This window comes from Ruegeria sp. CDSC002 (assembly GCF_059610905.1).
Map to the genome: position 1 here is coordinate 53610 of NZ_JBXWOM010000012.1, position 55639 is coordinate 109248.

Annotated in this window: 56 protein-coding genes (2 of these 56 only partly in view); 24 read left to right on the plus strand and 32 right to left on the minus strand. The window is 58.4% G+C overall.

Features of this window, described 5'->3' with window-relative positions; all coding sequences use genetic code 11:
* Positions 1-150: the 3' end of an NAD-dependent deacylase gene (locus AC2FJE_RS19460; RefSeq protein ID WP_282169155.1), read on the plus strand. It extends 546 nt beyond the left edge of the window; the window shows 150 of its 696 coding nt (coding positions 547-696); its start codon lies off the left edge, out of view; the stop codon is at positions 148-150.
* Positions 151-218: 68 nt separating this feature from the next.
* Positions 219-827, plus strand: coding sequence for an HdeD family acid-resistance protein (locus AC2FJE_RS19465; RefSeq protein WP_058272214.1), 609 nt, complete (start codon positions 219-221; stop codon positions 825-827).
* 87 nt (positions 828-914) lie between these two features.
* Here AC2FJE_RS19465 and AC2FJE_RS19470 read toward each other — a convergent pair whose 3' ends face one another.
* From AC2FJE_RS19470 to meaB, 5 genes are all read right to left on the minus strand, one after another.
* Positions 915-1388, minus strand: a complete 474-nt coding sequence (locus tag AC2FJE_RS19470; protein ID WP_472724685.1) for a copper chaperone PCu(A)C — start codon at positions 1386-1388, stop codon at positions 915-917.
* A gap of 45 nt (positions 1389-1433) precedes the next feature.
* Positions 1434-1829: a hypothetical protein gene (locus tag AC2FJE_RS19475; protein WP_282169153.1), complete on the minus strand. Its 396-nt coding sequence runs from the start codon at positions 1827-1829 to the stop codon at positions 1434-1436.
* 363 nt (positions 1830-2192) lie between these two features.
* The gene (rpmB, locus tag AC2FJE_RS19480; RefSeq protein WP_058272217.1) at positions 2193-2480 is read right to left on the minus strand and encodes a 50S ribosomal protein L28; all 288 of its coding nucleotides are present in this window, start codon (positions 2478-2480) and stop codon (positions 2193-2195) included.
* 497 nt (positions 2481-2977) lie between these two features.
* The gene (locus AC2FJE_RS19485; protein ID WP_496757850.1) at positions 2978-4186 is read right to left on the minus strand and encodes a Hint domain-containing protein; all 1209 of its coding nucleotides are present in this window, start codon (positions 4184-4186) and stop codon (positions 2978-2980) included.
* A gap of 146 nt (positions 4187-4332) precedes the next feature.
* A complete protein-coding gene (meaB, locus tag AC2FJE_RS19490; RefSeq protein WP_496757895.1) occupies positions 4333-5310 on the minus strand; it encodes a methylmalonyl Co-A mutase-associated GTPase MeaB in 978 nt (325 codons plus the stop codon).
* 225 nt (positions 5311-5535) lie between these two features.
* On the opposite strand from meaB, the gene hrpB reads away from it, so the two are divergent.
* From hrpB to AC2FJE_RS19505, 3 genes are all read left to right on the plus strand, one after another.
* Positions 5536-7971, plus strand: a complete 2436-nt coding sequence (hrpB, locus tag AC2FJE_RS19495) for an ATP-dependent helicase HrpB (protein WP_496757848.1) — start codon at positions 5536-5538, stop codon at positions 7969-7971.
* 110 nt (positions 7972-8081) lie between these two features.
* Positions 8082-8540, plus strand: a complete 459-nt coding sequence (locus AC2FJE_RS19500; RefSeq protein ID WP_108861772.1) for an NUDIX hydrolase — start codon at positions 8082-8084, stop codon at positions 8538-8540.
* Positions 8541-8632: 92 nt separating this feature from the next.
* Positions 8633-10111: an inorganic phosphate transporter gene (locus AC2FJE_RS19505; protein ID WP_282169150.1), complete on the plus strand. Its 1479-nt coding sequence runs from the start codon at positions 8633-8635 to the stop codon at positions 10109-10111.
* 11 nt (positions 10112-10122) lie between these two features.
* Here AC2FJE_RS19505 and AC2FJE_RS19510 read toward each other — a convergent pair whose 3' ends face one another.
* The 3 genes from AC2FJE_RS19510 to AC2FJE_RS19520 all read right to left on the minus strand — a co-directional run bounded on the left by AC2FJE_RS19510 (position 10123) and on the right by AC2FJE_RS19520 (position 13066).
* Positions 10123-11097: a 2-dehydropantoate 2-reductase gene (locus tag AC2FJE_RS19510; RefSeq protein WP_282119988.1), complete on the minus strand. Its 975-nt coding sequence runs from the start codon at positions 11095-11097 to the stop codon at positions 10123-10125.
* Positions 11098-11164: 67 nt separating this feature from the next.
* Positions 11165-12115: a pirin family protein gene (locus AC2FJE_RS19515; protein ID WP_496757845.1), complete on the minus strand. Its 951-nt coding sequence runs from the start codon at positions 12113-12115 to the stop codon at positions 11165-11167.
* Between the two features lie 111 nt (positions 12116-12226).
* Positions 12227-13066, minus strand: a complete 840-nt coding sequence (locus AC2FJE_RS19520; protein ID WP_058272224.1) for a phytanoyl-CoA dioxygenase family protein — start codon at positions 13064-13066, stop codon at positions 12227-12229.
* 187 nt (positions 13067-13253) lie between these two features.
* Between AC2FJE_RS19520 and AC2FJE_RS19525 the strand changes: the two genes are divergently transcribed.
* Together AC2FJE_RS19525 and AC2FJE_RS19530 are read left to right on the plus strand one after the other, a co-directional pair.
* Complete coding sequence (locus tag AC2FJE_RS19525) at positions 13254-13742, plus strand: twin-arginine translocation pathway signal (RefSeq protein WP_496757843.1); 489 nt, start codon at positions 13254-13256, stop codon at positions 13740-13742.
* Positions 13743-13789: 47 nt separating this feature from the next.
* Complete coding sequence (locus AC2FJE_RS19530) at positions 13790-14347, plus strand: ferric reductase-like transmembrane domain-containing protein (RefSeq protein ID WP_496761356.1); 558 nt, start codon at positions 13790-13792, stop codon at positions 14345-14347.
* A gap of 32 nt (positions 14348-14379) precedes the next feature.
* Here the strand turns inward: AC2FJE_RS19530 and AC2FJE_RS19535 are convergent, their stop codons facing one another.
* Genes AC2FJE_RS19535 through AC2FJE_RS19545 form a run of 3 tightly spaced genes read right to left on the minus strand, consistent with a single transcriptional unit; the run spans position 14380 to position 16882 of the window.
* Entirely contained in the window at positions 14380-14727 is a 348-nt protein-coding gene (locus AC2FJE_RS19535; protein ID WP_496722755.1) for a 5-carboxymethyl-2-hydroxymuconate Delta-isomerase, read from the minus strand.
* Positions 14728-14739: 12 nt separating this feature from the next.
* Positions 14740-15666 (minus strand): ornithine carbamoyltransferase, encoded by a 927-nt coding sequence (gene argF, locus AC2FJE_RS19540; RefSeq protein WP_058272227.1) that lies wholly within the window; start codon positions 15664-15666, stop codon positions 14740-14742.
* A 28-nt stretch (positions 15667-15694) separates the two neighbouring features.
* On the minus strand, positions 15695-16882 hold the full coding sequence (locus AC2FJE_RS19545) for an aspartate aminotransferase family protein (RefSeq protein WP_282169144.1): 1188 nt from the start codon (positions 16880-16882) through the stop codon (positions 15695-15697).
* Positions 16883-17174: 292 nt separating this feature from the next.
* Between AC2FJE_RS19545 and AC2FJE_RS19550 the strand changes: the two genes are divergently transcribed.
* Positions 17175-18059, plus strand: a complete 885-nt coding sequence (locus AC2FJE_RS19550; protein WP_282169143.1) for a DMT family transporter — start codon at positions 17175-17177, stop codon at positions 18057-18059.
* 113 nt (positions 18060-18172) lie between these two features.
* A complete protein-coding gene (locus AC2FJE_RS19555) occupies positions 18173-19408 on the plus strand; it encodes an MFS transporter (RefSeq protein ID WP_496761357.1) in 1236 nt (411 codons plus the stop codon).
* On the opposite strand, the gene AC2FJE_RS19560 is transcribed toward AC2FJE_RS19555, so the two are convergent.
* A complete protein-coding gene (locus AC2FJE_RS19560; protein WP_496761358.1) occupies positions 19405-20208 on the minus strand; it encodes an ABC transporter permease in 804 nt (267 codons plus the stop codon). The genes AC2FJE_RS19555 and AC2FJE_RS19560 overlap by 4 nt on opposite strands.
* A 126-nt stretch (positions 20209-20334) precedes the next feature.
* Between AC2FJE_RS19560 and AC2FJE_RS19565 the strand changes: the two genes are divergently transcribed.
* Positions 20335-20910 carry a GcrA family cell cycle regulator gene (locus tag AC2FJE_RS19565; RefSeq protein ID WP_058272305.1) on the plus strand — a complete coding sequence of 192 codons (576 nt, stop codon included), beginning with the start codon at positions 20335-20337 and terminating at the stop codon, positions 20908-20910.
* A gap of 509 nt (positions 20911-21419) precedes the next feature.
* A complete protein-coding gene (locus tag AC2FJE_RS19570; protein ID WP_496757828.1) occupies positions 21420-21776 on the plus strand; it encodes a hypothetical protein in 357 nt (118 codons plus the stop codon).
* Between the two features lie 3 nt (positions 21777-21779).
* On the opposite strand, the gene AC2FJE_RS19575 is transcribed toward AC2FJE_RS19570, so the two are convergent.
* Positions 21780-22856 (minus strand): T6SS phospholipase effector Tle1-like catalytic domain-containing protein, encoded by a 1077-nt coding sequence (locus tag AC2FJE_RS19575; RefSeq protein ID WP_496757825.1) that lies wholly within the window; start codon positions 22854-22856, stop codon positions 21780-21782.
* Entirely contained in the window at positions 22834-25125 is a 2292-nt protein-coding gene (locus AC2FJE_RS19580; protein WP_496757822.1) for a xanthine dehydrogenase family protein molybdopterin-binding subunit, read from the minus strand. The genes AC2FJE_RS19575 and AC2FJE_RS19580 overlap by 23 nt, the downstream gene beginning before the upstream one ends.
* A 108-nt stretch (positions 25126-25233) precedes the next feature.
* Between AC2FJE_RS19580 and AC2FJE_RS19585 the strand changes: the two genes are divergently transcribed.
* The 4 genes from AC2FJE_RS19585 to AC2FJE_RS19600 all read left to right on the plus strand — a co-directional run bounded on the left by AC2FJE_RS19585 (position 25234) and on the right by AC2FJE_RS19600 (position 30455).
* On the plus strand, positions 25234-25611 hold the full coding sequence (locus AC2FJE_RS19585) for a hypothetical protein (protein ID WP_496757819.1): 378 nt from the start codon (positions 25234-25236) through the stop codon (positions 25609-25611).
* 15 nt (positions 25612-25626) lie between these two features.
* Positions 25627-28782, plus strand: coding sequence for a valine--tRNA ligase (locus AC2FJE_RS19590; protein ID WP_496761360.1), 3156 nt, complete (start codon positions 25627-25629; stop codon positions 28780-28782).
* A gap of 137 nt (positions 28783-28919) precedes the next feature.
* Positions 28920-30083 carry a benzoate/H(+) symporter BenE family transporter gene (locus AC2FJE_RS19595; RefSeq protein ID WP_282169136.1) on the plus strand — a complete coding sequence of 388 codons (1164 nt, stop codon included), beginning with the start codon at positions 28920-28922 and terminating at the stop codon, positions 30081-30083.
* Between the two features lie 39 nt (positions 30084-30122).
* Positions 30123-30455: a DnaJ family domain-containing protein gene (locus tag AC2FJE_RS19600; protein WP_496761361.1), complete on the plus strand. Its 333-nt coding sequence runs from the start codon at positions 30123-30125 to the stop codon at positions 30453-30455.
* Here the strand turns inward: AC2FJE_RS19600 and AC2FJE_RS19605 are convergent.
* The 3 genes from AC2FJE_RS19605 to AC2FJE_RS19615 all read right to left on the minus strand — a co-directional run bounded on the left by AC2FJE_RS19605 (position 30452) and on the right by AC2FJE_RS19615 (position 32738).
* A complete protein-coding gene (locus tag AC2FJE_RS19605) occupies positions 30452-30823 on the minus strand; it encodes a VOC family protein (RefSeq protein ID WP_496761363.1) in 372 nt (123 codons plus the stop codon). The genes AC2FJE_RS19600 and AC2FJE_RS19605 overlap by 4 nt on opposite strands.
* On the minus strand, positions 30820-31602 hold the full coding sequence (locus tag AC2FJE_RS19610) for a crotonase/enoyl-CoA hydratase family protein (protein ID WP_109313418.1): 783 nt from the start codon (positions 31600-31602) through the stop codon (positions 30820-30822). Before AC2FJE_RS19610 ends, AC2FJE_RS19605 begins: the two co-directional genes overlap by 4 nt.
* A gap of 65 nt (positions 31603-31667) precedes the next feature.
* Entirely contained in the window at positions 31668-32738 is a 1071-nt protein-coding gene (locus tag AC2FJE_RS19615) for an SMP-30/gluconolactonase/LRE family protein (protein WP_496757806.1), read from the minus strand.
* 95 nt (positions 32739-32833) lie between these two features.
* On the opposite strand from AC2FJE_RS19615, the gene AC2FJE_RS19620 reads away from it, so the two are divergent.
* Positions 32834-33934 (plus strand): pyridoxal phosphate-dependent aminotransferase, encoded by a 1101-nt coding sequence (locus tag AC2FJE_RS19620; protein ID WP_496757804.1) that lies wholly within the window; start codon positions 32834-32836, stop codon positions 33932-33934.
* On the opposite strand, the gene AC2FJE_RS19625 is transcribed toward AC2FJE_RS19620, so the two are convergent.
* The 6 genes from AC2FJE_RS19625 to AC2FJE_RS19650 all read right to left on the minus strand — a co-directional run bounded on the left by AC2FJE_RS19625 (position 33931) and on the right by AC2FJE_RS19650 (position 42714).
* On the minus strand, positions 33931-35127 hold the full coding sequence (locus AC2FJE_RS19625; RefSeq protein WP_496707162.1) for a pyridoxal-phosphate-dependent aminotransferase family protein: 1197 nt from the start codon (positions 35125-35127) through the stop codon (positions 33931-33933). The genes AC2FJE_RS19620 and AC2FJE_RS19625 overlap by 4 nt on opposite strands.
* 51 nt (positions 35128-35178) lie before the next feature.
* Positions 35179-35811 (minus strand): bifunctional 4-hydroxy-2-oxoglutarate aldolase/2-dehydro-3-deoxy-phosphogluconate aldolase, encoded by a 633-nt coding sequence (gene eda, locus AC2FJE_RS19630; protein WP_496757801.1) that lies wholly within the window; start codon positions 35809-35811, stop codon positions 35179-35181.
* Positions 35812-35814: 3 nt separating this feature from the next.
* Complete coding sequence (gene edd / locus AC2FJE_RS19635) at positions 35815-37620, minus strand: phosphogluconate dehydratase (protein ID WP_496757796.1); 1806 nt, start codon at positions 37618-37620, stop codon at positions 35815-35817.
* Between the two features lie 2 nt (positions 37621-37622).
* Positions 37623-39068 carry a glucose-6-phosphate dehydrogenase gene (gene zwf, locus AC2FJE_RS19640; RefSeq protein ID WP_496757792.1) on the minus strand — a complete coding sequence of 482 codons (1446 nt, stop codon included), beginning with the start codon at positions 39066-39068 and terminating at the stop codon, positions 37623-37625.
* A 117-nt stretch (positions 39069-39185) separates the two neighbouring features.
* Positions 39186-41429, minus strand: a complete 2244-nt coding sequence (gene ptsP / locus AC2FJE_RS19645) for a phosphoenolpyruvate--protein phosphotransferase (RefSeq protein ID WP_113790526.1) — start codon at positions 41427-41429, stop codon at positions 39186-39188.
* Positions 41430-41475: 46 nt separating this feature from the next.
* On the minus strand, positions 41476-42714 hold the full coding sequence (locus AC2FJE_RS19650; RefSeq protein WP_058272246.1) for an aspartate kinase: 1239 nt from the start codon (positions 42712-42714) through the stop codon (positions 41476-41478).
* A gap of 165 nt (positions 42715-42879) precedes the next feature.
* Here AC2FJE_RS19650 and AC2FJE_RS19655 point away from each other — a divergent pair, with 165 nt between their 5' ends.
* Complete coding sequence (locus AC2FJE_RS19655; protein ID WP_058272247.1) at positions 42880-43233, plus strand: hypothetical protein; 354 nt, start codon at positions 42880-42882, stop codon at positions 43231-43233.
* On the opposite strand, the gene AC2FJE_RS19660 is transcribed toward AC2FJE_RS19655, so the two are convergent.
* From AC2FJE_RS19660 to AC2FJE_RS19680, 5 genes are all read right to left on the minus strand, one after another.
* The gene (locus tag AC2FJE_RS19660; RefSeq protein WP_496757785.1) at positions 43227-43865 is read right to left on the minus strand and encodes an SDR family NAD(P)-dependent oxidoreductase; all 639 of its coding nucleotides are present in this window, start codon (positions 43863-43865) and stop codon (positions 43227-43229) included. The two genes, AC2FJE_RS19655 and AC2FJE_RS19660, sit on opposite strands and share 7 nt — an antisense overlap.
* Positions 43866-43868: 3 nt before the next feature.
* A complete protein-coding gene (locus AC2FJE_RS19665) occupies positions 43869-44312 on the minus strand; it encodes a DUF1178 family protein (protein WP_108861745.1) in 444 nt (147 codons plus the stop codon).
* Positions 44313-44383: 71 nt separating this feature from the next.
* Positions 44384-44848 (minus strand): NUDIX hydrolase, encoded by a 465-nt coding sequence (locus AC2FJE_RS19670; protein WP_282169128.1) that lies wholly within the window; start codon positions 44846-44848, stop codon positions 44384-44386.
* Positions 44849-44972: 124 nt separating this feature from the next.
* Positions 44973-45716, minus strand: a complete 744-nt coding sequence (locus AC2FJE_RS19675) for an EcsC family protein (protein ID WP_109313429.1) — start codon at positions 45714-45716, stop codon at positions 44973-44975.
* Between the two features lie 52 nt (positions 45717-45768).
* On the minus strand, positions 45769-46263 hold the full coding sequence (locus AC2FJE_RS19680) for a GNAT family N-acetyltransferase (protein WP_282120017.1): 495 nt from the start codon (positions 46261-46263) through the stop codon (positions 45769-45771).
* 71 nt (positions 46264-46334) lie between these two features.
* Between AC2FJE_RS19680 and AC2FJE_RS19685 the strand changes: the two genes are divergently transcribed.
* A complete protein-coding gene (locus AC2FJE_RS19685) occupies positions 46335-46940 on the plus strand; it encodes a flavin reductase family protein (protein ID WP_058272253.1) in 606 nt (201 codons plus the stop codon).
* Entirely contained in the window at positions 46940-47581 is a 642-nt protein-coding gene (locus AC2FJE_RS19690; protein WP_496761365.1) for a CatB-related O-acetyltransferase, read from the plus strand. The genes AC2FJE_RS19685 and AC2FJE_RS19690 overlap by 1 nt, the downstream gene beginning before the upstream one ends.
* Positions 47582-47610: 29 nt before the next feature.
* Here the strand turns inward: AC2FJE_RS19690 and AC2FJE_RS19695 are convergent, their stop codons facing one another.
* On the minus strand, positions 47611-49245 hold the full coding sequence (locus tag AC2FJE_RS19695; RefSeq protein ID WP_472724206.1) for a SulP family inorganic anion transporter: 1635 nt from the start codon (positions 49243-49245) through the stop codon (positions 47611-47613).
* 200 nt (positions 49246-49445) lie between these two features.
* On the opposite strand from AC2FJE_RS19695, the gene AC2FJE_RS19700 reads away from it, so the two are divergent.
* Positions 49446-50318: an S-methyl-5'-thioadenosine phosphorylase gene (locus tag AC2FJE_RS19700; protein WP_496757773.1), complete on the plus strand. Its 873-nt coding sequence runs from the start codon at positions 49446-49448 to the stop codon at positions 50316-50318.
* 9 nt (positions 50319-50327) lie between these two features.
* Here the strand turns inward: AC2FJE_RS19700 and AC2FJE_RS19705 are convergent, their stop codons facing one another.
* Positions 50328-51194 (minus strand): alpha/beta hydrolase, encoded by an 867-nt coding sequence (locus AC2FJE_RS19705; protein ID WP_496699805.1) that lies wholly within the window; start codon positions 51192-51194, stop codon positions 50328-50330.
* Between the two features lie 212 nt (positions 51195-51406).
* Between AC2FJE_RS19705 and AC2FJE_RS19710 the strand changes: the two genes are divergently transcribed.
* Both AC2FJE_RS19710 and AC2FJE_RS19715 read left to right on the plus strand, forming a co-directional pair.
* On the plus strand, positions 51407-52423 hold the full coding sequence (locus AC2FJE_RS19710; RefSeq protein WP_282169122.1) for a DUF418 domain-containing protein: 1017 nt from the start codon (positions 51407-51409) through the stop codon (positions 52421-52423).
* 52 nt (positions 52424-52475) lie between these two features.
* Positions 52476-53105 carry a LysE family translocator gene (locus tag AC2FJE_RS19715; protein WP_282169121.1) on the plus strand — a complete coding sequence of 210 codons (630 nt, stop codon included), beginning with the start codon at positions 52476-52478 and terminating at the stop codon, positions 53103-53105.
* 4 nt (positions 53106-53109) lie between these two features.
* Here the strand turns inward: AC2FJE_RS19715 and AC2FJE_RS19720 are convergent, their stop codons facing one another.
* Positions 53110-53292, minus strand: a complete 183-nt coding sequence (locus AC2FJE_RS19720) for a hypothetical protein (protein WP_496740575.1) — start codon at positions 53290-53292, stop codon at positions 53110-53112.
* 299 nt (positions 53293-53591) lie between these two features.
* Between AC2FJE_RS19720 and AC2FJE_RS19725 the strand changes: the two genes are divergently transcribed.
* On the plus strand, positions 53592-54131 hold the full coding sequence (locus AC2FJE_RS19725) for an adenine phosphoribosyltransferase (protein WP_058272309.1): 540 nt from the start codon (positions 53592-53594) through the stop codon (positions 54129-54131).
* 170 nt (positions 54132-54301) lie between these two features.
* Positions 54302-54784: a fasciclin domain-containing protein gene (locus tag AC2FJE_RS19730; protein WP_496757768.1), complete on the plus strand. Its 483-nt coding sequence runs from the start codon at positions 54302-54304 to the stop codon at positions 54782-54784.
* Between the two features lie 34 nt (positions 54785-54818).
* On the opposite strand, the gene AC2FJE_RS19735 is transcribed toward AC2FJE_RS19730, so the two are convergent.
* On the minus strand, positions 54819-55639 hold the 3' portion of the coding sequence (locus AC2FJE_RS19735; protein WP_496757766.1) for an FAD-binding oxidoreductase. Its footprint extends 595 nt past the window's final position; 821 of the gene's 1416 nt are visible here — the last part of the coding sequence; its start codon lies beyond the right edge, outside the window; it ends in the stop codon at positions 54819-54821.

The following is a 55639-nucleotide window of genomic DNA, read 5'->3' on the forward strand; positions in this document are numbered from 1 at the left end:
TTCGTGCACGAGGCCATGATGTCCGGGGCAAGAACTGTCGAACTGAACCTCGAGCCGTCGACCGGCGCATCCAGTTTCGACGAAGTCATACTGGGCCCCGCAACAGAAGCCGTTCCGCGCTGGGTTGATCAGATCCTGAGCTCGCAGTAGGGCGATACCCGCAGACAAGCGGCGAATTTCCTTGCTATACTAGTGCCCTAACAACCCGAGAGGTCCCCATGACAGACCCAAAAAACCAACAAGGTGAAATCCTTGACGATGATAGGCTCGATACGCGAGGTGCACTTGGTGATCAGCTAACGGACCTGTGGTGGACATTCTTGCTGCGCGGAATCCTGGCCGGTGCGCTCGGAATCGCAGCGCTATTCTGGCCGACGGGCAGTATCTCGTTGCTGATCCGTCTGGTGGGCTTGCTGTTGGTCCTCGATGGAGGCCTGACGCTGCTGGGGTTTGGCCGGCGTGGCCTGATCGGCGGTTTCGGCATTGGGGCGCTTTTGATCGGATTGATCCTGCTGATCTGGCCGGAAGGCGTCGCGCGCCTCGCGTTCTTCCTGCTGGGAGCCTGGGCTTTGATTGTCGGGATAGGCTCGCTGATGGCGTGGCGGCAATTGCCCGATGAACATCCTGATGCATCCACCATGCGCAACTCCGGCATTGTCGCGCTGTTGATCGGCCTCGTTCTGTTGTTCTGGCCGGGCAGCGGCATGGTGGCACTTGGCTGGGCGATTGCCTTCTCGGCGCTGGCTGTTGCTGCAGTGATGCTCTGGCTGGCCATGCGCTTCAAACGCGCCCATGACCGCGTGGCGATGCGGGTGGTCAACCGCTGAACCTTTTCCACAACGACAACAGGCCGGGAATATCCCGGCCTGACGCATAGATGACGGTCGCAGCGCGGCCCGAATTCAGGCGCAGCTCTAGTTCGAATGCGAACCGTGACCGCCGGTGTCCTTACGCTCCAAATCCACCGGAATTTCGATCTCGACTTCGCCTGCTGTCTCGAAGATCAGCGTAACGGGAACCATTGCATCCTGCTCAAACGGGGCTGTCAGGCCCATGAACATCACGTGGTCGCCACCGCGCTTCAGCATGTGCGTTTCACCCGCCGGGATGGCAATGCCCTCTTCGACATGGGTCATTTTGGCAACGCCATTTTCGTCGACAATATGGGTGTGCAGCTCGACCCGAGCTGCGGCGTCCGATTCCACGCCGATCAAACGGTCATCGGTCGCGCCGGTGTTCTGGATCATCATGAAGGCCGCGCCAGCTTTGGCCGTTTTACCCGACGACCGAGCATAAGCGTCATCGACGGTGATCGTGTCCTGCGCAAAAGCAGCGGTAGCAATAGTTGCGGCGGCAAGGGTGGTCAGTAGTCTGGATGTGAGTGACATAGCGCCTCTCCTGTAGTTTGGTGTTTGATAAGAATTGATAATGAATCAAACACTTGCAGGAGGTGCCCGGGCTGGCTGAGACGGTATAGGCAGAGCGATCAGATTCTCCGCGATACGCGATGGCATGGGTCGATCGATGTCCGGGGCCACTGGCAGGGACGGTTCCGCAATGCTCACCGCGCCCAACAGGTTCAACGCATAATCCGGACAGAAATGCGGGGCCTTTGTCGGCTGCCCTTCGGCATCCATATAGACCACAACCGGTCCCGAGCCGGTGCACAACACCATATGTCCGACCGCCCGGTCCACACCGCGCGATGCAGCAACGCCCTGCCCAGTCAAAACGACCAGCAGCGACAGCACAAACGGCAGAATTTTGTTCAGAACGGGTTTCATCCTGTCCCCGATATAGGCCAGAGACAAAACGGGCTTCAAGCGCAATCAGACACGCCTGAAGCCCAGGGCCGGGAGGACAATGTCAGCGGTCCAGTTCCGGACGCTTGACGGACCCTTTTGTCAGGCTTGTATGCAGCCGATTCACCCGACGCTGCATCCGCAGACATGCCCCAAACGTTTTGCCGAAAAATCCGGCCAGGAGGGAGAAAGAAGGTAATGATTTAAACGACATGAGGTTAAACTCCGCCAGATGAATATGCCTAAACATAATACAGGTAGAGCAAACGGTATGTGAACAATTTCACCCAATGCGGAAATTTATCTCCATTTTGAGAACAGCGCTCTGCGCAAAACAAAAAAGCCCTGCACCAAAAGGTACAGGGCCAGAATTCTTGTAGGAAAAAGGTCTTAGGCCGAAGCTTGCGCCTTGGCGATTTCCTTTTTCACTTTCAATGCGTTGTTGGACAGCTCATCGTCCTTGGCTTTCGCCAGGAACGCGTCCAGACCACCGCGGTGGTCCACCGAACGCAGGGCAGCCGCCGAGATGCGCAGCTTGACGCCACGGCCCAGCGTTTCCGACTGCAGCGTAACGTCGTTCAGGTTGGGCAGAAAACGACGACGAGTTCTGTTTTTGGCATGGCTGACATTGTTGCCAGTCATCGGGCCTTTTCCGGTCAGTTCGCAACGGCGCGACATGGTTTCTTCCTTTGTTTCTGGAGGCCAGGCATTACACCCTCGGCCAAATCACAAGGGGCACAACCCGAAGTCGCGCCCGAAAACTGGTTGGATGCATGTAGTGGGAATCACAGACGGGGTCAAGCCATATGCCAAGGATTCACAGCACCAAGTTTTCATTTAGTTCTCCCAGCCGTTTCAGGGCGTGATTTTCCAACTCAGGGCTACCTGTTTTTGCCGCTGCGGCCGCCAGACGCGCCCAGTAATGGGGGCTTTTCAGTCGTGCTGCACGATGCAAATGCGCATACCCCACCTGTATGAAAGTTGCCGCTGACCGGGGTTCCGAAAACTGTCCCGGATCAGACACCCGGTGGCGAAAGGTGACATACAAGCGAGACTGACCTGGATTGAAAAAGCGTGGCACGCAGTCGATTTCCATCAAAAATCCGACATTGCTGCATTCTTCAACTGCGCTTTTTTGACCAGAATCGCCTGTCTGATCGGGTTATTTCATTCAGTCACGTATTCAGAGCGGGTTCTACATAACTGCTTTTTTGGGATTTAAACATCCAAGGGGCGTTTCCCTGTACGTCATAGCTCTGCAGCAGTGGCTTTTCATTTTTCAGGTGCCGAGCCACGAGGCGCGCTTGTTGGGGGCTTTTCGGGATGTAACGGGCCGGGTTGGGATTGTGGTTCATATCCGCCAATTCCGGAAAGATATCGAATATTTCACGTCGGGCTTCCAGGCTGAGGGTCTTGAGTGCTTCAGGCCCGGTAAACAGGCTTTCGCTTGGGGCGTTTTCGGCAAAGATAACCTCGTGCCGGTCAAAAAGCAGGTGGTAATATTCGACACTGTTCACCGTATCATCGACGAATATCCCTGGCAGCGCGGTCAGTTTTATCGCTGGGATCAGAACTTCGGCCTCACCAAACATCCGTTCTGCAATTTTCGACTGCACCAGCATTCTGTGCTGCCGTGACACCAACAGATCCCGTTTGGGCAAACCGTTGCCCAGCGCGCCTGCCAATATGCGGACGGGGCGACGTTTCGGATCGCCTGCCAATGCCACCGAGTCAAATTTGCGGCGCCCGATCCAGCGGATCGGCTGCATCCCGTTGCCCTGCGTTGGGAGCATATCCCCCTGCCGAAGATCCTGAATAAGGACCGGACCACGTTGCGCCTGAATTACTGTATCGCGGGTAAAGCACAAAAACCCTGTGCCGGATTCAAACCCGCTATAGTTTACCACGATCCCTGAGGGCAATTCGAAGCTGCCGCTGGACAACGAATAGGATTGCCCGGCAACAACGGTGAAAGTTCCGAAATTTGCGTCGGTTACAACTGTGCCCACCGGAAGGTTCAGCGCGTCCTGCCCGCCGCCGCCCTGAACATCCCCGGCGACCTGGGTTCGGATAAAGTTCAGGGTGTCATTGCCCTGCCCCAAACGGATATTTCCTACACCGACGTCAAAAACCGTGACGGTATCCGCATCGCGACCAGCATTGATCTGCCCATCGATCTGGGCGTTGAACACGGTGATTTCATCGTTTCCGGCGTTGCCGCGTACACTCCCGGAAATAGCACTGCTTACAATCGTAATCTCATCGTCACCGCCACGGGCGCGAATATTATCAATGGGCGTGCCTTGGGGCGTGCCGTTCAGCGTACCTTCGTCGCCGGTGACTTCGATATCGTCGTCACCATTTGTCCCACGTATATTGGGCATGTACGGCTATCTCCGACGCGTTCATTTGTTGACTTGCGCAACAACGAGACTATCGCCTTCCCCTCGAAATAGCACAATCAGAAATTGTATCCCTTCCCCTAATACATAATTTTGGCATACCCTCCACCTCTGGCGCTAACAGGCGTCTAGTGTGTTGCCAGGGTACTAAGCATTCGTTCCGCAGCCGCCGTCGGGCTGAGATTGCCGGCACCAACATCGGAACCAAGGCGATCCATTTCTGCGCGCGCGGCCGGCGTATCCAACCGAGATAGCAGCGCGTATCGCACCTCCTGATCGAACCAGAACCGCGCCTGTGCCGCGCGGTTGCCATCCCAGTGGCCGTTTTCACGCCGCCAGCCTGACAGGGTGGTCATTTCGTCCCAGGCTTGGTCAAGCCCATGTTCCTCGACCGCGGAAACGGTCATCGCTTTGGGAAAACCTTCTGGGTCCTGCGGGCGCTTTCGCAGCAGGCGCAAAGCCCCCGCGTAATCGGCACAGGTGCGGGTGGCCGTGGCTTTCAAATCTCCATCCGCCTTGTTCACAAGGATCATATCGGCCATTTCCATGATGCCGCGTTTGACCCCCTGCAATTCATCCCCGCCCGCAGGAGCGAGCAGCAGAAGAAACAGATCGGACATTTCAGAGACGACGGTCTCGGACTGCCCGACCCCTACAGTTTCAATCAGCACCACGTCGAATCCCGCCGCCTCGCACAGGGCAATCGCCTCACGTGTACGGCGAGCCACGCCGCCCAAATGGGATTGGCTGGGGGATGGGCGGATAAAGGCGTTCTTCTCGCGGCTCAACCGCTCCATCCGGGTTTTGTCACCCAGAATAGATCCACCTGAACGGGTCGAGCTGGGGTCGACGGCCAGGACCGCAACGCGCAAGCCCTGCTCGATCAGCATCATGCCAAAGCTCTCGATAAAGGTGGATTTGCCCACCCCTGGAGTACCGGACAAGCCAACGCGCAGGGATTGCCGCCCGGCTTTGGCCAAATGCGCCAGCAACTCAGACGCCTGCGCCCGATGATCGGTGCGGCCACTTTCGACCAGAGTGATTGCCCGCGCCAGCGCACGCCGGTCTCCGTCCAAAATCTTATCACCTAGGCTGTCCATATCCATTCCGACCCCGATCTTTTGCGGCACGACTACTTGCCGCCCCGACGGGTGATTTGTCCAGACCGGACCGCGAAGGAAACCTGCCCGATACCTGCATTTCGCATCTATGTGTTGCTGTTGATCCTCTTTGACCGGACCGCCGCTGGTTCTATGCTGCAGCGACGCGATCATCGTCATTGAGAAACAGCGGAACTGGACGTTGCGCCTTGGTTGGCGGATAAAGCGCCAATGACAACACGCCTGCCCATCGATGACGCCATCCCCGAATTGCTTGACGCCCTGAAGGCCAATGGCCGGGCCGTTTTGCAAGCCCCTCCGGGCGCAGGCAAGACAACGCGGGTGCCTCTTGCGATGCTCGAAGCCGGGTTGTGCGACGGCAAGATCATAATGCTCGAACCCCGTAGGCTTGCCGCGCGTGCCGCGGCAGAGCGGATGGCTGAAACACTGGGACAACGTGCAGGCGAAACCGTCGGTTACCGCGTGCGGGGCGATGCGAAAACCTCAAAAACAACCCGCATCGAAGTGGTGACCGAAGGCATTCTGACCCGAATGCTGCAATCTGAACCGGATCTGCCCGGCGTCGGCGCGGTGATTTTTGACGAGTTTCACGAACGATCTTTGAACGCTGATCTCGGGCTTGCCCTGTGCCTTGAGGTTACGGGCGCACTACGCGACGACCTGATCCTGCTGGCGATGTCCGCCACACTCGACGCCGAACCCGTCGGCCAACTGATGAACGCGCCGGTGGTGACGTCCGAAGGGCGCAGTTACCCGGTTGAAACCCGTTGGCTGGACCGGCTATTGGGTGCGCAGGCAAGACGGTTGGATGCTCTGGTTGATCTGGTCGTCAAGGCCGAGCGTGAAACCGAGGGCGGCATGCTCGTGTTTCTGCCCGGCGAGGGCGAAATCCGCAGAGCCGAAGCCGCATTATCCAAACGATTGCCCGGCGATTGCGCAATTAAACCTCTGTTCGGCGCAATGCCCTTTGCCGCCCAACGTGCGGCGATTGCCCCGGCAGAAACTGGGCGAAAGGTGGTTCTTGCGACCTCAATCGCCGAGACCTCGCTGACCATTTCCGACATCCGCGTGGTTGTGGATATGGGTCAGGCGCGCCGCGCGCGGTTCGATCCGGGCTCTGGCATGTCGCGGCTGGTCACGGAACGGGTGACGCGGGCCGAAGCAACCCAACGCGCAGGTCGTGCAGGGCGCGTGGCCGAGGGCGTGTGTTACCGGCTGTGGTCCAAAGGGGAAGAAGGTGCGCTGGCTGCCTACCCCCCTGCCGAAATCGAAGCCGCCGACCTTACGAGCCTTGCGCTGGAACTGGCGCTTTGGGGGGCCGAACCGGATGACCTGGCCTTTTTGACACCACCACCCGAAGGAACGATGGCCGAGGCCCGCACATTACTGAACATGCTGGGTGCGTTGGATGCAAAAGGGCGGATCACCGACCACGGACGGGCCTTGGCTGCGCTGCCCCTGCATCCTCGGCTGGGGCATATGCTGGTGACTGCCGGGGCGAGTGCCGCTTCGTTGGCTGCACTGATGGCAGAACGCGATCCACTGAAAGGTGCCCCGGTAGATCTGCTGCTGCGACTCGAGGCATTGCGCGATACCCGCGCCTTTCAACGCAACCGGGTGTGGCAGATCAACATGGGCGCTTTGGAACGGATCAAAGCCGAGAGCAAGCGGCTAAAAACACGAAGCAGCAAGACAGACCTAAGCCCAGCCGCGATGGCCGCCTTGGCTTATCCCGATCGAATTGGGCAACGCCGTAAAGGCGATGTGCCGCGTTACGTTCTGTCCGGCGGCAAGGGCGTCGTACTGGACAGCGGTGACACATTGGCGGCCGCGCCGTATCTTGTTGTGACAGATACGGACGGAAACCCGCGCGAGGCCAAGGTGCGCATGGCCGCACAAATCTCAGAGCGTGAAATCCGGGACCTGTTCGCGGATCAGATCGAATGGGTCGACAGCTGCGCGTGGTCGAAACGTGAACGCCGGGTCATTGCGCGCACGCAGGAACGCCTTGGCGCGATCACTCTGGATGACCGTATCTGGAAGGACGCGCCGGACGAGGCCATCGCCCGCGCCATGCTGGACGGAGTGCGTGATCTGGGATTGCGGCTGGACGGGGCCGCGGCACGATTGGCGGCACGGGTGGAACTAGTACGCGCCGAAGGGATCGACCTGCCGGACTTTTCATTGGGCGGGCTGATGGCCGCTCTGGACGACTGGCTGCTACCCATGCTGTCAGGTCAGCGCAGTGCAGACGACTGGAAAAAGTTCGACCTGCTGCCCGCCCTGCGTGCCCGGCTGGACTGGTCCCAGACGCAGGAGCTGGACCGTCGCGCGCCGGGATCGTTTGAAACACCACTGGGTCGAAAGGTGCCGATTGATTACGGCGGGGCGGTGCCCGAGATTTCGGTCCGCTTGCAGGAACTGTTCGGTGTCACCCGGCATCCGCTTATCGGGGGCGAGGCGCTCAAGATCACTCTGCTGTCCCCTGCGCGGCGACCAATCCAGATCACGCGCGATCTGCCGGGATTTTGGGCTGGATCTTACGCCGATGTGCGCAAGGACATGCGCGCGCAATATCCCAAACACCCCTGGCCCGAGGATCCGACGCAGGCCGATCCAACCTTGCGGGCCAAGCGGCGGACCTGACGTTCGTTTGCTTCAGTAAATGCGTTCGTTCAATAGATGCATTGAAGCCCCGGTTTATAGTTGTTATGTCACTTTTCCTTGAACCTAAGAAAAGTACTGGCACTTAATCGATGGCATCTTGGCTGAACAATATCTGGGAAGAAGTTGGCAAACCCTTCTTTCAACGCCCACACAGGGTACAGTTTGCAGCCTTGTGCGTGCGCGGAACTGGCGACGACAAAAAAGTTCTATTGATCACCAGCCGTGGCACAGGTCGCTGGGTCATCCCAAAGGGATGGCCGATTGACGGCATGGACGGGGCCGAGACTGCCAAAGAAGAAGCATGGGAAGAAGCCGGCGTAAAAGTGAAACACCTGGGCCGCAAGGCGGTGGGCCATTTCACCTATGACAAGATCCTGGATGACGGAACGGCCCAACCCGTGCGCACCAATGTGTATCGCATAGATGTCAAAGATCTGGCCGAGGAATTCCCCGAGGTCAGCGAGCGTGAACGGCGCTGGTTCTCGCCGAAAGAGGCCGCAGAGCTGGTGCAAGAGCCGGAGCTGCGCGAAATGCTGCGGCAAATGTAACGCTTTCGCAACAAACTTCTGTGAGGCCGGTTGCCACAAGACCGGGCAACCGTTAACCGCGCCGGTTAAACCGTATCACCCACAGAAAACCGATGTCGAACACGAACAATAAAAACCGCTGGCAAGCCCTGGACAGCGATCTGCACCGAATTTCCCGCCTTGAGCATGCGAACGTGCACGTGGCGCGGCCGCTGCTTGCGCCGGGCATCGCGCTGGCCTTCATAGTTATTGCCGGATTGATTGCTGCGATACTATTCGGTCGGGCAGACGGTGGGCTGATCGTCATCGCGGCTGCTGGTTTTGGTGCCTACATGGCAATCAACATCGGCGCCAACGACGTTGCCAACAACATGGGCCCTGCGGTCGGTGCCAACGCCCTGACCATGGGTGGGGCAATTGCCATCGCCGCAGTCGCGGAAAGCGCGGGGGCTCTGCTGGCGGGCGGAGACGTGGTCTCGACCATCTCCAAGGGCATCATCGACCCTGCCTCAGTCCAGAATAGCTCGGTCTTTATCTGGGCGATGATGGCAGCACTGATTTCGTCGGCGCTGTGGGTCAACTTAGCCACATGGGTCGGCGCGCCTGTTTCCACAACGCATTCGGTCGTTGGCGGCGTGATGGGGGCTGGCGTCGCAGCAGCAGGTCTCAGCGCGGTTAGCTGGGGCACGATGAGCGCGATTGCAGCCAGCTGGGTGATCTCTCCGGTTCTGGGCGGCGCGATTGCTGCCGGATTTCTGGCGCTGATCAAGGCGAAAATTCAGTATCAAGACGACAAAATTGCCGCGGCCCGTCGCTGGGTGCCTATTCTGGTGGCTGTTATGGCCGGTGCCTTTGCCACCTATCTCTCTGTCAAAGGCCTGAAGCGGATCGTGAAAATCGATCTGGAAATCGCGCTAGTGATCGGTCTGACCTCGGGCATTCTGGCTTGGGCCGTGACCGTGCCTTGGGTTCGCCGCAAATCCGAAGGGCTGGAAAACCGCACCAAATCTCTGAAAGTTTTGTTTGGGTTGCCTCTGGTCATCTCGGCCGGTTTTCTGAGCTTTGCACATGGTGCCAACGACGTCGCCAATGCTGTCGGCCCGCTGGCCGCGATTGTGCACGCCGCTGAATTTGGCGATTTTGCCTCGAAAGTCACGATCCCGACATGGGTAATGGTGATCGGGGCCTTTGGGATTTCGTTCGGCCTGTTCCTGTTTGGCCCCAAGCTGATCCGGATGGTGGGTAGCCAGATCACCAAACTGAACCCGATGCGCGCATTCTGCGTCGCTTTGTCGGCGGCGATTACAGTGATTGTTGCAAGCTGGCTTGGGCTGCCGGTCAGCTCGACCCACATCGCGGTGGGTGCGGTGTTCGGCGTCGGGTTTTACCGTGAATGGAATCAGGATCGCCGACGCAAGCAAAGTAATGATCGCCGTCCGCCCGAGTTGCGGCTGGCCCGTGAAGAGCAGCGGCGGCGCAAGTTGGTGCGGCGGTCGCATTTCATGACCATTATTGCCGCTTGGGTGATTACCGTCCCGGCCGCAGCTGCAATGTCAGCCGTTATCTTCTGGATACTGACCGCATTCACCTGAATGTGGTCAGATCACGGGATGATCTGATCCGGTGACAGACTTACATCCGGCTTCTGTTCGATCAGAGCCTGTACCCTTGCGCAAATCGGTGCAGGCCGCCCATATTGCTTGCCCAGTCGGACAATCTCACCTTGCAGACTGTCGATTTCCGTCACGCGCCCCGCCATAAGATCATAGGCCATCGACGTGCGTGCGCTGGGGTCGATGGTCAGCATCCGGGCCGCGATCCGCGTGAATAACGGCGTTGGCAGACGCAGGATATGCGGCGTCATCCAGGCAGGCAAAGGTGTGGTTGATGCTACAGGGTGGCCTGCGACCTGAATTACCCGCAAAGCCTCGGCCATCTGGTCGGCCATCAGACGACGCCACTTGCGATCCAGCAATTGATTTTTCAACGTCAGCCCCGACAACGCGTTCAATGCGTTGTTCAGATTGATGACCAGTTTGCCCCTTTGCACAGCTTCAATCTCATCGCTTTCGATCACCAGCAGGTCAGGTGAGCTAAGTGCTTGCCCCAAACGGCCCGGGCCGGACTGGATCACGATATCGCCGGAAGTGGCGCGGTGAAAGCTGGCGGGTTGAGGCGGCACGACGTTGAAGGGCACCATTCCCGCGCGAACGTCATGATCCGGAAGCGCCGCCCGCAGCACCCGGGCGTTTTCCATCCCGTTCTGCCAGGACAACACCGGCGCAGAGGCCGGCGCGAACCGCGCGATCTGTTCTGCCATATCCGCCGTGGCCGCGGCCTTGACGGCCAGGATCACCAACTCTGCGTCTTTCAGGCAATCCGGGGTTTCGGACATCATCAGCGTCTCAGCCGCCACATGAACGTGCAGGCCGGAAAAATCAGTGACGGTCAGGCCCTCCTCACGGATTGGGTCCAGAATGCGTGGGCGACCCAACAGCGTGACCGAGTGACCGGCATCAGCCAAAAAGGCTCCGCAATAACATCCAATGCTGCCCGCGCCTGCGATTATGATCTTCATGGCAACCCTCCCGTTGAGGCGAGGATTGCCGGTATCGCAAGTTCGGACAAGGCCCCCTGACGTCTGGTTAACGTGCCCGTCTTGGGCTTGTGCGCTCCAACTCGTCGGAAATCGGAATGAACTCCTGATCATCGCCGGGGGGCAGGTGGAAGGCACCGTTGGCCCAATCCGCGGCTTTCCATTCGCGAGTGGCGTTTTCGATTTTTTCCTTCGAAGAGGACACGAAATTCCACCAGATATAGCGATCCTCATTCAATGTGGCTCCGCCCAGCAGCATCAACCGCGCGCCAAACGGACCCGCCTTGACCGAAAGGCGATCGCCCGGGCGGAACACCATCATGCGACCTTCCTCGAACGTGTCGCCCGCAATCTCAACCGATCCCTGAATGACATAAACCCCGCGATCTTCGTGGCCGTCGGGCAATGGAAAGGCGGCGCCGGGTTCAAGCTGCACATCCAGATAGAAGGTTTCCGACAGCATCGTCACCGGGCTGGTTTCGCCATAAGCCGAACCAAGGATTAGCCGGGCACTGACGCCATTGTCCTTGATATGCGGCAGCGCGCCCTGCTTGTGGTGCTCAAAATCCGGGGCCATGTCCTCGTACACCTCAGGCAGTGCAATCCAGGTCTGAACACCGAACAGGCTGTGCCGCTTAGCCCGCGTTTCTTCACTGGTACGTTCCGAATGGGTCACGCCGCGGCCAGCCACCATCCAGTTCACTTCACCTGGATAGATCATCTGATGGGTGCCAAGGCTGTCGCGATGCTCAAACTCGCCCTGATACAGGTAGGTCACTGTACCCAAGCCGATATGAGGGTGCGGCCGCACGTCGATGCCACCGTCGGTGATGAACTCGGCGGGGCCCACCTGATCGAAAAAGATGAACGGGCCGACTAATTGCCGTTTGAGCGAGGGCAACGCGCGCCGCACTTCGAAACCGCCCAGATCACGGGCACGAGGGATGATCAGTGTCTCCAGAGGCGAATTCTTGGGGTTTTGGGTAGGATTCCAACTCATGCCTGCTCTCCCGCGATCAGTTCATTCGGTTCACTGATGTAGGTTAGGCCTGACATACTCGCCTTTCAATTTGCAGAAACGCACAGAACGGGTGCGGACCCGGACCATACATCAGGCACGGCGCGGCCAAAGCTGCGGGAAAAACGCCCCATCAATTCGATCACCTTCGCGATATCCTTCGGCTTCGAACTGCGCCCGTTCATCCTTGGCCCAATCCCCCCGATACCGGATCCTGCCATCCGGAGCGGTCATCCGCAGCGTAAACCGGCGTACCGTTTCCGTTGGGGTGACTGATGACAGCCCACCGTGCAAGGTGCGCATGTCGAAGAAGATGCAGTCGCCCAGATTCATATCCCATTGTAAAAGATCGAATGCACCCGGATCGGCATTGACGTCAGGCGGCGGGTGATAGGTCAACCCTGCAACTTCGGTGGGTTCGTAGCTGGGATGCCCGTCGGCGAACCTGACCCGCATGAACAGCTTGTCCCACAGATGCGAGCCTTTGACGAAGGCGATACCGTTTTCTTTGGTAACCGGCTCAAGCGGCAACCACAGGACGCACATCGTGCCTTCGAAGTCGAAATAGGACAGGTCCTGATGAAACGGTGGACGCGAAGTTGATCCAGCCTCGCGCAGGAACCAGTTGTCCATGACAAGATTGATCGATGGTGCACCAAGCAACTGTGCGGCAAGCGGAGCACAAGGTGAGTTGTGAACGAATTGCGTGAATTGCGGGATTTTATTCCAAGCCCAGTAGTCCTCGAAATAGGCAGGTGCGCGAGGGTCCTTGGTATGGCGGGTGAAATTATCGGTTGGGCGGGCCAAATCCGCGTCGATACCGTCTCGCAAAAGTGCCAGCCAATCCTCTGAGAACCTGGAGCGCAGCACAACCGCACCGTCGCGCTTGAACGCCTTGATTTCTTCGTCTGAGACAACGTCTTCGACAATCATAGTGCAGGACCCCCCGAACTGACGGATTTCAGGATGGCACCTGCGCGGGGGCACGGTCAAAGGAATTCACAATTTGTCACCCCCGCCGCGCGACCCCTCGGAAACTGAAACAATCGTGCTATCTTTCGGCTGAAAGGATGCCCGGCATTGTCGAGGCGTGGTGAAACACTTGAAAAGAGAGGTTTGCATGCCTGGTCTTACGTTCTCTCGTCGTTCTTTGGTTTTGGCGTCTGGGGCTGTTCTGGCAACGGGTGCGACAGGCTTTTTGGTGCCAGCGCGCGCAAGTGGCGTGGCCCCCACCGCATCCATGCGCGGAGGGTCCAACAATTACCGTCCCGGCGCGCCCATCGTTGACCAGATTGGCAGCGGCGGGTTCTGGATGACCGGAACAGTGCGACGCGCCGGGGACGGTGCCCCCCTGCCCGGTCAGCGCATCCAGATCTGGGCGCATACGACAGAAGGCCACGAACGCGATCCGCAGAGCCACGGCGCAACTCTGACCGATGCCAATGGAGAGTTCCGACTGGAGATGCCGCAAATCGTACCCGCCTTTGGCCAGCCACACGGCCATCTAGCTTATGACAGTGGTGAATTCGAAACGGTTTTCCTGCGCCCAATTATGGGCAACTCCAAGGACAAAACCTTGGCCGCGCATTTCGTTCTGCAGCCTGCCTAACCACAGTGCGTCGAAGCCTAGTAATCTGGACCTTTGTGATCCTTGCCATGGCCGTACCGATTATCGCGGCTGCGGCGAGCCCTCAGCTGGCATGGCGTGAACCGATCTACATCACCGCCGGGTTTGCCGGTGTTATTTCAATGTGTCTGCTGTTGATGCAGCCGCTACTTGCGGGCCGTTTGTTGCCGGGGCTGACCCCGGTTGCCAGCCGCCATTGGCATAGGTGGTGTGGGCTAGCATTAGTTGCAGCCATTCTGATCCATGTCGGTGGTTTGTGGATCACCAGCCCGCCCGACGTTATTGACGCTCTGTTATTTGTTTCACCGACACCGTTTTCGGCTTGGGGTGTGATTGCGATGTGGGCCGCGTTCGGAGCCGCGTTTCTAGGTCTTTCTCGCAAGCGCTTTGGCTTAAGGTTTCGCGTCTGGAGGTTGGGGCATGCGAGCCTTGCGATCATCACCATTATTGGCAGCGTCGTACATGCCCTGATGCTTGAAGGTACCATGGAGGTCATGACCAAGTGGGTATTGTGCGGTCTGGTCGTGTTGGCGAGCGTCGCGACGCTCGCCAAATTGCGGATTTGGGATATCAGGCGCCCCACCTGAACAACACAGGATCTGTGACAACCGGACACTGGCTATGGCCCGGCCACCCGTTTCGCGTAGGAAGCGCGGTTCATCTGAACGTCTTGCACTGTGATACTGCCAACCTCGGGCAAGGCCGCCGACAGAACCTCTAATATGGCCACGGTAAGCTCAGAGCGCGTCGCCTCGTCACGCCCCTGCATCAGCAGAAGCGTGGCATGGACGAAGCTTTGGGGATCAGTGCCGATACGGTAGTATTCTACCGGTGTCGCGCGGATTTTTATCGTTTCAGCGTCGAATTCACGATGTTCAGCCAGCAAGGCAAATAGCTGATCGCAAATTGCCTGAACATCATGGACCTGCTCTATACCTTTAGAAAACTCCAGGGTGACATGAGGCATTTTAGACTCCGTTCAGACCCCGAGACACCAGCGCATCACAGCCTTTTGCGCGTGCAGGCGGTTTTCGGCCTCATCGAAGATGACCGAGTTGGGGCCGTCCATCACCTCAGATGTCGCCTCTTCTTCGCGGTGGGCAGGCAAGCAGTGCATGAACAGCGCGTCGGGTTTGGCGTGTGACATCAGTTCGGCGTTGACCTGATAAGGGCGCAGCATGTTGTGGCGGCGTTCCTTGGCGGACTGGGAATCGTGCATTGATACCCAGGTATCAGCGACCACCAGATCGGCCCCCTCAACCGCTTTATACGGGTCTCGTTCGACCACGATTTTCGAGCCCTTTTGACGGGCAAGCCCCATAAACTCTTCTTCCGGATCAAGCTGGGCCGGGCCGGTGAAAGTGAAATCAAACCCGAACTGACCCGCAGCATGTAGGAACGAGGCGCAAACATTGTTGCCGTCGCCGGTCCAGACTACTTTCTTGCCCGCAATCGGACCGCGGTGCTCCTCAAACGTCAGCACATCCGCCATGATCTGGCAGGGATGGGTGCGGTCAGTCAGGCCGTTAATGACCGGCACGTCCGAATATTCCGACATCTCGGTCAGAATGGTCTCATCGAAGGTCCGGATCATGATCATATCGACATAGCGCGACAGGACGCGGGCGGTGTCGGCGATGGTTTCGCCGTGGCCCAGTTGCATGTCTTTGCCCGACAGCACCATGGTCTGCCCGCCCATCTGGCGCACACCCACGTCAAAGGACACGCGCGTTCTGGTGGATGGTTTTTCGAAGATCAGCGCGACCATGCGGTCTTTCAGAGGCTGTTCGTCATCAAGTGCTGCCTTTGGGCGGCCCAGGCGCGCCTGTTTCATAGCGCCCGCCTGATCAATCATGGTCCGCAGATCGCCCGCGTCGGTTTTATGGATATCGAGAAAATGGTTCATTTCTGTTCACTTTTCATTCGGGTGTGTCTTAGGCCGAGGCCATTGACTCTTCAACCTGCGCAGCGGCTTTGTCGAGGCGGATCACGGCCTGGGCGATGTCATCCTCGGTCAATGTCAGCGGCGGAAGCAGGCGGATCACGTTATCGGCGGCGGGGACGGTAATGACCTCATTGTCATAGCCGGCGTTGACCATGTCGATATTGGGTGCTTTGCACTTCAGGCCCAGCATCAGTCCTGTTCCGCGCACTTCTTCGAAGACCTCCGGGTGCTCGGCGATTAGCCCTTCGAGCTTCTGGCGCAGCATCCCGGCCTTGCGATTGACACCTTCCAGGAAGGCAGGCGTTGCCACCTGATCAATAACGGCGCAGCCCACGGCACAGCCCAGCGGGTTGCCGCCATAGGTAGAGCCATGCGTGCCTGCCGTCATACCGCTGGCGGCGTCTTCCGTGGCCAGAACCGCCCCTAGCGGGAAGCCGCCGCCGATGCCCTTGGCGACCATCATGATGTCCGGGGTAATTCCAGCCCATTCATGGGCGAACAGCTTGCCGGTACGACCTACTCCACATTGCACCTCATCGAGGATCAAAAGCAGGCCGTTGTCATCGCAAATCTGGCGCAAGGCTTTGAGCTCCGCGTCAGGGACGGGACGGATGCCGCCCTCGCCCTGCACGGGTTCGATCATGATCGCGGCGGTTTTATCGGTGATCGCATTGGTGACGCCATCGAGGTCGCCAAACGTGACATGAACAAAGCCCGGCAGCAGTGGGCCGAAACCCTTGGTCATCTTCTCAGACCCGGCAGCGGCAATACCAGCCGACGACCGGCCGTGGAACGAGCCGTCAAAAGTGATTATCTCGACCCGTTCAGGCTGATCCTTGTCGTAGAAGTACTTGCGGGCCATTTTCACGGCCAGTTCGCAAGACTCGGTGCCCGAGTTTGTGAAGAACACGGTATCAGCAAAGGTGTGCTCGACCAGTTTGTCTGCCAGGGCTTGCTGCTGTGGGATGAGGTAAAGGTTTGAAACATGCCACAGCGCGTGCGCCTGCTCGGTCAGGGCATTAACCAGCGCGGGATGGGCATGGCCCAGGGCATTCACGGCGATCCCGGCGCCCAGGTCCAGAAAACGTCGGCCATCCGCCTCGGTCAGCCAGGCGCCTTCACCCTTCACGAAAGTCAGGGGCGCGCGGTTATAGGTCGGCAGAACGGACGGGATCATGGGATCATCCTTTTCAGGTAGTTTGAGCCTTGTGAGTGATACACTCGGCCTGTGTTCGTCAACTGATTTGGTGGAAATTGCGCCGATTTGAACAGCGCAAATAGATCAAAGAGGCCGGTTACGCGGCGAAGCGTCGGCGTCGGAGTCGCAGGATATGTGCGTTTTTGATCATAAGCCGCCGTATAACGCTGCCCGAAGCATCTGAAAACCCTGAAATTGGCAACCAGCGAAAATACTTGGCGCGACGCATTTGCTGCTTGCCATTTGACATGTGCTGACGCACCGCTGACATATGTTTGTCGCCAAAGCCCACAATCCGCCTCTTGCGGCCGTGCTGATCACCGCCGCCAGTGCATTGCTGGCCGGGACCACCCTGCTGGCCAAAGCCTTGGGGACGGACACATTGGGTCCCGCGCTACATCCAATGCAGATCAGCCATGGGCGGTTTCTGTTTGCCTTTATCGTGATCGTCACCGCCGTAGGCGTGATGCGGCCGCGCTTGCAGCGTCCGCATTGGGGCCTGCATATTGGGCGTACAAGTTTCGGCTGGGTCGGCATTACGCTGATGTTCGCCTCGGTCGCATTCATCCCGATCGCGGATGCGACGGCGATTTCCTTTCTGAACCCGGTCTTTGCAATGGTGCTGGCAATCCCACTGCTGAAAGAAGGCGTCGGCCCTTGGCGCTGGCTGGCGGCAGCGGTGGCGCTGGCTGGGGCGCTGATACTGTTGCGCCCGACACCCGATAGCTTTCAGCCAGCTGCCCTGTTGGCACTGACCGCAGCCGCAGTCATCGGGATGGAGCTGATATTCATCAAGAAACTCTCGGGTCGAGAAATCCCGATCCAGATTTTGCTGATCAACAACGCAATGGGCCTGACGATTGCCTCTGTCGCGGTGAGCTTTGTTTTTCAGATGCCAACTCTAGAACAATGGGCAGCGCTGGCGGGTATCGGCGCGCTGATGGCCTGCGCGCAGGCGTGTTTTGTGAACGGCATGGCCCGGGCAGACGCCTCATTTGTTGCCCCGATCAGCTATGCGACGCTGATTTTTGCCGCTTTCTACGATTTCGCGATATTCGGCGTGATTCCGGACGGGATCAGCATGATCGGCTCAGCCATAATTCTGACCGGCGGGCTTATTCTCGTCTGGCGTGAAGCGCGGGCGCGGCAAGCCTGAAACTCCAAAGAAGTTGTACCGGCATGGCCCGAGGGCGACCTGTATGTCGCAAACCCGGAAGAACGCGGATCGATCCGGCGCAATGTGGTCTCAGTTGATTTGAGAGTTTACCCATGCATGAACGTCGTATCCCCGAATGGGTGCGCCACGCCCCAGCGCCTTCAGTCCGCGATTTCGGCATCCTGGCCGGATTCGAAGCTATTGTCCGCGGTATATTGATCTCCGTCTTTCCACTGGCCATGTACCGAGCATTGGGTGATGCGTCTTCGGTCTCGTTCCTGTATTTTCTGGTCGGCGTTATCTCGTTGATTGCGGGGCTGATGGTGCCATTCCTGATCCGCTTCATACCGCGCAGATGGGCGTACACCGTTGGTTGCCTCATGTTCATCGGCGGTGCCCTTCTGGCGATTGAGGGCAGCCCGGCGGCCGTGGTCGGTGCGCTTGCCCTGAACACGGTCGCGACAGTGGTCACATTCATTTGCTTCAATGCTTATGTCTTAGATTACATCAGCAAAATCGAGCTGGGCAAATGTGAGACCAGCCGCATGTTTTATAGCGCGCTGGGCTGGGCAGGCGGACCGATGGCCGGCGTCTTACTGCTGGAGGTCTGGGCCCCTGCCCCCTTTGTCATCAGCGCCTTGGCAGGTGCGGTCATGCTGATCCAGTTCTGGCGCATGCGGTTGGGCAATGGCAAGTTGATCACCAAGGCGCGAGGCACCGCAAAAAACCCGCTGGCCTTTCTGCCACGCTTCTTCGCCCAGCCGCGGTTGGTGGCCGGGTACCTTTTCGCCATGATCCGATCCTGTGGCTGGTGGATCTACGTGGTGTACCTACCCATCTTCGCTATTCAAAACGGGCTGGGTGAGCAACTGGGCGGCATCCTTTTGTCCACCACCAATGCGATGCTGTTCGCAGCTCCGCTTATTCTGCGCTGGGTGCAGGGGCGTTCGATACGCACAGCTGTCCGCGTGGGTTTTGCTGCCTGCGGAACCTGCTTTGTCACCGCTGGGGCAATCGCAGGTTGGCCGGTCGCGGCGGTTGCGGCGTTGGTTCTTGGGTCCATCTGGCTGATCGTTCTGGACATTTGCGCAGGGCTGCCTTTCCTCATGGCAGTGAAACCGTCCGAACGCACTGAAATGTCAGCGATCTACTCCAGTTACCGCGACGTCTCCGGCATACTGACACCCGGAGTTGCATCACTGGTCCTTCTGATCTCACCGGTCGCCGGCGTATTCGCGGTCGGAGGGTTGGCTCTGTTCGGGGTCTGGGCCGTGGCCGCAAATCTGCACCCACGATTGGGAAAGCCCAGAATGACTTTTCAACCCGGTTCACTGGCCGAGACAAGTTAAGCCTTAAGGCGATACCCCGTCCGCAACATCTGCCAGGTCAGCGCGCCGACCAGCAGCGTGGCACCGGTGCATACCGCAATACCCAACCAGGGTGAGCTGTCGGACACGCCGATCATTCCATACCTCAGACCGTCTATCAGATAGAAAACCGGGTTCACATGACTCACCCGGTTCAGGATAGGAGGCAGCGCCTGGACCGAGTAAAACGTACCCGACAGGAAAGCCAATGGTGTCACGATGAAGTTCGTGATGGCCGCCATCTGATCAAACTTGTTGGCAAAAATACCGGCGAACAGGCCTAAGGCCCCCATGAATGCACCACCCAGAACTACGAAAATCAGGGCAAACAACGGGTTTTGCGGGTATATACCCAAAACCAGCGCAAGTGCGATCGCAACCACACAAGCGATCAGAACGCCGCGTGCAACGCCACCGGCCAGATAGCCCAGCAGGATCTCAAGCGGGGACAAAGGCGGCATCAACGTATCAACGATGTTTCCCTGCACTTTGGCGATCACCATCGACGAAGAAGTGTTGGCGAACGCATTCTGGATCACGGTCATCATCATAATGCCGGGCGCCAGAAAGGTCAGGAACGGCACCCCCATCACATCCGGACGCCCCGGACCGATGGCGATATTGAAGATCAGCAGGAACAGCCCGGCCGTCACAAGCGGCGCCAACAGGGTTTGAGTCCAGACCGCCAGAAACCGCAGTGTTTCACGCTGGGCCAGCGTGCAGAGCCCCATCCAGTTAACTGTTCCGAAACGCCGTTCGCTCTGATCTGCGGAAATCTGCATCACCTGCCCTCATCCTGATTCGAGAACCGCTTGTAACTCGGCTCGCAGTGATTAAAATAGGGGGCTGAGACGAATTCCCAAGGCGGCCCGAATCCGGGGCCGCTTTCCGCTTTTGAAAGGCAAATGATGTCCTGGACTGACGAGCGTGTAGAACTGCTGAAAAAAATGTGGGGCGAGGGCCAGTCGGCCAGCCAGATCGCCAAGGAACTGGGCGGCGTAACCCGCAATGCGGTGATCGGCAAGGTGCACCGTCTGGGCCTGTCGAACCGCGCAACCGGTGCCTCTCCGGCCAAATCCGAACCTAAAGACAAACCGGCACCCGCGCCCAAGGCCGAGGCCAAGCCAAGGCCCGCGCCTAAGACCGAACCGGCGCGCCCAACGCCGGCACCTGCAGCCGAGACAAAACCGGCCGTTCCAGCGCGCCGCCAGATCATACCGGCGGGTCAGCCACTGCCGCCGCAGCCTTCGGCCAACGAAATCAGCCCCGAGGCGCTGGCCAAGGTCAACGAGATCGAGAAGAAGGCCAAGAAGCTGACGCTGATGGAACTGACCGAGAAGACCTGCAAATGGCCAGTAGGCGACCCAGCGACCGAGGATTTCTGGTTCTGCGGCCTGCCGGTTGAAGCGGGTAAACCTTATTGCGAAGCGCATGTTGGCGTGGCGTTCCAGCCGATGAGCTCGCGCCGGGATCGTCGGCGGTAGAAGTTTAGTTATGCACGCCGGTAAATTCGGTGTGAAAGTTACAGTTTTTTCTGACTACCCACCCGTCGCAAGACAGGTGGGTGGTAATTTTTTGACTAGAGAGATTTCGCTATTCAGCCAGACCAAAAATACAAAGCACTGTTCTGTGCGTATGCTGTGTTGATCTTTGCTGCCTACATACAGCCCTTAGACCCGTACCTGTTCGAAGCTGACACGGACAAGAAAGCTCGGCTATTGCTCTTTCAAAGTTTGTTTTTTTCTTTGTGGCTCATTCCCGCTATACCCGCAATCGTTGGAGGCCTTGCCTTGCTGGGAATGTTTCCGATCCCGCGACTTCTTGCCAGAATTCTTGCGGGTTTCTCAGTCGTTCTGGGACTTTTTCTGACACTGGCATCTGGCGCTTTTGGGCCCTTTACTGACACTCAGGCCCTGCATGGTGTGAGCTTGACCATTGCCCTCGCATCCAGCTTCCTCATCTGGTCTGGTCTCAATGGGAAACCACAACCTTCATGGGCGGCAAAGATTGGGATATCGGTTGCGACCGTGACTGCGCTTTGGTCTCTGTTAACAGTTCCGGTGGTTCTTGTTCAGGCGCGCACATCTCAGACGGCGCACCCTATTGCATCGCCGAACATGCAGAGAATTCTCCAGTCAAAGCCCTGTACGAATTGCGCGGATTTTCTTTCTACACCACCAAGACCGGATACAAATCTACATCCGCGTGGTACTTTCACGGTTTGATGATCGTAGATCATCCGGACGATCAAAGGGTTTACAATTGGTCTCCAAGGCATTGGCGTTTCGATCTTGTAGAACGCCCGGACGCACTGATCGAACCGGTCAGAAACGCCTGCGTTGCTAAGTAAGTTCTACTGCGCCGGATGCGATGGCAAATCCGGCATCGGCACCCAGCGTGGCAATTCATCCGGGGAGACCGAGACATGGAGCTTCTCTGACCGGTCGCGGCCCACCCTGCGATGCTTCCGCAGCAGAAAAATTTTACCCCAGCCACGCCAGGTTCCGACAGAACGGGCGGAGGTATCCGTCGGGAACCGATCACGCCAACCCTCAGGTAGCGGCAGACCATGCAGTTCTGCCTTATCCAGCATCCAGACCAAAGAGATGTTACTCAGCGGACGCGCCTCTTCGAACCCGTTCAATTGGCCACCGACATCGCCATGTGTGCCGCGGAACCAAACTTGTTCGACATGGCCTTTGAATTCGGGGGTACATTTCCACAAGACCGGCTCAAACACTTCGCGAGTCTCGTCCAGTGCCATTGCATGGTACCCGTGGCGCGTCGCCGGTCCAAGCTGGTGGGAGTGAAAGGCGTGACGCTCTTCGGCCCAGCGCCACAGCAGCGGCAGACGCATGCCCAGCGCTTTGACCGTATCCCAGACGCCAACCATCTCAATCGCCACATCTTCGTGACAGAATTGCCTCCGGAACTCGGCCGCAGCCGACCCGCTGCCATTGCATTCATAGTGCCGATAGGCCTGTTTGATGTTGCGCACAGTGGCATGTTCGGCCTTGAGCAGACCGATCATGTCAATCACACCAGCCAAGCTGCGCACACCGTAAGCGCCGCGTGAATAGCCGATGAAATAGATACGGTCGCCGGGTTTGTAGCGTGAAGCGAGATAGCCATATGCGCGGCGGATCTGGCGGTTGATGCCCCGCCCCATCATCACGTCCAGCGAGGACTTCCAGTTTTCCCATTGCACACCAGATTCGTAAAAGACGGACACTTTGCTACCCATTTCGCGGCACAGTCGCAGGGTCTGGCCCGCATGGGTTTCGTAGCCCGGCTCCAACGTCGACATGGTGCCGTCTAGGATAATCACATGGCTGACGGGCTCGCGGTGAAGCGCCTCGGCGGAATGCTCGGACCGTAAGGGCCGTCCGAGCCATCCCAGTACCTTTCTACTCAGCCGCGACAGAACCATGCTTCAACAATTCCCATACTTTGTAAGGTGTGAAAGGCATATCCGCCTGCCGCACCCCGTAATCCCAGAGCGCATCCTGAACCGCGTTTGCCACCGCGGCCAGCGCGCCCACGGTGCCGGCCTCTCCGCATCCTTTCATCCCCATCGGGTTGGAAGTTGACGGAACCGGCGCCGAGGTAAACTTAATCATGGGTATCTCGGCCGCGCGGGGCAAGGCGTAATCCATCAACGAAGCCGTGAGCAGTTGCCCCTGCGCATCATGCACAACGTGTTCCGTCAGCGCCTGACCAATGCCCTGCACCACCCCGCCATGCACCTGCCCTTCGGCCAGCATCGGGTTGATAAGATTACCGAAGTCGTCGACGACAGTATAGCGATCCACCCAGGTTTCACCGGTGTAAGAATCAATCACGATTTCGGCAACATGTGCGCCATTGGGATAACTCCGCGCATCCAGATTGGCGCTGGCCTCGTGACTCAGCAGGTCGGCGCGCCCATCGGCGCGGGCCATCTCCGCAGCCTCGGTGAGCGTAGGTGTCAGGTTTGATCCCGGCGCGCGGAAGGTTTCATGGTCGAAACGCACATCACTTTCCTCCACCCCCATCTTATCCGCCAGATACGGCGTGAATGCGGCGATCATGACGTCAATTGTCGCCAGCGTGGCCGTACTTTGCACCGTGACTGAACGTGACCCGCCAGTCCCGCCACCATGTGGCAACTGATCGCTGTCACCCTGGACCACTTTGATCTGGTCCATCGGAACTCCGGTTTGGTCTGACAGGAATTGCGCATAGACCGTCTCATGCCCCTGCCCGTTCGATTGGGTACCGACATAAAGGTTCACCGTGCCATCCTCGCAGAACTCGACTTTCGCGTTTTCCGAAGGGTCACCCAAAATGCTTTCGATATAGTAACACAAGCCCCGCCCCCGGATCAGGCCACGTTCCGCATCTGCAGTTTTTCGCGTCGTGAATCCATGGGTCTGGGCACCTGCACGGGACAGGACCATATCGAAATCACCAACGTCATAGATTTCGCCAGTCGCGGTCTTGTAGGGGAAGTTTTCCGGCTGGATGAAATTCCTGCGGCGCAACTCCCAAGGATCGACGCCCAGTTGGCGCGCGGCGCGATCCATTACACGTTCCAGAACATAGATCGCCTCGGGCCGCCCTGCCCCCCGATAGGCATCGACTTGCGTGGTGTTGGTATAGAACCCCTCAACCCGCAGATACGTCGTTTGAACGTCGTAAACCCCCATCAACACCTTGCTAAAAAGACTGGTCTGGATCGCTTGCCCGAAATGACTGCTATAGGCACCTAGATTTACCTTGCTGTGCACACGGTAGGCCGTGATTTTCAGGTCCTCGTCAAAGGCGAGCTCAGCCAATGAGGTCAGGTCGCGACCGTGATGATCCGACAGCATCGCCTCGGATCGGTCAGACATCCAATGAACCGGCTGCCCGAGTTTCATCGCCGCAACTGAGACGCAAAAATACTCAGGGTACGGCATGACCTTCATGCCGAATCCGCCACCCACATCCGGAGTAGTGACACGGATCGCCTCGGGTTCCAGCTTCAGCTTTTGCGCCAACTGCCCCCGCATCGCCCAGACGCCTTGCCCACCATAGGCAAAGTGCAAACGTCCATCGACCCAATTGGCCTGACATCCCCGTGGCTCGATTGAGGTGATGATCACGCGGTTGTCGGCCACATCCAGCGAAACGGTATGCGCGGCGGCCTGAAAGGCGGCATCGGTTGCTGCTTCATCCCCCAACCCCCAATCAAAAGCACGATTGTCGGCGACCTGATCATGCAGTGGTTCGCCACCGGCTTCGACATCCAGTTTTGCGGGCAGATCATCCGTGTCCATCCAGATCATCTCAACCGCATCTCGCGCCTGCAATAGCGTGTCAGCGATCACGACAGCCACGGGTTCGCCGACAAATCGGACACGGTCTTGGGCCAGCATATGCCTGTCGGGCGCAAGAGCCTGAGAGCCATCGCGGTTCTGCACAGTTGCTGCGTTCATCACAGTGTCGATCCCCGCCGTCGAGAGATCATCCAGCGTCATGACAAGGCGTACCCCTTCCGCCTCACGCGCGGCATCCAGATCCAGCGCCGTGATCCGACCATGGGCAACCGGGCTGCGGAAAAAGGCCGCAAACAGAGCCCCTTCGGGCACATCATCATCCATGTATCGTCCATGCCCGGTCAGAAACCGCTGATCTTCTGTCCGTTTGGCGGGCTGGCTATTGCCGAACTTTTCCATGCGATGATCCTCCTGCGATGGCGACCGTAGCCCAGCCCAAGACGATGTCCAGTCGAACGGACAGCTTCCCCGTGTCTTGCCAGTCATTTTTTGGTTAACCTACAGGTCATGACATGGGCACATGACAGCATGTTTCCGTTCACCGCCCTGCCGACCAGCGGCGGCGAAGCCACCCACGACGTTTATGTCTGTGCCGACGCCCGCGCGGGCATGGTACGGAACGGCCCCGGCCTCGTCATGCGCTACGCCGATGACAAACTTGCCTCAGAAAGGCATATGGGCGTCCTGAAGGATGCTTTCGGTGATCATCTTGAGACGGTGGAATTTGACGGTAACGACCACTCATTGCTGACTCTGGATTTTCATCAACCGGCCTACCAGCGTGTTCAGGACTATTTTCGCGCGCTTTGCCCAGGCCGAATAGCATACAACCCTTCCCCTTCCCTTACGCATTCGCTATTGCAGGCGCTGACCCGAATTTGTTGACGCAGGACGCATCCTATGGCGATGGAAAAGACATTCAACGCGGCCGAGGCTGAGGCCCGCATTTATGAGGCCTGGGAACAGGCCGGGGCCTTCAAGGCAGGCGCGAACAGATCGCGCGACGAAAGCTTTACCATCATGATCCCGCCTCCCAACGTGACGGGCGCATTGCATGTGGGCCACGCGTTCAACAACACCTTGCAGGATATCCTGACCCGCTGGCACCGGATGCGCGGCTTCGACACGCTTTGGCAGCCCGGTCAGGACCATGCCGGTATCGCCACCCAGATGCAGGTCGAAAAGATGCTGGCCGCCACCCAACAGCCCAGCCGAAACGAGCTGGGACGCGAGGCTTTTCTGGACAAGGTCTGGGAATGGAAGGGCGAATACGGCGGCACGATCATCGAGCAGCTGAAACGTCTCGGCTCCTCCTGTGACTGGTCGCGCAACGCCTTCACCATGGCGGGCGCACCACGCGATCCGCGCACCGGGCATGAAAACTCGGCCAACTTCCACGACGCGGTCATCAAGGTCTTCGTCGACATGTATGAAAAGGGCCTGATCTATCGCGGCAAGCGGTTGGTCAACTGGGACCCGCATTTCGAGACCGCGATCTCGGATCTGGAAGTCGAGAACATCGAAGTCGCCGGCCACATGTGGAACTTCAAGTATCCGCTGGCCGGTGGTGAAACCTACACCTATATCGAGAAGGATGAGGACGGGAACGTCGTTTTCGAAGAAGAACGCGATTACATTTCGATTGCCACGACCCGCCCCGAAACCATGCTGGGTGACGGCGCGGTTGCGGTTCATCCGTCGGATGAACGGTATGCGCCAATCGTTGGGAAACTCTGCGAAATCCCGGTTGGTCCGAAGGAGCATCGTCGCCAGATCCCGATCATCACCGATGACTACCCCGATCCTGATTTCGGCTCGGGTGCGGTGAAGATCACTGGTGCACATGACTTTAACGACAACATGGTCGCCAAGCGCGGCGGCATTCCGATGTACCGCCTGATGGACACCAAAGGCGCGATGCGGGCAGATGGTGCGCCCTACGCCGAAGAGGCGGACAAGGCGCAGGAATACGCACGTGGTCGCGCGTTCACCGAGAACGAGATCGACGCGATTAACCTCGTTCCCGACCATCTGCGGGGTCTCGACCGGTTCGAGGCGCGCGCGAAAGTGGTCGAAGAGATCAACGCCGACGGTCTGGCTATGATGACCCGTGCAGATGACCCGGTTCTGGGCACCAAGCTGGGCGAGGATGAAGATCCTGCCGCACTGGTGCCGCTGGTCGAGAGCAAATCGATCATGCAGCCCTTCGGCGACCGCTCGAAAGTTGTGATCGAGCCAATGTTCACCGATCAGTGGTTCGTGGATGCCGAAAAGATCGTCGGCCCCGCGCTGGATGCGGTCAAAGACGGCACGGTCAAGATCATTCCCGAGTCGGGTGAGAAGACCTATTACCACTGGCTGGAAAACATCGAGCCCTGGTGCATCTCGCGCCAGTTGTGGTGGGGGCACCAGATACCGGTTTGGTATGGTCTGGATTTGTCTGCAGAGAAATTCATCGATGACGAAAATGATGGTGACCTGGATCTGGTCGAACTGGGCCGGTTGCTCAATGAAGGTGGCATGTTACACCGTGGCAGCATCATGGAATGTGCGCCTACTTTTGAGGCGGTCACCGAAAAATTCCTCAATGACAATGCCGACATTCCCAGCCCGCTGAGCCACGCAACTGTTGTTGAAGTTTCAGACAAACACGAGGCGATCCATCGGTTTGCTGAAAGTCTCGCTCAGTATGCCGTCGAACAAGACCCAACCAAACTGATCTATCCGGTCTGGCGCGACCCCGACGTCCTCGACACATGGTTCTCCTCCGGCCTCTGGCCAATCGGCACGCTGGGCTGGCCCGAAAAGACCGATGAACTGGAACGCTACTTCCCTACGGACGTTCTGATCACCGGCGCGGACATCCTGTTTTTCTGGGTCGCTCGGATGATGATGATGCAACTGGCCGTGGTGAACGAAATCCCGTTCCACACCGTCTACCTGCACCAGCTCGTCCGCGACGAGAAGGGCAAGAAGATGTCCAAGACCACCGGCAACGTCATCGACCCGCTGGAGATCGTGGACGAATTCGGCGCCGACGCGCTGCGCTTTACCAACGCCTCGATGGCGGCGATCGGCGGCGTGCTGAAGCTGTCCCGTGAACGCATCACCGGCTATCGCAACTTCGGCACCAAACTGTGGAACGCCGTCCGCTTTGCCGAGATGAACGAGGTCTTCACCGACGCCGTTCCTCAACTGGACGTGGCTGACCTGAAGCCCAAAGCTGCGGTGAACCGCTGGATCATCGGCGAAACCGCCCGCGTGCGCGAAGAAGTCGACGCAGCGCTGGAAAGCTATCGCTTCAATGATGCCGCCAACGGGCTGTACGCCTTTGTCTGGGGCAAGGTGTGCGACTGGTATGTGGAGCTGTCCAAGCCCTTGCTGCAAGGCGATGATGCCGAGGCCCAAGCCGAGACCCACGCGACCATGCGTTGGGTTCTGGATCAGTGCATGGTCCTGCTGCACCCGATCATGCCGTTCATCACCGAAGAGCTGTGGGGCTTGACCGGCGACCGCGCCAAAATGGCCGTCCACGCCGATTGGCCGACCTATGCCGCCGCCGACCTGATTGACGCGGATGCGGATCGTGAGATGAACTGGGTGATCTCGGTGATCGAAAACACCCGCTCGGCCCGTGCGCAGATGCGGGTTCCAGCCGGCCTCTATGTGCCGATGCTGGTGACCGAGATCGACGCCAATGGCCAAGCCGCGTGGGACCGCAACGAGGCGCTGATCAAACGTCTGGCGCGGATCGACAGCCTGACCAAAGCGGATGAGTTGCCCAAAGGTACGATCTCGATTGCCGCCCCCGGCGCCTCTTTCGGCCTGCCGCTGGCGGATATCATCGATATCGGAGCGGAAAAGGAACGGCTGGAGAAAGCCAAGGGCAAACTGGCCAAGGAATTGGGCGGTCTGCGCGGACGTCTGAATAACCCCAAATTCGTGGCTTCGGCCCCGGAAGAGGTTGTCGCGGAAGCCAAAGCCAACCTTGCCGCCCGCGAAGAAGAAGAGGCGAAACTGAATGAGGCCCTCGCCCGTTTGGCCGAAATCGCCTGATCTTCAGAATTTCGCAAATACTCAAAATCTAACACCCGCCGCTCACCCGGCGGGTTTTTTTGTTCGGTGACGTATTTCACCTTGTTTCTATCCGCTTGCGATTGTTAGCAATCTCTGCAGACAACTCCGAGGAAGTCATGGTGCGCCCTTTCCCTCCTGTGCAAACAATTTCGACTGGCCTTGTGGTGGCCGTTGTCGGCTTTTTCAGCTCTTTCCCGATCGTGCTGCAGGGCCTTATTGCAATGGGCGCCTCGGAGGCTGAGGCGGCCTCGGGTTTGATGATGGCCGCGGTTGCAATGGGGGTGACGGCGATTGTGGTCAGCCTTTGGTACCGGCAGCCGATCAGCGTGGCATGGTCAACACCCGGTGCCGCTCTGCTGGCGGTCTCGGCGACCCCATTGGTCGGATTTTCTGATGCAGTTGGGGCCTTTCTTTGCGCCGGAGCCCTGACTGTTGTTGCCGGAATGTGGCGTCCGCTTGGACGGCTTGCGGCCGCTATCCCGACAACACTTGCACAGGCCATGCTGGGCGGGGTTTTGCTGCCCTTATGCATCATTCCGTTCAAGGCGGCAGTTGAGCTGCCCTGGCAAGCGCTGCCGGTCATTCTGACGTGGTTTATCGCTGGGCGGATCAATCGGTTGATCGCAGTTCCTGCCGCAGTGGTTGCCGCGGCAATCGTCGTTGTATTGAACGCCGGTGACGGTTCGGTCCGACCCGAGCATCTGGTCGCCGCCCCTGTCTGGACCATTCCGACATTCTCGATCGCATCGGCGATCGGGATTGGCATCCCCCTGTTCATCGTCACCATGGCTACGCAAAACATACCCGGCATCGCCGTCATGCGCAGCTTTGGGTATGCGCCAATTGCTGGCAAGTTGTTCTCAGCCGTCGGAGGAGCCAGTATTCTGTCTGCCCCCTTTGGCGCTCCGGCCACGTGCCTTGCCGCGATTACCGCTGCGATGTGTTCAAACGAAGACAGCTACCCGGACCCGAACCAGCGTTACTGGTCAGCGGTTATGGCAGGCCTATTTTACTGCGTCTTTGGCGTCTTTGCCGTGGCGATCACCGGGTTCGCGGCCCACGCGGACCCATTGCTCATGGGTACACTGACCGGCATTGCCCTGATTGGTGTGATGGCAAATGCGACCTTTGCTGCATTAGAGGTTCCCGCCGAACGCGAAGCGGCGATTCTGACATTCGCCATAACCGCATCAGGAATCACCGTCTTCGGCCTGGGCGCTGCAGTCTGGGGTTTGGCCGCAGGTGGTATCGCCTATCTGGTTACCAACCGATCCAGATGACAGCAATCCCCCGCTGTGCTGGTCGGGTACTATGAACCTATGTTTGGATCGCTCGGAAAACTGGTCGAACGCCAGATCAAAAAGGCGCAAGCCGAAGGTCAGCTAGAGGGGCTGGAGGGTGAAGGCCAGCCGCTGCCTGACCGTTCGTCCGAGGCTCAGACCGATCCGGCCGTCGCCGCCGGTCATCGGATCATGGCGCAAGCAGGCGTTCTGCCCGAAGAGTTCAGCATCAAGAAAGAATTAGATACCGCGCGCAAAACCTATGCGTCGCTGTCCGACGCTGACGAGCGTAAGGTGACTATGGCTAAGATCGCCGAGCTTGAGATGCGATACAATATGGCCCGTGATGCACGACGGGCTTTTATGCGTTAATTACCGGGCGCAAATGCCCTGCTTGACACGGAAATCGAGTTTCCCGACGGATCCTTGGCATTCGCGAAACTGTAGCCGCCCGCTCTGTGGATCGAACCAAATTTCAGCCCGTGCTGCGCGGCTTGTCTGCAAAACCCGGCAACGTCCACGACATCAAAAACAATTTTGACCGCTGCTTGCCCCTGCCGGGCGGCCTTGCTGGCCGGATGCAACAACAAGCGCAAGCCGTTTTCGTCCGGCACAAGCTCTACAATCCGGTCCCCTTCGAGTTGGCGGGCAGCATAACCAAAATGCGTCTCATAGAAATGCACCATCTTGTCGATATCCTTGGTGTACAGGATCAATCGTGTGGCAGGCGCCGAGATCATTTGAACTCTGGCTTGCGACCTTGCAAATTCGCCGCAATGACCTCCATCTGATCCGGTTTGCCGATCAGCTCCGCCTGCTCTGATGACTCCTCCAGCAGCACCTCTGTGCGAGGCTTGGCTTCCGCAACCTCTATCAGGCGCTTGGCCGCGCGGATGGCCGAAGGGCTTTGACCAGCGATGTCTTCGGCCAAGGCCAATGCCTCGGTCAGTGGGTCATCCGACAGTTTGGTAACCAGCCCCCAGTCCGCCGCCTGCGCGGCACCGATGGGGCGGGCCGAATAGGTCAACAGGCGTAAAACGTCCGACCGGACCAGCTTGGGCAGCAGAACCATCCCGCCCATGTCGGGGATCAGACCCCACTTCATCTCCATCACGGCGAGTTTAGCCTCGGGATGTGCTATCCGGATGTCAGCGCCCAGCGCAAGTTGCAAACCGCCGCCATAAGCAACACCCTGAATGGCACAAATGACGGGAACGGGCACGCGTTGCCAAACCAAGGCAACTTCCTGCACTTCATTGGCGTCCTTGTGGCTGCGGGTCATCAACCATTCGGTCGGGTCCGTTTGCGCCATGCTCGCAAAGCTGGCCATGTCCAGACCCGCGCAAAAGCTTTTGCCTTCACCCGATAGCACCACCGCACGGGCATCCGAGGCAGCGACCTCCTGCCCCGCAGAAATGATGGCCTTTATCATCGCATCATCCAGCGCATTCATCTTGTCGCCGCGCGTCAGAGTTACGTGCGCGATGTGATTTTTGTATTCGACGGATACTCGTGACATCTCAGGCCTCTCAATTCCGGTTAGGGGTACAATGCCCCGATGGATCAGGCAGTTCCACCTCAACGTTAGGGCAGATTTGACGCAGGCATGCGCCCGAACCAGGGCGAATCCAATGTCATGACGTAGAAATGTCCCCCGGCCAACTTGCCACCCGTGGTGATGCCCAGCCGACCCCCGGGGTCTTGCAAGGTCTGCAGGATGTTCCCGTCGCCGTCAAACTGCACCATCATCCCGCGATGGATCGGCGCAGGCCGCACCGTCGGCCCCAGTCGCCAGATCACCTTGCGCAAGAACGGGTATGGCATCAGTGCCTCGCTTGGCACGCGCGGGCTGGCAAAAGCCATCCAATACGTACCATCACCCTGTGCCTCGATGTTGTCGGGATAGCCTGGGAGATTGTCCATCAGGACCTCTTGCTGCCCGTCCTTCGGGCCGGTCAACCAAAGCTTGTGCACCCGGGCGCGCCCGGTTTCGGCGATCAGCAGAAAATCCTCACCTGGCGACAACGCGACGCCGTTTGTGTAGACAAAGCCTTCGGCCAGTTTCTCGGTCGTGCCATCGGGCGCGTGGCGGGCAACGTAACCTGTGTCCGATTGCTCCCAGATGGTCAGTACCGAAGTCGGTTTGGTCCCGCCCATCGTTTCGGGATCGAACCGATCGGACGAGTTTGAGAAATAGATCGTCCCGTCCTTCGCCACGTCCAATTGATTTGCATAGATCACCGGCCCGCCGTTTATCTCAGACACGACTGGCTGCAGCGTACCGGGGCCGGTCCAGCGCATGATGCCTCGGAAGCTGTCGGCGATGTAAAGCACCCCATCCGGACCGACCGTCAGGCCCAAGGGCCGACCGCCGAGGTCGTCAACTTTCACCGGGGACTCGTCGTCTATTCGGTACAGAGCCCCGGACAAGCTGGTCGTGTACACGGACCCGTCGGGCATGATGGCAATGTCTTCGGGGCCTTTCTCATCGTCAGGCAACGAGATCAGCTCCAGTTGGTCCAACGCATTGTTCTCCGCGAAGTCACCAGTGAAACCCGGTGCTTCGGGTGGGGTCCATGCCACCGGTTGAACCGGGACCGGCCAGAAAACCAGATAGGCGAGGCCGACAATCAACAAGCCCAAAACAATGCGCATGCGCGCTCCTCCCTTTAATCGTTACGCGAACAATGCGGAGCAGCATCCTGCAACGCAAGCTTGCCTGTCGTATGACCTTACGTTTATCTGCCCCCATGACAGAGCCACGCTATACCCCGCTTGCCCAATCCCTGCCTGCAACCGTGCCGTTTGTTGGCCCCGAAACGCAGGAACGCCAGCGTGGCGCGCCATTTGTGGCGCGGCTGGGCGCAAATGAAAGCGTGTTTGGACCCTCTCCGCACGCCATAGCGGCAATGGCAGAAACGGGGATCTGGATGTATGGCGATCCGGAAAACCACGATCTGCGCGCTGCATTGGCGGATCACCATGGAGTCGGGTCGGAAAACATCGTGGTTGGCGAAGGCATCGACGGGCTGTTGGGTTACCTGGTGCGGCTACTGGTCGGATCCGGAGACGCGGTTGTCACCTCAGATGGGGCATATCCGACCTTCAACTACCATGTGGCTGGGTTCGGCGGAACGCTCCACAAAGTGCCGTATCGCGACGACCACGAGGATCCGGCGGCGCTGTTTGCCAAGGCGGGTGAAGTGGATGCCAAGCTGGTGTATCTGGCCAATCCTGACAACCCGATGGGTAGCTGGCATTCCGGAGCGGATATCGTGGCGGCGCTGGACGATCTGCCTGACGGGTGTTTGCTTGTATTGGACGAGGCCTATGTGGAATGTGCGCCTGAAGGCACCGCCGCCCCTGTGGCAGCAGACGATCCGCGGGTGATCCGGATGCGAACTTTTTCCAAGGTGTACGGCATGGCGGGCGCGCGGGTTGGCTATGCCATCGGCGCACCCGGCCTGATTTCAGCCTTCAATAAGGTGCGCAACCATTTCGGAATGAACCGAGCCGCGCAGGCCGGTGCGCTGGCCGCACTGAATGATGCCGAGTGGCTAAATCATGTTCAGACCAAGATTACCGAAGCGCGTGATCGGATCAGCCAGATTGCCCGCAAGAACGGGTTGGAGCCCCTTCCTTCGGCAACCAATTTCGTCGCCATTAATTGCGGGAAGGATGGGGCCTTTGCCAAGGCAGTTCTGGACTCGCTGGTTGCGCAGGGCATTTTCGTGCGTATGCCCTTTGCCGCCCCGCAAAATCGCTGCATCCGCGTCAGCTGTGGCGAGGCAGCCGATCTGGATGCCTTTGCCACAGCATTGCCAAAAGCGCTTGCCGAGGCGCGGCGTTAGGTCTTCGACGCAAGCACCGCAGCTGCAGCTTCTAACGCGCCGTTGCCGCGAGGGATATCCAGCGCGGCCAAGGCTGTTTCCAGACCGCCCAAAGTAGCCATAACCATCTGGCCGTTGACGTGACCCATATGGCCAAGACGGAAGCATCCTTCCCAGTCGTCCATCCCCAGACCAATACCAAGGGTCAACCCCATTTGGTTTTCAGTGAACTCGCGCAATGGCGTGCCGCGTCCCTCGGTTAGTCGCAAGGCGGTGACAGCATGGCTGCGATGTTGACGCTCCGCAACATTCAGATGCAGCGCGTCACCTTGCGCCCAGGTTTCACATGCTTCCCAGATGGCCGTGGCTAGCCTCTCGTGCCGCGCCCAAACCTGTTCCATCCCCTCGGCATGGATCATGTCTAAGGCTGCGCGCAAACCGTAGAGGTGATGGGTCGGTGCGGTGCCGTTGAAATACTGATAGAACAGGTCGGGGTTGGATCGTGGCTGCCAGTCCCAATACTGCGAAACTCGTGGCATAGCGGCCCGTTTGGCCTGTGCCTTGTCATTGAAGAAGACAAAGCCGGTGCCAGCGGGTGTCATCAGCCCCTTCTGACAGGCCGTAACCGTGACGTCGACGCCCCAGGCATCCATTTCGAACCGGTCACACCCCAGCGAGGCAATGCAATCCGCCATCAAAAGCGCCGGGTGGTCCAGATCGTCCAACAAGGCGCGTAGTGCTGGAATGTCGTTCCGGATTGAGCTTGACGTGTCCACATGAACGGCCAGTACCGCCTTGATCATGTGGGCTTTGTCGTCACGCAATGCCTCGGCAATACGGTCAAAATCCCACGCCGAGGACGAGCCGAAGTCGATCAATTGAACCTTGGCGCCGATACCCTCGGCCATCTCGGCCCAGCCATGGGTAAATCGGCCAGATGCGGGGGCTAGAACCGTTTCACCAGGTGCGATGACGTTGGACAGCGCGGCTTCCCACGTTCCGTGGCCGTTAGAGATATAGATAGCAACGCTATGCTCGGTCCGCGCCACGCGACACAGATCGCGGGTCAGCGACGGCATCATCTCGATCAGCTCGCCCTCGTAGATATTCGGTGACGGGCGGTGCATGGCTTGCAACACCGCGTCTGGAATGACCGAAGGTCCTGGAATCGCCAGATATTCGCGACCTTGCGCCAGGGAAATGGAGTTTATCATGGGATCAACCTGTATGAATTGACGCCCACCCTAGCGCAGCTTTAAGCGGCGTCAATCCATCAGCTTGGAGGCCGCGCGCGCAAGGTTTTCGATACCGGCCCAATCCCCATCAATGACCATCTTTTTCGGCGCAACCCAGCTTCCGCCCGCGCAAACCACATTGGACAAGGACAGGTAATTCTTTGCATTTTCGGGCGACACACCACCGGTCGGACAAAACTTGATTTGCGGCAACGGTGCGCCGATCGCCTTCAACGCCGGTGCACCACCCGATGCTTCGGCCGGGAAGAACTTGAGCATGTCGTAGCCCTTTTCCAACAGACGCATCGCCTCACTGGCTGTGGCGGCGCCGGGCAACAAGGGCAGACCCTCGGCCTCGCAGGCCGCGATCAACTCGTCGGTGGCACCGGGCGAGACGCCAAATTGCGCGCCTGCTTTTTTCGCGGCGCGCACATCTTCTGGCGTGACCAAAGTTCCTGCACCGACGACGCCGCCCGGCACATCCGCCATCGCGCGGATCGCGTTTAGTGCAGCAGGGGTGCGCAGTGTAACCTCAAGCGCAGGAAGACCACCTGCGACAAGCGCCTCGGCCAATGGGCGCGCCTGAGCCGCGTCATCGACGACAAGAACAGGAACAATGGGCGCAAGTGCGCAGATTTCACGCGTGCGTTGGGTTTTGGACATGGGTCAAACTCCGAAAATACTGGCGCCGGTGTCTGCTGATCCGACATTTTGGCGGAAGGTAGCGAAAAGGTCACGCCCCACGCCGTGTTGGTTGGCCGACAGATCAGCGGTAGCAGGCGTACGGTCCAGAACCCCGGGGGTCAGAATCTCCAACTCACCCCTCACCGCATCGACGCGCAATATGTCGCCATCCTGCAGGTAAGCGATCGGCCCGCCATCCAGCGCCTCGGGGCAGACATGGATCGCCGCAGGGACTTTGCCGGACGCGCCGGACATACGACCATCGGTTACAAGCGCCACCTTTTGCCCACGGCCCTGCAAGATCGACAGGATCGGCGTCAGCGAGTGTAGCTCGGGCATGCCGTTTGCTTTGGGTCCCTGGAACCGGACAACAACGATGACGTCGCCGGTGAACTCTCCAGCCTTGAACGCGGCTTTCGCCTCATCCTGATCATGGAACACGCGTACAGGTGCTTCGACAACCTGATGTTCCGGGGCGACGGCCGAAACCTTCATCACGCCGGTGCCCAAATTGCCAGTCAGGCGCGACAACCCACCAGTGGGTTGGAACGGGTCTTTCGCCGGGCGGACGATTTTTTCGTTCAGGCTGTGGCCAGCCCCGTCTTCCCAAACCAGCTCACCGTTCTTAAGCTTCGGTTCTTTGGTGTAATTCTGCAGACCTTGCCCCGCGACAGTCAGAGTGTCAGGGTGCAACAGCCCGTCTCCCAGTAGCGTTCCAATGCAGTACCCAAGACCACCCGCTGCGTGGAAGTGGTTCACGTCTGCAAGACCGTTTGGATAAACCCGCGCAACCAGAGGCACCACGGCGGAAATGTCAGAAAAATCCTGCCAATCCAAAACGATACCACCTGCGCGCGCCATTGCGATCAGATGGATCAGCAGGTTGGTCGACCCACCCGTGGCCATCAGACCCACGATGCCGTTCACAAACGCCCGCTCATCCAAAACCTGATAGACCGGCGTGTAGTGATTGCCCAGCGCACTCAGCGACAGTGCCCGGCGCGCGCCTTCCTCGGTCAGCGCATCACGCAGAGGCGTGTTGGGATTCACAAAGCTGGAGCCCGGCAGATGCAGGCCCATGAATTCCATCAGCATTTGATTGGTGTTCGCGGTGCCATAAAAAGTACAAGTGCCCGGTCCGTGATACGCGGCCATTTCAGCGGCCATAAGCTCGTCGCGGCCGATCTCTCCTGCGGCAAATTTCTGGCGAATCTTGGCTTTTTCATCGTTGGGCAGACCGCTGGTCATCGGTCCGGCTGGCAGGAACACCGCGGGCAGGTGGCCGAACGCCTGTGCGCCGATAATCAAACCGGGTACGATCTTGTCACAGACGCCTAAGAAAACGGCCGCATCATAGGTGTTGTGGCTCAGCGCCACTCCGGTCGCCAGGGCAATCACGTCGCGGGAAAACAGAGACAACTCCATCCCTGCCTCGCCTTGGGTGACCCCGTCACACATGGCTGGCACGCCACCCGCAACTTGTGCAGTGCCACCTGCGGCTCGGATCGCATCGCGGATCAGGCCGGGATAACGCTCGAACGGCTGGTGGGCGGAAAGCATGTCGTTATAGGCGGTGACGATGCCCAGATTACCGGCCGTATCAGTGGCCATCGCTTGCTGATCCTCGCCCGCACCGGCATAGGCATGGGCTTGACCGCTGCAAGACAAATGCGCGCGCGCCGGTCCCTTGGATCGGGCATGTTCCATACGCTCAATATGCGGGCCGCGCAGTTCGGCGCTGCGGTCGATGATGCGTTGAGTGACGTCGGTGATGACTGAATGTACCATGATTACCCTCCGATCTGACGCCAGCGGCGCCCATCGCGATGCATCAGCATCAGCGCTTCTTCTGGGCCGGAACTGCCCTGATCATATTTCGCGGGGCGATCTCCACGCTCTTCCCAACTGTGAATAATGGGGTCAACCCAGGCCCAGGCGGCTTCGGCTTCGTCGCCGCGCATAAACAGGGTTTGGTCGCCACGAATGACATCCATGATCAGTCGTTCATAGGCGTCCGGCGATTGTGCCTCGTCCCCAAGCGCCTCGGCAAAACTCATGTCCAGCGCAACATCTGACAGGCGGAACCCGCCCTGCCCCGGTTCTTTAATCGTTGTTCGCAGGGTAATACCTTCGTCCGGTTGCAGGCGGATCACCAGCACGTTGCCGTGCAGCGGGCCGACATTGGGGAAGATCGTATGCGGCGGATCCCGGAAAAACACCGCGATTTCGGATTCGCGGGCACGCAGGCGTTTTCCAGTTCGCAAATAGAACGGCACACTGGCCCAGCGCCAGTTACCGATATGGGCCTTTAGAGCGATGTAACTTTCGGTGCGGCTCGCGGGGTTGCCAACATGATCCAAGTAACCATCGCCGCCCTTGCTCGAACGATATTGGCCGCGTGCGATGTCAGACGACACAACGGGCTCCAGCGCTTCGATCACCTTGACCTTCTCGTCACGCACGGCGTTGGGCGAAAATTTGGACGGAGGTTCCATCGCAGTCAGGCACAATAGCTGAACCAGATGGTTCTGCACCATGTCCCGCATTGCACCGGACTGATCGTAATAGGCTCCGCGCCCTTCGACGCCAACGGTCTCTGCCACTGTAATCTGAACATGATCGACATGCGTCGCGTTCCAGAGAGGTTCGAACAGGGAATTGGCAAAGCGCAGTGCCATCAGGTTCTGCACCGTTTCCTTTCCCAAATAGTGGTCGATCCGATATATCTGATGCTCTTCAAAGCAGGCTCGCAGCCCGGAGTTCAGCGCCTGGGCCGAGGCGAGGTCGTGGCCAAAGGGTTTTTCGACCACGATACGGCTGTCGGGCGTCGCCATACCATGATCGTTGAGCCTTTTTGCGATGCCGGAGAAAAGGCTGGGGCCAACTGACAGGTAGAACGCGCGCACAACGTCAGGACGCAAGGTTTTGGCAAGGTCTTTCCAGCCGGAGTCCCCCATTGCGTCAACGGGAACATATTCAACATGGCTTAGAAACTGATCCAGAACGTCCTTTTTGAACGCAGGCGCAAATTCTTTCATCGAGGCGCGTATTTGGTCACGGAACCCGTCACTGTTCATGTCGGACCGCGCCGTGCCGATGATCTTTACGTCTTCGGGCATCTGGCCGACTTCGAACCGATGATAGAGCCCGGGCAAGATCTTGCGCTGCGCCAGATCGCCGGTCGCGCCGAATAGCACCAGATCGAACGGGTCTACCGGGATTACGCGTGAAACCATCTATGGGCTCCTTCAAATCTGCTGGCATCACTCAGACGCAGTTATCACTGGTCCTTGTGATGCAAGCATTGTTACCGCTAACATTCAGGCACTGAATAGGGAAGCGCAACTGGAAAATCAACCCTGATTCCGCAACCACTCCATTACCGAGGATCGAACCGATTGGTCTCCACGATGGCGGGCGTCAGCGATGATCTTACGCAGTGACTGCAGATCGGCGCGCAACAGCACGCTTTTGACCGGGCCTATCGACGCAGGGCGCATAGACAGGGTCCGAATACCCATGGCTGCCAGACAAAGCGCCTCAACCGGTCGCCCGGCATCCTCGCCACAGAAAGACAACGGCGTGTTCGAGATATTGCAGCGTTCGACAATCCGTTCGATGAAGGTCAGGAAGCTGACATTCAGCGTGTCATAGCGTCGGCGCACCAGCTCGTTTTCGCGGTCAGCGGCAAAAAAGAACTGTTTCAGGTCGTTGCCCCCGATCGAGACGAAATCGACCTCGTCAAAGAACTTCTGCGGGGCAAAGGCGAGAGACGGCGTTTCCAGCATTGCGCCAACTTCGATCGATTCTGGCAGCACATGACCAAGGCGCTTTTCGCGTTCGATGGTCTTGTTCACTTCCCAACGTGCCTCACGGTATTCTTCGGCCTGCGCCACAAACGGGAACATGATTGTTAAAGGCCGCCCATTGGCTGCACGCATCAATGCCTGCAACTGCATCCGCATAACGCCGCGCTTGTCCAGACCAACGCGAATAGCGCGCCAGCCCAGTGCGGGGTTGGGCTCTTCCACATGTTTCATATAGGGCAAAACTTTATCCGACCCGATATCCAGTGTGCGGAACACCACGCGCATGTCGCCAGCAGCATCCATGACGCGCTGATATTGTGTCACAAGCTCGGACCGCTTGGGCATCTGATTGCGGATCAGGAACTGAAGCTCGGTGCGGAACAGGCCCACACCCTCGGCCCCTGAATTGCCCAGCGACGGCAGGTCGGCCATCAGGCCCGCGTTCATAACCAGATTAATCCGTTCACCATCGCGCGTCACTGTCGGAGTATCGCGGATCGAGGCATAGCGTTCCTGCGCTTTGGCCTGCATTGCGATTTTATCGCGAAACGCGGAGACAACCGTATCTTCCGGACGCAGTTGGACCATGCCCTGATCGCCATCGACCAGAATATGATCTCCGTTCAACGCCTCGGTCGTGATGTGCCCAACGTGAACCACCAGTGGAATTGCCAGGGCGCGAGCCACAATCGTTGCGTGGCTACCGACCGAGCCTTCCTCAAGAACGATCCCTTTCAACGAGCGACCATATTCCAACAGATCCCCAGGCCCGATATTTCGGGCAACCAGAATCGGATCGGGTGGCAGGTCGGCCCCGTTGGTGCCCCCCTGCCCGGTCAGGATACGCAGCAGCCGGTTGCTGAGGTCATCCAGATCTGCCAGCCGTTCCCGCAGATAGGGGTCGGTAACCTGCCCCATGCGCGCCCGCGCCTGCGATTGCTCTTTCTCAACCGCCGCTTCGGCGCTAAGCCCTAGGGCAATGTCCTCTTCCATCCGGCGCATCCAGCCTTTGGAATTGGCGAACATCCGGTACGCTTCCAGAACCTGCAATTGCTCCTTGTCACCGCCCTGCGAAATCTCAAGCATCTTGTCGACGCCCACGCGCAGCTCATCCACGGCCTCGTTCAGACGCTCACGTTCGCGGTGGGGATCGTCAGCAATCGGGTTGGTGACGACAACACGGGGTTCATGCAACCAGACATGCCCTTCGGCAGATCCTTCCTGTGCTGGTCCTCCCTCAAATTGCACCGATTGCTGGTGCCGGGGTGAAAGCGCTGCGCCCTCGCCCACAAAGGCACCAAGCTCGGTCATCTCGGCCAGAACCATGGCGACCACTTCCAACGCATAGACCTCGTCAGCAGAATACACGCGCGCATCACGGGATTGCACGACCAGTACGCCCAGCTTTTCACCCAAACGTTGGATCGGCACCCCGATGAAGGACGAGAACCGCTCTTCGCCGGTTTCCGGCATATACCGAAACCCTTTGGTCGAAGGCGCGTCTGCGGTGTTCACGACCTTGCCTGATTGCGCAACATGACCAACAAGCCCTTCACCCAACCGCATACGTGTCTTGTGAACTGCCTCTGGCGACAACCCTTCAGTCGCGCAAAGCTCAAGAGTATCGGCATCCCGGAACAGATAGATCGAGCACACCTCGGCCCGAATACTGTCGGCAATCAGATGCGTGATCCGGTCAAGACGTTCCTGACCGGCGGCTTCGCTCGCCATCTCTTCGCGCAGCCGCCCCAGCAGCTTGCGGGATTCAGTTTCGGTGCCTTCCGCCATATCCCACCCAAATTACGGAATCAGGCGAGACCTTTGGCTGAAATGCTCAGGCCGCCTTGTCCAATTCAAAGGCATCATGCAGTGCCTGAACAGCAAGTTCCATGTATTTCCTGTCGACTAGGACGGAAATTTTTATCTCGGAGGTTGTAATGACCTTGATGTTGATCCCCTCATCCGAGAGTATCTTGAACATCTTGGCCGCCACGCCCGACTGCGAGCGCATGCCGATCCCCACGACCGAGACCTTGCAAACATCCTGGTCCGCGACCAGTTCGGCATAATTCAGCTCACCCGCATCCTTGATTGCCAGCAATGCCTGTTCGGCGCGGGCCACCTGATCGGTGGGGCAGGAAAAGGTCATGTCCGTGCGCCCTTCGTCCGAGATGTTCTGCACGATCATATCGACATTCACGCCCGCGTCGCTGAGCGCGGTAAAGATGATCGACGCGATGCCCGGGCGGTCAGCCACCGAGACAACGGTCATCTTGGCTTCGTCGCGGGAATAGGCCACACCGGCCACAACATTGGATTCCATGATATCCTCCTCATCGCAGACCAGCGTACCGGCCTCGTCGGATTGTTCCTCAAAGCTTGAAAGAACGCGCAGTTTTACCTTGTAGCGCATCGCCAATTCGACTGAGCGGGTCTGCAGCACCTTTGCCCCCAGCGAGGCCAATTCCAGCATTTCCTCGAACGAAATGCGGTCCAGCTTGCGTGCCTTCTCGCAGATGCGCGGGTCGGTAGTATAGACACCATCAACGTCCGTGTAGATGTCGCACCGCTCGGCACCGAAGGCGGCGGCAAACGCGACGGCGGTGGTGTCTGACCCACCCCGGCCCAAGGTCGTGATACGGCCTTCTGGGCTGATGCCCTGAAACCCGGCGACGACGGCAACCTTCATGCCCTCGCCAAACTTCTGGTTCAGGTTATCGGTCGGAATTTCTTCGATCCGGGCCTGGCTGTGGGCGCTGGTGGTCATCAGCGGAACCTGCCAGCCCTGCCAGCTCCGGGCCGGGACATCCATTTCCTGCAACGTCAACGCCATCAGGCCAGCGGTAATATTCTCACCCGAGGACACGACGGCATCATATTCCCGCGCATCGTACAACGGTGAAGTTTCATCGACCCAGCCCACAAGCTCGTTTGTCTTGCCGGACATGGCCGAGACGATGACGATCACGTCATAGCCCTTCGCCACTTCGACGCCGATGCGCTTGGCTGCGCGGCGGATACGGTCAAGGTTGGCAACCGAAGTGCCGCCAAATTTCATCACGAGTAAGGGCATGGGGGCAAGTGTCTCCGCGCCTTGGATTTCTGGTCCCGTGCGTCTTATGCGAGGGGGGCCGCAAGGGCAAGAGTTCAAAACCAGTCGGATGGCCGCACCTGATCGCTTTACAACCGACCAAGAGGCTGTCAGCCTGCAACTCGCATTTATTCCCAGAGGTTCTCCATGATCCGCGCTGCCGCAGCCCTCGTCCTTTTATCCTCATCCGCCTTTGCACAGGTCTCAACGCTGGCTGCAACCGACGGCAAGAATGCACTGGGTACGGTGCCCTGTGCCAAAGGCGGAGCAGCGCTGAGCAGCTGCCACGCCGAGCTGCGCCACCATGACGACGGAACCACGACACTTGCTGTCGGATTGGGCGGCGCCGAAGTACGCAGCATCTATTTCACGGATGGCGTACCGACCTCCAGCAGCTCACCGGCCCGGATCAGTCACGAAACACGGGGTGACCTGACAGTGGTCTTCATCGACCCCGATGAAGTTTACGAAATCCCCACGGCAGCGCTGAAACGTCAATAATCGTGCGGCTGACCGTCCCAGGTTTCAAAACACCCGGTCGTGGCCAGTGACAGTGACTCAAAGCGGCAAAGCAGCCCATTTGTTGCCTGATCCACAGTGATCTCAGCCTGAGTGCCGCCCATATCCGTCTGCACCCACCCCGGATGGTAGATGCCCACCGATATACCATCTGCACGCAGATCAGTGGCCAGATTCCGCCCCAAATTCAGGGCCGCTGCTTTGGACGCGCGATAAATATAGCTGCCACCGGGCGCGCGTGTGTGCGACGCCATCTGCGACGACAGGATCACAACTTTGCCTTGCGCTGCCCGAAGATTGGGCAAAAGCGCCTGCACGGTTAGAAACACGCCCGTCACATTGGTCGCAAAACTCTGCGCCCACATGTCGGCAGGATAGCCGTCTATGCCGTGGCCTTTGTCCAGATAGACCCCGGCGTTGCAGATCAACAGATCAACCGGACGACCCGCAAGCCCTTCTGTCATAGAAGCCTGCTGCTTCGGGTCTGTCACATCCAGTACAAGCTGCGCACTGGAATCCCGCGCGGTTCCGGTTACGTCATGCCCCTGCGCGCGATAACGATCTGCCAGAGCTTGCCCAATTCCGCGATTAGCCCCGGTGATAACGATATGCATGGGTCAGTTCGTTTTACGGGTGGGTAGGAAAGGCAACGGCGAAACCGGCACGCCGTCTTCGATCAGCGCTTTGGCCTCATCGGGCTTGGCTTCGCCATAGATCGCGCGTTCGGGCGCATCGCCCAAATGGATCTTACGCGCCTCTTTGGCAAAATCCTTACCGACATAGTCCGAGTTTTCCTCGACCTTGCGACGCAGATCCGCCAGCACCTTCTCGATGTCTGGCGACGGGGTCGCCACATCCACCTGTTTGCTTTGTGGTTCAGTTGTCTGGGCATTGCGGGCCGGACGAACGCGAGGGGTCATGATAGCCTTATCTACTTGCGCGTCACCACACACAACGCAGGTCACCATACCTGCGGAGGCGAGTTTGTCGTAAGCGGCGGCCGATTGAAACCAACTGTCAAATGTATGGTCGCGGCTGCATTTCAGCGAATATTGAATCATGGTCCGTCCATTTTCCGGTAGGCAAATAGATACCGACAGACATGGCAAGATCAAGCCCTTCGCAAGGCGAGTCAGTGTAGAATCGGGCCAAGACTGCGTAACAAATGGGACAGTTCCGGCGATTTCACCAGAGAGGCCGCTTTTTTGGGCGAAACCCACTTTCGCTTTCGTTGGGCCCGTTCAGGAAATTCAGGCGCAATCGACGTAACACAGAGGGGAAAGACATCCACCAGACACACCATAGGGTTCATACTCGAGCGGGATTTTAGGTATGTGAAACGGCCCATGGGCTTGTTTGCACAATCGCCTTTAACCCCAGCCTCTTCCCAAGCTTCTCGTCTGGCGGTTTGCGACGGTGTCATATCCTCGATCAGCCAGCCCTTCGGTATGATCCAACGCTTGGATTTGCGCGTTGTGATCAGCAAAACCCTGAGCCGGCCATGTTTGATGCGATAGCAAAGGGCCGCTGATTGATGCTTAAGCCGCAAGTGCTGTTCGCTTCCCTGCAGACACGTCGGTTGCCTCGCACCGATCACGCCGCACCACCTTTCAAACTGCTTTCATCCTCAATCGCCGACCTTTGAGGTTCTTATACATTTAGCGGTCGGATGGGGTCAGCATACCATATGGTGCGGTTTCTTCCAAGCTTTTAGGCAGATTTCAAACGCGGGCAGCCAGTTTCTGAACCAGATCTTCATGCGGGATATCGGCATCGATTGCCAGTCGCCGCAACCCGAAGTGAACGCGCGCCACCTGTTGATAATATCGGGTGTAGACATAGTTCGTACCACCCCCTGCGATCGCACCCAGGACCGGTATCGATTGCGCTGCCAGCTTCTGGCCCAGTACAATGGACAGTCTCGGCGCTACCGCTGAAATTAGCTTCTGCATCGCTGGGCCAGTCAACGTCAGGCGGACCGAAAAGAAGCCCAGATCTGCGCCATCGTCAAAAGACAGTGGTCCAGCTGCAGACAGGACCCGAACGCAATCAAATTTGACGCCTTCCTCGGACGGATCGAACCCTTCGCGGAACGCCGCACCCTGAATGGCACGCAATAGCATGGCGGTCGTAGCAGGCAATTCCATCAGGGCAGTCGACACGCCACCCATGCCGCCAGCAGCCCCCATCGCCGTTGCGACAGCGGTGTTGACCCACGGCTTTTGATCAGGAACGGCGCGACGCGAACCCTCGGCTGCGTGCATCGCTAGCCAAAGCGCCTGTTCGGTGGCCCCTGTCAGCCCCTCCCGCACAGATACAGGAAGTTGTTCCAGTAGCGATTCCGCCGACCCCCCCAAACTGTTCAACAGTTTAACGCCGGGACCTCCGGCGGTTCTGTAATACTTGGCCAACCGATCCAATTCGGCATCGGTATCCAGCTTTTCGACTAGAAGCACGTCCTGCATATAAGCCCTCCTGACGTTAAACATCGGGGCTGAACGGCAGGGTTTCAATAGCTCAGCGCGTCCAGCGGGTCACCTCGCCACGCACATTCAACCATTCACCGGGGCTCAATTCCGCGCCTAAGACCCGGTCTGGGTTTGTTGGCGGGGGCATTTCCACACCGGAAAGTCGTGTGAACCCGAAACGCGCATAATAAGGCGCATCGCCCACCAGCATCGCCCTTTGCCAGCCTATTTCGCGACCGGCCTCAAGCCCCTGATGGATCAGGAATCCCCCCAGACCTTCGCCTTGATGGGTCGGGTGCACCGCCACGGGGCCCAGCAACAAAGCGTCGTGATCGCCCACATGCACGGGCCAGAAACGGATCGCCCCGGCCAGAATGCCCTGCCTGTCGCGCGCAACAAGCGAAAGGCCCGACACGGGTGGAACATCATCGCGCAGACGATACGAGGACAGCGCCTCACGCCCCGGCGCAAAGCACAGGTCGTAAAGTGCCTCGACCTCCCACCAATCATCCGGCTCCTCCGGCCTGATCACGAACTGCTGCACCCTGCCCTCTTTTCCTAGCTGGCAATCGCCCTAGCACTTCGGTACGCCTTGGGCAAACGCTTGGAGATCTTATGTTCTATCGCCCCGAAGACGGCCACGGCCTGCCACACAATCCGTTCAACGCTATTATCACGCCACGACCGATCGGCTGGATTTCCACGCGTGACACAGATGGGATCAACAATCTGGCTCCGTATTCGTTTTTCAACGGCGTTGCTTACACCCCGCCGCAGGTGATGTTTGCTTCAACCGGAACCAAACACGATCAAGACGGCACGAAAGACAGTCTTGCCAATATCAAGGCAACGGGGGTGTTTTGTGTAAACGTCGTGGCGCACGCACATCGCGACGCAATGAATGCCAGCTCAGCAGGCTTGCCGAAACATGTCGACGAATTTGGCCATGCAGGCCTGACACCCTTGGAATGCGAAACCATCCCATGCGCCCGGATCGATGGGGCTCCGGCAGCGCTGGAATGCAAGCTAACCCAGATCGTGTCCCTTCCGGGCGAGGCCAATCGGGTGGTGTTCGGAGAAGTAACCGGCGTACATCTGCGCGACGATTGCCTGAAAGACGGCATGTTCGACGTCACAACATTCCAACCGCTGGCAAGGCTTGGGTACCGGGACTATTCAGTGGTCACCGAGCTGTTCAGCCTTTCACGACCGGATGACTAATGCCGCTTCCTGACCCCTTACGCAGATACCCGATCACGCTCCCTGATGGCTCTGATCACAAGGGCACAGTTTTCCTGTCTGAAGCGATTGACCATCCCAGGTTTCAGGCCGGAGAATACAGCTACGCATCGGATTTTGAGCCGTCAGACGATTGGGCGCAACGACTTGCCCCCTACCTGTTTCCGTTTTCGCAAGAAAAGCTGGTGCTGGGGAAGTTCTGTCAGATCGCCCATGGCGTACGTTTCATCACATCATCGGCCAATCATTCAATGGATGGATTGACGTGCTTCCCGTTTCCAGTGTTTGACCCGGACGGAATGACCGGGTTTCAGCCGGACACGCGCGACACTCTCATCGGCCACGATGTCTGGATTGGCTATGGCGCAATGATCCTACCCGGTGCGCAGATCGGTTCGGGGGCAATTATTGGTGCCGGGTCTGTTGTTCGCGGAGACGTACCGCCCTATGCGATCATCACCGGAAACCCTGCCGAAGTGCGGCAGTTCCGGTTCGAAAAGGACACCATCGACCGGCTTTTAGCATTGAGCTGGTGGGATTGGCCCGCCGAGAAGATCGCCAAAGCCGAAGAGGCGCTTCTGTCTGGTAATATTGGAGAATTGGAACGGATTGCTCCAAAGTAAAAGGCGGCCGAAGTGGCCACCTTTTGCAATCAATGCCCGCCCAGCACACCCGTGCGGACCGAGTAATCGACGGCCAGTTCGTAGTCCGGGTCATCGTCGCTATCGACCATAAGGTGGCCGGCCTTGTTCAGCAGTTTGTGGCAATCCCGACTGAGGTGGCGCAGCATGACGCGTTTGCCCGCAGCCTCGTATTTTCCAGCGATGTTTTCGATGGCTTGCAGCGCGGATTGATCCACGACGCGGCTTTCGGCAAAGTCCACGATTACAGTGTCAGGGTCGTTCTGAATATCAAACAGTTCAATGAATCCGTCGGACGAACCAAAGAACAAAGGCCCCTGAATCTCATAGACTTTTGCGCCCTCTTCCGTGGCCGAATCCCGCGTGACTGCGTGAATGCGTTTAGCATTGTTCCAGGCATAGGCCAGCGCCGAGACAATCACACCGACAACCACGGCAACCGCAAGGTCTTCCATCACGGTCACAACAGTCACCAGAACAATGACGAACGCATCCATCAGGGGCACCTTGCGCATGATCTTGAACGAGTTCCACGCAAAGGTCCCGATCACCACCATGAACATCACACCAACCAGCGCGGCCAGCGGAATCTGCTCAATCAGCGGTGAGGCGAACAAGATGAACACCAGCAGGAACAGGGCTGCAGCAATCCCGGCGATGCGGGTGCGACCGCCGGATTTTACGTTGATCATCGACTGACCGATCATCGCACAACCGCCCATGCCACCGAAGAATCCAGTCGCTACATTGGACACACCCTGCGCAATGCATTCTTGCGAGGCCCCTCCGCGCTTGCCGGTGATTTCACCAACGAGGTTCAGGGTCAGCAGGGATTCAATCAAGCCGATGGCGGCCAGAATGACAGCGTAGGGCAAGATGATCTCAAAGGTTTCCCAGTTCAGCGGCACCATCGGGATGTGAAACGCCGGCAGGCCGCCCTCAATTGAGGCCAGATCACCAACGCGCGGCACATCAAGTCCGAACCCAATCACCAGCGCAGCCACAACAACAATCCCGGCCAATGGTGCGGGCACGATACGCGTGATACGCGGCATAACCCAGATCACGGCCATCGTCAGGGCAACCAGTCCCAACATCGTGTAAAGCTGCAGGCCCGACAGCCATTCACCACCGCTTAGGCCGTGGCCGGTGTTTTCCATGGTGCCCGGAACCTTGAACTGCCCCATCTGGGCCAGAAAAATCACGATGGCCAGACCATTCACAAACCCCAGCATCACCGGATGCGGCACCAGTCGGATAAACCGGCCCCAATGCATCGCGCCTGCAATGACCTGCAAAATACCCATCAAAACCACAGTAGCGAACAGGTACTCGACCCCGTGTTCAGCCACCAACGCCACCATCACAACAGCCAGAGCACCGGTTGCGCCGGAGATCATGCCCGGCCGGCCGCCGATCAGCGCCGTGATCAAACCCACCATGAACGCGGCATACAGTCCGACCAACGGGTGCACACCTGCGACAAAGGCAAATGCTACCGCTTCAGGCACAAGAGCCAACGCAACGGTCAGGCCCGACAACAGCTCAATCCGCAAGCGCGAGACCGTTAGCCCCTCGTCCGGCATCCAGCGGAGATCAGGTTTGGCTATACGATTGGCAAAGCTTGCCAGCATGGCTCGGGGCATGAGACGTCCTGTGGGGTTGTTTGTTCGCGCGAAAGGGGCCTTTTACCTGTCATACCTGACATTAGATACTGCACCCAGCGGGACCCTGATATGCGTAAATCGCATAGCTAGCAAGCAAGTTACACAAACCCTTGAAGCCACTTGCCAAACCCACGGCTGCCACGCAGAACTCTTTAAACAGTTTTTCACGGAGTGCAGCCATGACCCAGACCAAAATCGCCATCATCGGCGGATCAGGCATTTACGAGATCGACGGTTTGGAAAATGCGGAATGGGTCACGGTCGAAACGCCATGGGGCGATCCTTCGGATCAGATCCTGACCGGATCGCTGAATGGCGTTGAGATGGCCTTTCTGCCTCGTCACGGGCGCGGCCACGTGCATTCCCCTACTGAAGTGCCTTACCGCGCCAATATCGACGCGCTGAAGCGACTGGGTGTGACGGATGTGATCTCAGTTTCGGCCTGCGGGTCGTTCCGCGAGCATATGGCACCGGGCGATTTCGTAATCGTCGATCAGTTCATCGACCGGACATTCGCGCGCGAGAAGAGCTTTTTTGGCACCGGCTGCGTGGCCCACGTCAGCGTTGCACACCCCACCTGCCCGCGCCTGTCGGACGCGTGTGAGACTGCCGGTCGAGCGGCAGGGATAACCATCCATCGCGGCGGCACCTATCTGGCGATGGAGGGGCCGCAATTCTCGACATTGGCGGAATCCAAGGTGTACCGCGAACACTGGGGCTGCGACGTAATCGGCATGACCAACATGCCCGAGGCCAAACTCGCCCGCGAGGCCGAGCTTTGCTATGCCTCGATCGCCATGGTCACCGATTACGATAGCTGGCACCCGGATCACGGCGAGGTGGACGTCACCGCCATCATCGCCACACTAACCGGCAATGCCGAGAAAGGCCGTGCGCTTGTCAAAGGTCTGCCCGATCTGCTGGGCGCTGACCGCGCGCCCTGCCCTCATGGCTGCGACCGGGCACTGGAATATGCCATCCTGACCGCACCGGAGAAACGTGATCCCACCGTGTTGGCAAAATTGGATGCTGTTGCTGGTCGGATTCTCTGACCGGCAACTTTAGTTGGCTGGCAAAGACTGTTGAACCTGATCCCACAATCCGTGCGACCAGAGGTCGTTGTGTGTGCCGTCCGGGATGACATAGATCTGCGCCGTCTCCCCGGCCATCGCGGCCAAAGCTTCGCCGTGATGCAGTGGAACCGTTTCATCCTCGGTCCCGTGGAATATCAAAGTCGGAACGGTGACGTTCCCGATCAAATCACGGGTCGCGAACTGATCCCGCATCAGGGCATGCACCGGTAGCCAGGGATATCTTTCCGCCGCGACGTCCACCGTGGCTGTAAAGGGTGCCTCAAGCACCAGCAGCTGTGCATTTGGGCGCTGTTCAGCTACGGCGGTCGCAACGGCTGTTCCAAGACTTTGGCCGTGCAACACAACGTCCGCACCTTGGCGATCCAGCTGGTCATACATCTGGATGCCGTCGGAAATTAGCGCCATCTCGGACGGTTCGCCCTCGCTGCCCGGATATCCACGGTAGCTGGGGGCCAGCAGGCCGAAGCCACTGTTGAGGATCTCTCTCATCCGATCGGACCGGTCGCCCAGGTTGCCCGATTGGCCATGAAAGAACAAAACTGTCGGCGCATCATCGGTCGCGGGCGGGGCGGACCACGCGGTCAGCGTAACGCCATCGGACATTGTGAAGGAAACGGACTCCACATCAGCCAACCCTACCGTGTTGGGCGCTGGTAATTCTCCGTCCGGTTTGAACAACAGCGATTGCTGGTTCACATACATGTACCCCACGATGCCCGCATAGATCACCGCGAGGACCGGAACCAAAAGGATCAGCGCGCCCTTTAGGTGGGCAAGCCGCGAGTGGCTGGTTTCAGGTGCCGCGTTCGCGCGTGTTTGATCTGTTTGAACCATCGGCCTCTCCGAAGTGTTGCGTCCGCTTCAAGGTCGGTGGCCCAAGGAACCGTTTCAAGCCGCGCGGGTTACACTTAATCCAATCTTAAAACTTGTTGCCGCGTTGCACAGCCCCGGTTCTTTTTTGCCCTTCATCTTGAAAAATCGCCTGTACTGCACCGATCTGTGGTTCGCACGGCACCGTCAAAACACTGGCGAAACAGAGGGATAGCATGAAGCGACTTGAGGCATTGGACGCAGCCCGGTTTCTGGCGTTTTGCGGAATGGTTCTGGTGAATTTCCGCATTGCCGCTCAGGTCGCCCCCGGCAATGACTGGGCCTCGACCCTGATCGATTTGCTTGAAGGCCGCGCGGCCGCTTTGTTCGTCATCCTGGCCGGCATCGGAATTGGGATATCCTCTGTTTCAGCGTCGGTGCTGCTGCGGCGCGCGGTGTTTCTGTTCGCTCTCGGTCTGATCAACATGACCGTATTTGACGCCGATATCCTGCATTTCTACGCCGTGTACTTCGTTGTTGGCGCTGCTTTCCTGACGGCACCAACCCGTGCATTGTGGTTGGGTTCAGTTGGGGTGGTGGCGCTGGCTGTCCTCGCTGTCATGATTTTCAACTACGACCTTGGCTGGGACTGGGAAACGCTGACATACACCGACCTTTGGACCCTGCCCGGTTTTTTGCGTAACCTGTTTTTCAACGGCTGGCACCCGGTCCTTCCCTGGGCGGCGTTCCTGTTGATCGGAATGGCTATTGGACGATCCGAACTGCACACGATCTGCATTCAACACAGGCTGATTATGTGGGGGTTCGGAGCTGCCATATTTGCCCTGTTTCCGCAAATGTTGGCCTCGGACCCTGATCTGGTGATCTATCTGGGAACCGCGTCCATCCCACCGGGACCGTTCTACATTATTGCCGGAACCGGCTCGGCTTGCGTGGTGATCGGATTGCTGTTGAAGCTGTGGCCCAAGATCGAAAAGTTGCGCATCGGCCCAGCCCTGACCGCGCCCGGTCGGCAGAGCCTGACGCTCTATGTGGTGCACATCCTGATCGGCATGGGCATACTGGAGGAGGCCGGGTTGCTGAACGGGTCACTGAACGCCCCGCAGATCGCGGGTTACGCTGTTGCGTTCTGCGCCGCGTCCTCGATCTTTGCCCTATTGTGGTCCCGCAAATTCAAACGCGGTCCGCTTGAGGCGCTGATGCGTCTGACAACGCAACCACGCAGGGCTTGACCTTGCGCGCTGGTCCGGGCTTGCTGCGGGAAACGTATTCACAGGATTTCCGATGTCCCTTGACCTTTGGCTCGCCTTTGTCGCTGCATCTACCGCCTTACTATTGATCCCAGGCCCGACGGTCTTGCTGGTGCTTAGCTATGCCCTATCCAAGGGGCGCAGCGTGGCTGTCGCCTCGGCGACGGGTGTAGCTGTTGGAGATCTGGTGGCTATGACGGCCTCTCTTTTGGGGCTTGGTGCGCTGGTCCTGGCCTCGGCTGCCCTATTCACGGCCCTCAAATGGGTCGGTGCCGCCTATTTGGTCTGGCTGGGGATCAAACTGTTGCGCAGCGCGCCATCAGGCGGGCTTGAGACTGTGGACACCGGGCGCAATGTCACCGCACACAGCGTTTTTGGCCATGCTGCCGCCGTCACCGCGTTGAACCCGAAATCTATCGCGTTTTTTATCGCTTTCGTTCCTCAGTTTCTGCGCCCGGCTGACCCGCTCGGACCGCAATTTGCTATCCTGATCGCAACCTTTGTGGGGCTGGCATGGCTGAATTCGCTGGCATACGCCCTTTTGGCGGACCACCTGCGCCAGATGATCGGTCGTTCGGGCGTCGTCACCGCAATGACCCGGTTCGGAGGGCTGGCATTAATCGGGATGGGAGTGGCCACCGCTGTTCTGCGCCGCCCGGCCTGAGGGCTCAGCTCTCAGCGTGTTCCTTCATGAAACCGCGAATGAACCGCCGGATTTCTCGCGCGGCCGACGTGTCCAACTCTTTGCATAGCTGAACAAACTCGTCCCGTTCATCCTTGTCCAGCCGCAGGACCAACTGACTGTTTTTCTTAGTTGAAACCTTGCCGTCTTTCGTTCCCACGCGTCCCATTCCCATCAATATCCCAGGCCTGCAAGATAGGCTTTGTATATACGTCGCATATAGTTTGTAATTCACGAGCACCTAACAACAAAAGAAGGTTATGGCAACGAACCTTCATGTCGCTCAGGCGATTTTTTCAAAAGATCAAGGCAAGGGGCACAAACCATATCTGACGCGGCCGGTCGATGCACTGTATCGCGACCACCGTCAGTCGAAACGCCGCACGCCTGGGGCGGCAATCTTTCCTTGCATGACTCACACCAATGGGCCAAACAGCCCAGCGTGTTTTGACGCCAGAGGGGATGGCCATGTCCAGAAACAAGTCGGTCAAAGATTACATTCGGACAATCGTGGATTTCCCACATGAAGGGATCATGTTCCGGGACGTCACGACCCTGTTCGCGGATCCGCGCGGTTTCCGCATGGCGATCGATCAAATGCTGCACCCCTATGCCGGTGAGCGCATCGACAAGGTCGTTGGCCTCGAGGCGCGTGGCTTTATCCTAGGCGGCGCAATCGCGCACCAGCTAAGCGTCGGATTCGTGCCCATCCGCAAAAAGGGCAAGCTGCCGGGAACCACGATCAGTCAAGACTACAAGCTTGAATACGGCGAGGCGATTGTCGAAATCCACGACGACGCCATCCAACCGGGTGAAAAAATCCTCGTGGTCGATGATCTGCTGGCAACAGGCGGCACCGCAGCTGCCGGAATCAAACTGATCGAACGACTGGGCGGCGAGATCGTCTCATGCTCGTTCATTATCGACTTGCCCGAATTGGGTGGGCGCAAGGCTTTGGAGGATATGGGCATGGACGTCCACGTCCTGTGCGAATTCGAAGGTCTTTGACAGGCTGCGCATTCACAAGATCGTGAGTGGAAATCTGAAACCGCGCTGGCTTAGCGCGGTTTTTCTTTGGATCAACCCGAACTTATCGACAAATTCAGTGATCTCCCTTTGATGCCGCCCCGTATTCAAACCGATGCCACCAAGGGCATTCCATCAAGGGATATCATACCATGTTTCGCAAACTCGCAATTGCCGGTGTCGCAAGCTTTCTCGTAGGAACGGCCGCTTATGCAGATGGTCACTCCAAGGATATTGTCGACACCGCCGTCGGCGCAGGCAGCTTTGAAACTCTCGTGGCAGCCGTTCAGGCCGCAGAGCTTGTCGATACGCTGAAAGGTGAAGGGCCTTTCACCGTCTTTGCCCCCACTGATGACGCCTTTGCCGCTCTGCCCGAAGGCACAGTTGAAACCCTTCTGAAGCCCGAGAACAAGGATCAACTGGTTGCCATCCTGACCTACCACGTGGTGCCCGGCAAAGTGATGTCAGGCGATCTGTCCGATGACATGACAGCCGCAACCGTACAAGGCGGTGAAGTCACGATTGACCTTGATAACGGCGTAATGGTCAACGACGCGAACGTTGTTCAGGCAGACATCGAGACATCGAACGGTGTCATCCACGTGATTGACAAAGTCATCCTGCCCGCATCGTGAATCCAGAGCGCGGCCTGTACTAAATGGGCCGCGCCTAAGCCCTTAGAACGGCACCCGGATTCATGATTCCTTTTGGATCAAGCGCGGCCTTGATCGAGCGCATCGCCGAAAGCTTTACCGGATCGCCATAGCGACATAGATCATCCGTTTTCAAACGCCCTATGCCGTGTTCTGCGCTAATCGAACCACCGAACTCATGCACCAAATCATGCACCAAGCGTTTTACCGTTTGCCGCTGTGCGTCATACTCTGAACGGCTATGCCCCTGCGGCGGGAACACGTTGTAGTGAAGGTTGCCGTCACCCAAATGCCCAAAACAGTTAATCCGGAAATCCCCCAACCTGCGTACAATTTCGGACCCTCGCAGGATGAATTCGGGGATTTGCGAGATCGGGACCGAGATGTCATGGCTCGAGACCGAACCGATCAACCGGTTGGCTTCGGGAATATGCTCACGTACGGCCCAAAGCTCCATTCGTTGCGCTTCGCTTTGGGCTATGACTGCATCACCTACAAGCCCGCTCGCCTCCGCTGTTTCGAACAGCGCCATCAGCGCGTCTGACGGTGACGCACCGCCAGAAAGACCCAATTCAATAAGCACCATCCATTCAGGCTGGACGTCAAAGGGCTGGCGGATATCGGGCAAAACCTCGGACAAGAATTGCAGGCCCTGCTTGTGGATCAGCTCAAAGGTGCTGACCCCCTCGCCCACCTGATCGCGTGCCAGTGCCAGCAATTCAATGGCAGCATCCGGAGAGGCCACCTGGAACATCGCGGTGCCGGTCTCGGCCGGACGCGGGTACAGCTTCAACGACGCAGCTGTGATGATCCCCAGCGTGCCTTCCGCCCCGATCA

What these genes read in the sequence shown, in the direction of transcription:
- AC2FJE_RS19700 (WP_496757773.1), top strand. Translation starts at nt 49,446, where the DNA reads ATGACCCAGACCAAAATCGCCATCATCGGCGGATCAGGCATTTACGAG.
- AC2FJE_RS19665 (WP_108861745.1), bottom strand. Translation starts at nt 44,312, where the DNA reads ATGATTCAATATTCGCTGAAATGCAGCCGCGACCATACATTTGACAGT.
- AC2FJE_RS19725 (WP_058272309.1), top strand. Translation starts at nt 53,592, where the DNA reads ATGTCCAGAAACAAGTCGGTCAAAGATTACATTCGGACAATCGTGGAT.
- AC2FJE_RS19595 (WP_282169136.1), top strand. Translation starts at nt 28,920, where the DNA reads ATGGTGCGCCCTTTCCCTCCTGTGCAAACAATTTCGACTGGCCTTGTG.
- AC2FJE_RS19715 (WP_282169121.1), top strand. Translation starts at nt 52,476, where the DNA reads ATGTCCCTTGACCTTTGGCTCGCCTTTGTCGCTGCATCTACCGCCTTA.
- AC2FJE_RS19505 (WP_282169150.1), top strand. Translation starts at nt 8,633, where the DNA reads ATGTCGAACACGAACAATAAAAACCGCTGGCAAGCCCTGGACAGCGAT.
- AC2FJE_RS19530 (WP_496761356.1), top strand. Translation starts at nt 13,790, where the DNA reads ATGGCCGTACCGATTATCGCGGCTGCGGCGAGCCCTCAGCTGGCATGG.
- AC2FJE_RS19520 (WP_058272224.1), bottom strand. Translation starts at nt 13,066, where the DNA reads ATGATTGTCGAAGACGTTGTCTCAGACGAAGAAATCAAGGCGTTCAAG.
- AC2FJE_RS19625 (WP_496707162.1), bottom strand. Translation starts at nt 35,127, where the DNA reads ATGATAAACTCCATTTCCCTGGCGCAAGGTCGCGAATATCTGGCGATT.
- AC2FJE_RS19675 (WP_109313429.1), bottom strand. Translation starts at nt 45,716, where the DNA reads ATGCAGGACGTGCTTCTAGTCGAAAAGCTGGATACCGATGCCGAATTG.
- AC2FJE_RS19580 (WP_496757822.1), bottom strand. Translation starts at nt 25,125, where the DNA reads ATGGAAAAGTTCGGCAATAGCCAGCCCGCCAAACGGACAGAAGATCAG.
- AC2FJE_RS19570 (WP_496757828.1), top strand. Translation starts at nt 21,420, where the DNA reads ATGGGCGGCAAAGATTGGGATATCGGTTGCGACCGTGACTGCGCTTTG.
- AC2FJE_RS19510 (WP_282119988.1), bottom strand. Translation starts at nt 11,097, where the DNA reads ATGAAGATCATAATCGCAGGCGCGGGCAGCATTGGATGTTATTGCGGA.
- AC2FJE_RS19600 (WP_496761361.1), top strand. Translation starts at nt 30,123, where the DNA reads ATGTTTGGATCGCTCGGAAAACTGGTCGAACGCCAGATCAAAAAGGCG.
- AC2FJE_RS19515 (WP_496757845.1), bottom strand. Translation starts at nt 12,115, where the DNA reads ATGAGTTGGAATCCTACCCAAAACCCCAAGAATTCGCCTCTGGAGACA.
- AC2FJE_RS19705 (WP_496699805.1), bottom strand. Translation starts at nt 51,194, where the DNA reads ATGGTTCAAACAGATCAAACACGCGCGAACGCGGCACCTGAAACCAGC.
- AC2FJE_RS19545 (WP_282169144.1), bottom strand. Translation starts at nt 16,882, where the DNA reads ATGATCCCGTCCGTTCTGCCGACCTATAACCGCGCGCCCCTGACTTTC.
- AC2FJE_RS19500 (WP_108861772.1), top strand. Translation starts at nt 8,082, where the DNA reads ATGGCATCTTGGCTGAACAATATCTGGGAAGAAGTTGGCAAACCCTTC.
- AC2FJE_RS19590 (WP_496761360.1), top strand. Translation starts at nt 25,627, where the DNA reads ATGGCGATGGAAAAGACATTCAACGCGGCCGAGGCTGAGGCCCGCATT.
- AC2FJE_RS19660 (WP_496757785.1), bottom strand. Translation starts at nt 43,865, where the DNA reads ATGCATATCGTTATCACCGGGGCTAATCGCGGAATTGGGCAAGCTCTG.
- AC2FJE_RS19615 (WP_496757806.1), bottom strand. Translation starts at nt 32,738, where the DNA reads ATGCGCATTGTTTTGGGCTTGTTGATTGTCGGCCTCGCCTATCTGGTT.
- AC2FJE_RS19605 (WP_496761363.1), bottom strand. Translation starts at nt 30,823, where the DNA reads ATGATCTCGGCGCCTGCCACACGATTGATCCTGTACACCAAGGATATC.
- meaB (WP_496757895.1), bottom strand. Translation starts at nt 5,310, where the DNA reads ATGGATATGGACAGCCTAGGTGATAAGATTTTGGACGGAGACCGGCGT.
- edd (WP_496757796.1), bottom strand. Translation starts at nt 37,620, where the DNA reads ATGGTACATTCAGTCATCACCGACGTCACTCAACGCATCATCGACCGC.
- AC2FJE_RS19610 (WP_109313418.1), bottom strand. Translation starts at nt 31,602, where the DNA reads ATGTCACGAGTATCCGTCGAATACAAAAATCACATCGCGCACGTAACT.
- AC2FJE_RS19550 (WP_282169143.1), top strand. Translation starts at nt 17,175, where the DNA reads ATGTTTGTCGCCAAAGCCCACAATCCGCCTCTTGCGGCCGTGCTGATC.
- AC2FJE_RS19535 (WP_496722755.1), bottom strand. Translation starts at nt 14,727, where the DNA reads ATGCCTCATGTCACCCTGGAGTTTTCTAAAGGTATAGAGCAGGTCCAT.
- rpmB (WP_058272217.1), bottom strand. Translation starts at nt 2,480, where the DNA reads ATGTCGCGCCGTTGCGAACTGACCGGAAAAGGCCCGATGACTGGCAAC.
- AC2FJE_RS19620 (WP_496757804.1), top strand. Translation starts at nt 32,834, where the DNA reads ATGACAGAGCCACGCTATACCCCGCTTGCCCAATCCCTGCCTGCAACC.
- eda (WP_496757801.1), bottom strand. Translation starts at nt 35,811, where the DNA reads ATGTCCAAAACCCAACGCACGCGTGAAATCTGCGCACTTGCGCCCATT.
- ptsP (WP_113790526.1), bottom strand. Translation starts at nt 41,429, where the DNA reads ATGGCGGAAGGCACCGAAACTGAATCCCGCAAGCTGCTGGGGCGGCTG.
- AC2FJE_RS19655 (WP_058272247.1), top strand. Translation starts at nt 42,880, where the DNA reads ATGATCCGCGCTGCCGCAGCCCTCGTCCTTTTATCCTCATCCGCCTTT.
- AC2FJE_RS19650 (WP_058272246.1), bottom strand. Translation starts at nt 42,714, where the DNA reads ATGCCCTTACTCGTGATGAAATTTGGCGGCACTTCGGTTGCCAACCTT.
- hrpB (WP_496757848.1), top strand. Translation starts at nt 5,536, where the DNA reads ATGACAACACGCCTGCCCATCGATGACGCCATCCCCGAATTGCTTGAC.
- AC2FJE_RS19465 (WP_058272214.1), top strand. Translation starts at nt 219, where the DNA reads ATGACAGACCCAAAAAACCAACAAGGTGAAATCCTTGACGATGATAGG.
- AC2FJE_RS19710 (WP_282169122.1), top strand. Translation starts at nt 51,407, where the DNA reads ATGAAGCGACTTGAGGCATTGGACGCAGCCCGGTTTCTGGCGTTTTGC.
- AC2FJE_RS19720 (WP_496740575.1), bottom strand. Translation starts at nt 53,292, where the DNA reads ATGGGACGCGTGGGAACGAAAGACGGCAAGGTTTCAACTAAGAAAAAC.
- AC2FJE_RS19585 (WP_496757819.1), top strand. Translation starts at nt 25,234, where the DNA reads ATGACATGGGCACATGACAGCATGTTTCCGTTCACCGCCCTGCCGACC.
- AC2FJE_RS19685 (WP_058272253.1), top strand. Translation starts at nt 46,335, where the DNA reads ATGTTCTATCGCCCCGAAGACGGCCACGGCCTGCCACACAATCCGTTC.
- AC2FJE_RS19485 (WP_496757850.1), bottom strand. Translation starts at nt 4,186, where the DNA reads ATGCCCAATATACGTGGGACAAATGGTGACGACGATATCGAAGTCACC.
- AC2FJE_RS19575 (WP_496757825.1), bottom strand. Translation starts at nt 22,856, where the DNA reads ATGGTTCTGTCGCGGCTGAGTAGAAAGGTACTGGGATGGCTCGGACGG.
- AC2FJE_RS19565 (WP_058272305.1), top strand. Translation starts at nt 20,335, where the DNA reads ATGTCCTGGACTGACGAGCGTGTAGAACTGCTGAAAAAAATGTGGGGC.
- AC2FJE_RS19470 (WP_472724685.1), bottom strand. Translation starts at nt 1,388, where the DNA reads ATGTCACTCACATCCAGACTACTGACCACCCTTGCCGCCGCAACTATT.
- argF (WP_058272227.1), bottom strand. Translation starts at nt 15,666, where the DNA reads ATGAACCATTTTCTCGATATCCATAAAACCGACGCGGGCGATCTGCGG.
- AC2FJE_RS19690 (WP_496761365.1), top strand. Translation starts at nt 46,940, where the DNA reads ATGCCGCTTCCTGACCCCTTACGCAGATACCCGATCACGCTCCCTGAT.
- zwf (WP_496757792.1), bottom strand. Translation starts at nt 39,068, where the DNA reads ATGGTTTCACGCGTAATCCCGGTAGACCCGTTCGATCTGGTGCTATTC.
- AC2FJE_RS19555 (WP_496761357.1), top strand. Translation starts at nt 18,173, where the DNA reads ATGCATGAACGTCGTATCCCCGAATGGGTGCGCCACGCCCCAGCGCCT.
- AC2FJE_RS19525 (WP_496757843.1), top strand. Translation starts at nt 13,254, where the DNA reads ATGCCTGGTCTTACGTTCTCTCGTCGTTCTTTGGTTTTGGCGTCTGGG.
- AC2FJE_RS19695 (WP_472724206.1), bottom strand. Translation starts at nt 49,245, where the DNA reads ATGCCCCGAGCCATGCTGGCAAGCTTTGCCAATCGTATAGCCAAACCT.
- AC2FJE_RS19560 (WP_496761358.1), bottom strand. Translation starts at nt 20,208, where the DNA reads ATGCAGATTTCCGCAGATCAGAGCGAACGGCGTTTCGGAACAGTTAAC.
- AC2FJE_RS19730 (WP_496757768.1), top strand. Translation starts at nt 54,302, where the DNA reads ATGTTTCGCAAACTCGCAATTGCCGGTGTCGCAAGCTTTCTCGTAGGA.